35 protein-coding genes and 4 pseudogenes are annotated in these 45,394 nt (G+C 59.7%); 28 read left to right on the top strand and 11 right to left on the bottom strand.

All coding sequences use genetic code 11. The features are described 5' to 3' along the window. The 3 genes from M3436_03575 to glgB form a co-directional block, all read left to right on the top strand. On the top strand, window positions 1-199 hold a 199-nt coding region (locus tag M3436_03575; GenBank protein MDQ3563242.1), incomplete at its 5' end, for a hypothetical protein. Between the two features lie 268 nt (window positions 200-467). Further along, entirely contained in the window at window positions 468-1,415 is a 948-nt protein-coding gene (locus tag M3436_03570) for a M28 family metallopeptidase (GenBank protein ID MDQ3563241.1), read from the top strand. A 309-nt stretch (window positions 1,416-1,724) separates the two neighbouring features. Then, on the top strand, window positions 1,725-3,704 hold the full coding sequence (gene glgB / locus M3436_03565) for a 1,4-alpha-glucan branching protein GlgB (protein MDQ3563240.1): 1,980 nt from the start codon (window positions 1,725-1,727) through the stop codon (window positions 3,702-3,704). Between the two features lie 787 nt (window positions 3,705-4,491). Here the strand turns inward: glgB and M3436_03560 are convergent. Further along, complete coding sequence (locus tag M3436_03560; protein MDQ3563239.1) at window positions 4,492-4,926, bottom strand: hypothetical protein; 435 nt, start codon at window positions 4,924-4,926, stop codon at window positions 4,492-4,494. Between the two features lie 45 nt (window positions 4,927-4,971). Between M3436_03560 and M3436_03555 the strand changes: the two genes are divergently transcribed. After that, on the top strand, window positions 4,972-5,367 hold the full coding sequence (locus M3436_03555) for a hypothetical protein (protein MDQ3563238.1): 396 nt from the start codon (window positions 4,972-4,974) through the stop codon (window positions 5,365-5,367). A 199-nt stretch (window positions 5,368-5,566) separates the two neighbouring features. Here the strand turns inward: M3436_03555 and M3436_03550 are convergent, their stop codons facing one another. The 4 genes from M3436_03550 to M3436_03535 form a co-directional block, all read right to left on the bottom strand. Further along, window positions 5,567-7,735: an amylo-alpha-1,6-glucosidase gene (locus M3436_03550; protein MDQ3563237.1), complete on the bottom strand. Its 2,169-nt coding sequence runs from the start codon at window positions 7,733-7,735 to the stop codon at window positions 5,567-5,569. Window positions 7,736-7,762: 27 nt separating this feature from the next. Further along, window positions 7,763-8,809 (bottom strand): glycosyltransferase family 4 protein, encoded by a 1,047-nt coding sequence (locus M3436_03545; GenBank protein MDQ3563236.1) that lies wholly within the window; start codon window positions 8,807-8,809, stop codon window positions 7,763-7,765. Window positions 8,810-9,449: 640 nt separating this feature from the next. Further along, the gene (locus M3436_03540; protein ID MDQ3563235.1) at window positions 9,450-11,189 is read right to left on the bottom strand and encodes an HAD-IIB family hydrolase; all 1,740 of its coding nucleotides are present in this window, start codon (window positions 11,187-11,189) and stop codon (window positions 9,450-9,452) included. 108 nt (window positions 11,190-11,297) lie between these two features. After that, a complete protein-coding gene (locus tag M3436_03535) occupies window positions 11,298-11,531 on the bottom strand; it encodes a hypothetical protein (GenBank protein MDQ3563234.1) in 234 nt (77 codons plus the stop codon). A gap of 219 nt (window positions 11,532-11,750) precedes the next feature. Between M3436_03535 and M3436_03530 the strand changes: the two genes are divergently transcribed. The 3 genes and pseudogenes from M3436_03530 to M3436_03520 all read left to right on the top strand — a co-directional run bounded on the left by M3436_03530 (window position 11,751) and on the right by M3436_03520 (window position 14,246). Further along, window positions 11,751-12,434: a sulfite exporter TauE/SafE family protein gene (locus M3436_03530; protein MDQ3563233.1), complete on the top strand. Its 684-nt coding sequence runs from the start codon at window positions 11,751-11,753 to the stop codon at window positions 12,432-12,434. A gap of 218 nt (window positions 12,435-12,652) precedes the next feature. Continuing rightward, a pseudogene (locus M3436_03525) lies at window positions 12,653-13,064 on the top strand (CopG family transcriptional regulator). A 21-nt stretch (window positions 13,065-13,085) separates the two neighbouring features. Then, window positions 13,086-14,246 (top strand): annotated as a pseudogene (locus M3436_03520) (PHB depolymerase family esterase). 219 nt (window positions 14,247-14,465) lie between these two features. On the opposite strand, the gene M3436_03515 reads toward M3436_03520, so the two are convergent. Then, window positions 14,466-19,691 carry a PAS domain S-box protein gene (locus M3436_03515; protein ID MDQ3563232.1) on the bottom strand — a complete coding sequence of 1,742 codons (5,226 nt, stop codon included), beginning with the start codon at window positions 19,689-19,691 and terminating at the stop codon, window positions 14,466-14,468. A 390-nt stretch (window positions 19,692-20,081) separates the two neighbouring features. On the opposite strand from M3436_03515, the pseudogene vapB reads away from it, so the two are divergent. Both vapB and M3436_03505 read left to right on the top strand, forming a co-directional pair. Continuing rightward, window positions 20,082-20,313, top strand: a pseudogene (vapB, locus tag M3436_03510) (type II toxin-antitoxin system VapB family antitoxin). A 3-nt stretch (window positions 20,314-20,316) separates the two neighbouring features. Next, window positions 20,317-20,739: a PIN domain-containing protein gene (locus M3436_03505; GenBank protein MDQ3563231.1), complete on the top strand. Its 423-nt coding sequence runs from the start codon at window positions 20,317-20,319 to the stop codon at window positions 20,737-20,739. Window positions 20,740-20,805: 66 nt separating this feature from the next. Here M3436_03505 and M3436_03500 read toward each other — a convergent pair whose 3' ends face one another. Both M3436_03500 and M3436_03495 read right to left on the bottom strand, forming a co-directional pair. Continuing rightward, the gene (locus tag M3436_03500) at window positions 20,806-21,267 is read right to left on the bottom strand and encodes a hypothetical protein (GenBank protein MDQ3563230.1); all 462 of its coding nucleotides are present in this window, start codon (window positions 21,265-21,267) and stop codon (window positions 20,806-20,808) included. Between the two features lie 480 nt (window positions 21,268-21,747). Beyond that, window positions 21,748-21,876: a DUF3096 domain-containing protein gene (locus M3436_03495; protein MDQ3563229.1), complete on the bottom strand. Its 129-nt coding sequence runs from the start codon at window positions 21,874-21,876 to the stop codon at window positions 21,748-21,750. A gap of 242 nt (window positions 21,877-22,118) precedes the next feature. Between M3436_03495 and M3436_03490 the strand changes: the two genes are divergently transcribed. From M3436_03490 to M3436_03475, 4 genes are all read left to right on the top strand, one after another. Beyond that, window positions 22,119-23,639 carry an ATP-binding protein gene (locus tag M3436_03490; protein ID MDQ3563228.1) on the top strand — a complete coding sequence of 507 codons (1,521 nt, stop codon included), beginning with the start codon at window positions 22,119-22,121 and terminating at the stop codon, window positions 23,637-23,639. Continuing rightward, on the top strand, window positions 23,636-24,094 hold the full coding sequence (locus M3436_03485) for a response regulator (GenBank protein ID MDQ3563227.1): 459 nt from the start codon (window positions 23,636-23,638) through the stop codon (window positions 24,092-24,094). The genes M3436_03490 and M3436_03485 overlap by 4 nt, the downstream gene beginning before the upstream one ends. Beyond that, complete coding sequence (locus M3436_03480) at window positions 24,087-26,255, top strand: response regulator (GenBank protein MDQ3563226.1); 2,169 nt, start codon at window positions 24,087-24,089, stop codon at window positions 26,253-26,255. The genes M3436_03485 and M3436_03480 overlap by 8 nt, the downstream gene beginning before the upstream one ends. A gap of 540 nt (window positions 26,256-26,795) precedes the next feature. Then, window positions 26,796-27,104 (top strand): BON domain-containing protein, encoded by a 309-nt coding sequence (locus tag M3436_03475; GenBank protein ID MDQ3563225.1) that lies wholly within the window; start codon window positions 26,796-26,798, stop codon window positions 27,102-27,104. A 158-nt stretch (window positions 27,105-27,262) separates the two neighbouring features. Here M3436_03475 and M3436_03470 read toward each other — a convergent pair whose 3' ends face one another. Then, window positions 27,263-27,823, bottom strand: coding sequence for a hypothetical protein (locus M3436_03470; protein MDQ3563224.1), 561 nt, complete (start codon window positions 27,821-27,823; stop codon window positions 27,263-27,265). Between the two features lie 282 nt (window positions 27,824-28,105). On the opposite strand from M3436_03470, the gene coxB reads away from it, so the two are divergent. The 11 genes from coxB to M3436_03415 all read left to right on the top strand — a co-directional run bounded on the left by coxB (window position 28,106) and on the right by M3436_03415 (window position 41,313). Further along, the gene (coxB, locus tag M3436_03465; GenBank protein MDQ3563223.1) at window positions 28,106-28,891 is read left to right on the top strand and encodes a cytochrome c oxidase subunit II; all 786 of its coding nucleotides are present in this window, start codon (window positions 28,106-28,108) and stop codon (window positions 28,889-28,891) included. Window positions 28,892-28,903: 12 nt separating this feature from the next. Further along, window positions 28,904-30,325 carry a M20 family metallopeptidase gene (locus M3436_03460; protein ID MDQ3563222.1) on the top strand — a complete coding sequence of 474 codons (1,422 nt, stop codon included), beginning with the start codon at window positions 28,904-28,906 and terminating at the stop codon, window positions 30,323-30,325. Window positions 30,326-30,332: 7 nt separating this feature from the next. Further along, a complete protein-coding gene (locus M3436_03455) occupies window positions 30,333-31,196 on the top strand; it encodes an NAD(P)-dependent oxidoreductase (protein MDQ3563221.1) in 864 nt (287 codons plus the stop codon). 307 nt (window positions 31,197-31,503) lie between these two features. After that, entirely contained in the window at window positions 31,504-33,291 is a 1,788-nt protein-coding gene (locus M3436_03450) for a patatin-like phospholipase family protein (protein ID MDQ3563220.1), read from the top strand. Window positions 33,292-33,398: 107 nt separating this feature from the next. After that, entirely contained in the window at window positions 33,399-33,830 is a 432-nt protein-coding gene (locus M3436_03445) for a hypothetical protein (GenBank protein ID MDQ3563219.1), read from the top strand. Between the two features lie 36 nt (window positions 33,831-33,866). Next, a complete protein-coding gene (locus tag M3436_03440; protein ID MDQ3563218.1) occupies window positions 33,867-34,196 on the top strand; it encodes a hypothetical protein in 330 nt (109 codons plus the stop codon). 722 nt (window positions 34,197-34,918) lie between these two features. Next, window positions 34,919-36,622: a hypothetical protein gene (locus M3436_03435; protein ID MDQ3563217.1), complete on the top strand. Its 1,704-nt coding sequence runs from the start codon at window positions 34,919-34,921 to the stop codon at window positions 36,620-36,622. A 209-nt stretch (window positions 36,623-36,831) separates the two neighbouring features. After that, window positions 36,832-38,145, top strand: a complete 1,314-nt coding sequence (locus M3436_03430) for a hypothetical protein (protein ID MDQ3563216.1) — start codon at window positions 36,832-36,834, stop codon at window positions 38,143-38,145. 71 nt (window positions 38,146-38,216) lie between these two features. Next, on the top strand, window positions 38,217-39,959 hold the full coding sequence (locus M3436_03425; protein ID MDQ3563215.1) for a PKD domain-containing protein: 1,743 nt from the start codon (window positions 38,217-38,219) through the stop codon (window positions 39,957-39,959). A gap of 20 nt (window positions 39,960-39,979) precedes the next feature. Next, a complete protein-coding gene (locus M3436_03420; protein ID MDQ3563214.1) occupies window positions 39,980-40,873 on the top strand; it encodes an RHS domain-containing protein in 894 nt (297 codons plus the stop codon). 5 nt (window positions 40,874-40,878) lie between these two features. Continuing rightward, on the top strand, window positions 40,879-41,313 hold the full coding sequence (locus M3436_03415; protein MDQ3563213.1) for a hypothetical protein: 435 nt from the start codon (window positions 40,879-40,881) through the stop codon (window positions 41,311-41,313). A gap of 25 nt (window positions 41,314-41,338) precedes the next feature. Here the strand turns inward: M3436_03415 and M3436_03410 are convergent. Together M3436_03410 and M3436_03405 are read right to left on the bottom strand one after the other, a co-directional pair. Beyond that, window positions 41,339-41,745 (bottom strand): annotated as a pseudogene (locus M3436_03410) (hypothetical protein). A 187-nt stretch (window positions 41,746-41,932) separates the two neighbouring features. Continuing rightward, window positions 41,933-42,397, bottom strand: coding sequence for a winged helix-turn-helix domain-containing protein (locus M3436_03405; protein ID MDQ3563212.1), 465 nt, complete (start codon window positions 42,395-42,397; stop codon window positions 41,933-41,935). Window positions 42,398-42,593: 196 nt separating this feature from the next. Here M3436_03405 and dinD point away from each other — a divergent pair, with 196 nt between their 5' ends. The 4 genes from dinD to M3436_03385 form a co-directional block, all read left to right on the top strand. Continuing rightward, window positions 42,594-43,334, top strand: coding sequence for a DNA damage-inducible protein D (dinD, locus tag M3436_03400; protein MDQ3563211.1), 741 nt, complete (start codon window positions 42,594-42,596; stop codon window positions 43,332-43,334). A 315-nt stretch (window positions 43,335-43,649) separates the two neighbouring features. Then, on the top strand, window positions 43,650-44,051 hold the full coding sequence (locus tag M3436_03395) for a hypothetical protein (protein MDQ3563210.1): 402 nt from the start codon (window positions 43,650-43,652) through the stop codon (window positions 44,049-44,051). A 17-nt stretch (window positions 44,052-44,068) separates the two neighbouring features. After that, window positions 44,069-44,731 carry an FkbM family methyltransferase gene (locus tag M3436_03390; protein MDQ3563209.1) on the top strand — a complete coding sequence of 221 codons (663 nt, stop codon included), beginning with the start codon at window positions 44,069-44,071 and terminating at the stop codon, window positions 44,729-44,731. A 151-nt stretch (window positions 44,732-44,882) separates the two neighbouring features. Beyond that, window positions 44,883-45,394, top strand: a 512-nt coding sequence (locus M3436_03385; protein MDQ3563208.1) for a transposase, incomplete at its 3' end; no start/stop codon positions are given.

Raw genomic sequence — 45,394 nt, 5'->3', positions numbered from 1 at the left:
GGCCGCCTCGCTTCCTTTGCTCGCTGCACAGCGCGGGCTCCCCTATGTGATCATAAATCGCGGGGCGACCGAGCATGACGGGCATCCGTCGGTGAGCCTGCGAATGGAAAGCGATGTCCTCGACACTTTCCCCCCAGCCGTCGAACAAGCCCTTAAGGCCGGGCCCCTCACCTCAAATCGTGGTTCTTCCGCGAATTGATCTTGCGCCCAAACCAACCCACTGCGGCTCCCATGGCGAACGTTGCTCCCAGAAACACTATCGCCGGGCCCGATAGAGATTCAGAGGTCATCGGCGAGGGAGGGCTCCTTGCCCTGAAAAGGTGACTTCAGATCGGGCAGGCGTGCAAAGTGTAACCTCCATCCGATGGTTGGATTTGCGCTCGTCTTGCTATGCCTCGCGGGCAGCCCAATGACCGATCCCCGCTTCCGCGCGCCGGACGTATACCAGCCAACGGAACTGGCGGCGCTTGAGGAGCGATTGCAGACCAAAGCTGGCAGGGGAGATCGGCGAGCGCAATGTGTTCCGCTCGCAGGCGCTGCAGGCCGCGGCGGATTACCTCCGCACGCAATGGGCGTCGCTGGGCTATCAGGTCGTGTCCCAGAACTACGAAGCCCACGGTGTGCGCAGCGAGAACCTCGAAGTTACGCTGCCGGGCGTGAGCCGGCCGAGCGAGATCATCCTCATCGGGGCACATTACGATTCGGTAAGAGGCAGCCCGGGGGCCAACGACAACGCCAGCGGCGTGGCAGCACTGCTAGAGCTCAGCGGCGCACTGGCTCAGGCGAAGCCGGCGCGCACGCTGCGCTTCGTCGCCTTCGTCAATGAGGAACCGCCGTTCTTCTACTGGGGCGAGATGGGCAGCAAGGTATACGCCGAGGGGGCCCGCGCCCGGGGCGACGATATACGGCTGATGATCTCACTCGAGATGCTGGGCTACTACAGCGACGAGCCGCACAGTCAGCGCTACCCGCCGCTGTTCGGATTCTTTTACCCGGACCGGGCGAACTTCATCGGCTTTGTGTCGAACTTCGGCTCGCGCAGCCAACTGAAAGAGCTAGTGGCCGCTTTCCGTGCCTGCTCTGATTTCCCGGCGGAGTCGCTCGCCACCTTCCAGTTCGTCCCAGGCGTCGCCTGGAGTGACCATCGCAACTTCTGGCGTGAAGGCTATCCGGCGGTGATGGTCACCGACACGGCCTTTTATCGTTATTCCCACTATCACAGTCAAACGGATACGCCCGAGAAGCTCAACTACCCCGCCATGGCACGGGTGGTGACGGGGCTGCAGGCAGCGCTTGGCGTCTTAGCGCGGCAGTCGACAGGCGTAGGACGCGCCGGGTTCCCACGAGGTGAGAGAATCTCGGTGACACATCACGCAGATCTGGGCGCTGTTGCGAGTATCTTGCGCGTACATTGACAGAAACGCGTTCGACCAAGGCAAACGCAAGCCTGGTAGGGGGCTAATCAAGGCAGGCATGATTATAATAGAACACCTTTCACAACCTTGTCACACCCAGAATGACGAAAATATGATCAATCATTGTTACGCTATTTTTCGAGGTATCAAAGGATTAGGCGTGTAAGTGCTTGACATAACAAACAAATAATTTCGCAGCTACGCACTTGAAAACCGCTGTGGGGCAACCCGCCGGGGGTTCGAATCCCTCCCTCTCCGCCATACAAAACAAGCAGCTACGCGTTTAGCCCCGTCCAACCGTGGCATACAATGAGTGAGAACGTAACCCCGAAAAAAACCGTCCCCAAGAAGGGCGAGAAAGCGTCCAGCGTGTTGACCAATCACGATATCTATCTCTTGCGCGAGGGAACGCACGGGCGGCTCTATGAGAAGCTCGGTGCCCATTCGCTCGAAGCGGCGAGCGGAGGAGGCGTGCGCTTCGCGGTCTGGGCGCCTAACGCCGAGAAGGTTTCGGCGGTAGGTGAGTTCAACGACTGGCGCCCGGGCATAGACCCGCTTGCCCCTCGCGAGGATGAATCCGGGATCTGGGAAGGGGTCGTGCCCATGGCCGCGCCGGGTCAGCGCTACAAGTACCATGTCCGCTCGCGCTTCAACAACTACCGTGTTAGCAAGGCCGACCCATTTGCCTTTTGCTGCGAGACGCCGCCCGGCACGGCCTCGATCATAGGGGATCTCGCCTATTCGTGGGGGGACAAGGAATGGATGCACGCACGGGCGGCGAAAAACGCGCTCGATGCGCCCCTCTCGATCTATGAGGTACATCTCGGCTCCTGGCGGCGCATACCGGAGGAGGACAACCGCTCCCTCAGTTACCGCGAGATGGCGCGCCGGCTCGCCGATTACGTGCAGGAGACGGGCTTTACCCACGTTGAGTTCTTGCCGCCCATGGAGCACCCCTTTTACGGATCCTGGGGCTACCAGACGACCGGTTACTTCGCGCCGACGGCGCGCTACGGGTCACCACAGGATTTCATGTATCTCATCGATCACCTCCATCAGCGCGGCATCGGCGTTATTCTGGACTGGGTGCCTTCGCACTTCCCGGGCGACGAGCACGGGCTCCGCTATTTCGACGGCACCTGTCTCTACGAGCACTCGGATCCCAAGCGCGGCTACCATCCCGAGTGGCACAGCTACATCTTCAACTATGGCCGGCACGAGGTGCGGGCGTTTTTGCTCTCAAGCGCCCTCTTCTGGCTGGATAAATACCATGTGGATGGGCTGCGCGTGGACGCCGTTGCCTCCATGCTCTATCTCGATTACGGGCGGCCCGACGGCGAATGGGTTCCGAACCAGTACGGCGGTAACGAGGATTTGGACGCGATCCGTTTCCTGCGAATGCTGAACGAAAGCGCCTATCGCGATCACTCCGATACGCAAATCACGGCCGAGGAATCCACCGCCTGGCCGATGGTCTCCCGGCCAGTCCACGTCGGGGGGCTTGGTTTCGGTATGAAGTGGAACATGGGCTGGATGCACGACACTCTCGGCTATTTCGCCCGCGAGGCCATCCATCGCAGGTACCACCATCACCAGTTGACCTTCAGCATCTGGTACGCCTTTCACGAGAATTTCGTCCTGCCGCTCTCGCACGATGAGGTCGTCTACGGCAAGGGCGCGCTCATCGGCAAGATGCCGGGCGATGAATGGCAGCAGTTCGCGAACCTGCGCCTGCTCTATGGGTATATGTGGGCGCACCCCGGCAAGAAGCTGCTCTTCATGGGGTGCGAGTTCGGGCAGAAGTGGGAGTGGAATCACGATGCAAGCCTCGAATGGCATGTGCTCGAGTATCCGCTGCACGCGGGGATCAAGCAGTGGGTGGGGGATCTGAACCGCTGCTATCGTGCCCACCCGGCGCTCTTCGAACGCGACTTCAGCCAGGATGGGTTCCAGTGGGTGGACTGCAACGATGCGGAGGTGAGCGTCATCAGTTTCCTGCGCAAGAGCGCGCAGGGGGAGTGGCTGCTCGTGGTCTGCAACGCGACGCCTGTCGTCCGCGACAACTACCGGGTGGGCGTGCCCCTGGGAGGCTACTGGGAGGAGTGCATGAACAGCGATGCCGCCTGTTACGGCGGCGGTGGCCAGGGCAACCTGGGCGGCGTGGAGGCGGCGCCAGTAGCGGCCCACGGGCGCTACCATTCGCTCGTGCTCAGGCTTCCGCCGCTCGCGGTGCTCTACCTCAAGCCGCGGCCGCCGGGCAACTCCAGGCCTTACTCACGCGTATCATAAAGCGCATCATGAGGGTTGACACGCAAGGGCTATCTCACTGAAGCGCCGGGAATGACCTCTGGCCGATAAGCCAGATACATGGACCTCCTGAGGATCCGGATGGTGCGCTCGGTCCCCTGCAATTGGCGGCCTGCACCTACCGCATTGCGCTCTGGCTCCGGTCGAATACTGAACCGCCGCGCCATGCGGCTGCAAATTCTACCGATGTCATGAAGGGATGTCGGTATCTCTTACAACCATTGATCTCAGCGGCGGCAGCAACGGGCTGATTATCCTCATGGTTTTTTTTCGGCATGATGCTTGAGCAGCAATGTCATCACGCCGTTCTCTACTCCAAGCTGAATGGGGTCCAACTCGACCTTGTGTCACATTCCGCGAGCGTAGATAGGCGTGATGGGGATGCGGTAGCGATACGCTGCCGCTGCGTGGTGACTTCAATGTTACACAATTCGTGGAGGAATCTATGTCAAGGTTAAAATTAAGATACGGAATAGGGAAAGTGAGTGCCGTAGCAGCGTTTGTGGGCGTTGCTGGCCTCTCTCTCCCCCAAGCGCTGGCTACCCAAGGATCGGACCTCCGGACGGACCGAGCGAAGATTGAATACGCGCTCCAGAAGCAGGAATGCGATACGCTGAAACATAGCCAACCACAAGGCTACGAATCTTGCCTGCAGAAGGCCCAATCGACGCGCGACAATCTGCTCACCCAAGCCCAAGGCTCGGAGCAAGGGGCACAAGGTTCCGCGTCCGGGTCGGGACAGCAGAAAGGGCCGATCGACAAAATGACCTCAGCCGTTAAAGAAACAGTTGCGGACGCTAAAGAGTTTTTCGGTTCGTCGAACCAAGGACGCGAGGGCCAGCAGCCACAGGGACAAAGCATGGGGCAAGGGCAACAAGGGGGCGTTACTCAAGGCCAGAATCCATTGCAGCAAGGTTTTGAAGCTAGACATGGCCAGGATTTCGCCCAGCAAAGCTCTGGCGCAGGCAGTGGACAGGGTGGCCAAAATTTCGGACAGCAAGGAACCACCCAAGGCCAGCAGTTCCACGGTCAACAAGGGCAATCTGGCCAGGGATCGTTCCAGGGCGGCCAGCAGCAGCCCCAAGGCCAATCTTGGCAGCAAGGTACGGGCGGCCAACAAGGCCAATCTGGCCAGGGATCGTTCCAGGGCGGCCAGCAGCAGCCCCAAGGCCAATATGGGCCGCAAGGTTCCGCGTCTGATCAATCACAAGGGCAGTTTTCGGGACAGAAGGAAGGGCCGATCGACAAAATGAGTTCAGCCGTTAAAGAAACGGTTTCGGAGGTTAAAGAGTTTTTCGGTTCGTCGGGCCAAGGACGCGAAGGGCAACAACCTAGCGCCGGGCAAGGCCAAGGCCAGCAACCGTCACAGCAACAAGGGTTTGGCGCAGGGAGCGGACAGCAAGGCCAGCTCCAGGGCTCCTCAAACCAGCGAGGAGGATCACCGAGCAACGGATGGATCGGAGCGAAGCAGGGAGAGCACATGGATCGTGGCGAATATTTCCAAGCACTGGCGCTTCAGCAGTACGTGACGCTGAATCAGGAGTGTAAGACTCTGAAGCAGGACCCTAACGTTTACGACCAGTGTCAAAAACATGCGGAGTCCGTCAGGGACAAGATCGCAGGGATGGCGGAGCAAGGGACGTAGAGATCAGATCGGAGAGGTTGATCCATAGCGTCCGGATGGGGCATAGACGATTTTTTTCGTTGAGCCCTGTGTAACCCGATGACGGCAATGCGAGCAGCAATGCTCGCATTGCCGGCGGGCTGTCAGCATTCCACACGTAGCGCCGGGTTACATAACCGCGCAACGGCGGCCACGTCCATGCGACCGTCACGCGAACTTTTCAAAAGATGGCCGCCACGTCCACGTCGCCTTCCTTGCGCAATACGTTGACGGCTACATCCCGGTCATGGCGGCTAAAACCGAGATCGAGGACGGCATTTCCCACCCTCAAATTCTTGATTTGCAGCCAGTCCAAATAATCGGGCAGCAAGGGACGATAGATACGCAATTGCGGCTTCTCCCCATGGAATGTCAATCCCAGCAATGCCTGTAGCAGATGGAAGGGAGCCCCGCTCGCCCAGGCCTGGGGAGAGCATGCCACCGGGTACTGCGTTGGGCCTTGTCCGGGGCGACGAGGAAAACCGCAGAACAGCTCGGGCAGACGGTAAAGATCCATGGTAGTACTCGCTTGAAACAGCCCGGTGAAGATCGCGAGCGCCTGGTCCTTGAATCCGTAACGGGCGAGCCCCATGGCGATGATGCCGTTGTCATGCGGCCACACCGAGCCGTTGTGATAGGACATCGGATTGTAGCGCGCCGCACTTTGGGCGATGGTGCGCACACCCCAGCCGTTGAACGAGTCTTCACTGAGCAGGATTTCCGCCACGCTCTTTGCGTGTTCGGTACTAGCAATGCCGGTGAACAGCGCATGCCCGGCATTCGATGCAGGCACGCAACAAGGACGTTTCTCCCCGTCCAACGCCAAGGCAAAGTCCTGGATGTCCGCGCACCAAAACGCATCGTTGAAGCGTGTCTTCAACTGCTCGGCCTGTTCGCCAAGCATCTCCGCACGCTGATGCTCGCCGAGAAGCGCGGCCAGCTTGGCAGCCGCCCGCTTTGCCGCGAACACGTACCCTTGCACCTCGCACAAAGCGATCGGCGGCTGCGCCGGCTGGCCGTTCGCATGGAACACCGCATCCGCCGAGTCCTTCCAACCCTGGTTCACGAGACCATTCACGCTCTCGCGCGCATACTCGACGAAGCCGTCGCGATCCAAATCGCCGTAACGGTCAATCCAATCGAGCGCGCGTTCGATATTGACCCAAATACTCTCTATGAAGCTCCGATCGCCGGTCAGGTCGAAATAGGCTCCTGCCAGCAGAATGAACAAGGGCGTCGCATCCACGCTGCCGTAGTAGCGGCGAAAGGGGATTTCATCGAGCGCAGCCATCTCGCCGCGCCGGGCTTCGTGTAAGATCTTCCCGGGCTCGGCATCTTGCGCGGGCGCCTCGGCATCGGCTTGCTCGGCCGCGAGAAAATTCAAGACCCCGCGAGCCAGTTCGGGCTGCATCCAAAGGTATTGTAATGCCGTTATAATCCCATCGCGCCCGAACTCGGTGCAGAACCACGGTACGCCCGCGTGCGGATATAGGCCATACCGTGTCTCGGTTGTGAGCATGTGTAGATCCGCCGAGGAGCGGTGTAACCAGTGATTCAACGGCTCGTTCGACGTAAGAACCTTGGCGATGGCCTCGGTATTCGCCGTGACTGCCACGTTCCATCGGTCCAACATCCGCACGTAGCTCGGGGCGCTTTGGATTCGTTCGCCGATTTCGCAGACCGCGGTCAAAGACAGCTCGTGTTCATCGCGCGGGCCGAGCACCAGCGAAAAATACAGCCGAGCGCCGGTGCCCGGATCCGGATCGCCGCTGGCGATGATCCGGGTATGACGCGACACATGGTCCAAACCGCGGTATGCGAGGATCAGCTCACGGCCTAGGCGGCGTGCAGGAAGACAGTTCCCGCGGACGGCTCGACGAATGCCTCGAACCTCGAAGATATCCGCGTAGTCCGCCTCGAACAAGACGCTTATCCTAAGACTCATCGGGTGATCGCCATAATTCACCAGGCGTATGCGTTCGTATTGCGCTCCCTCCCACAAGAGTTTGGCCCGGAAGATGTGCAGCGTGTCCTTGAGAATACTAAGCTTCGCGGCTTCGTAAAGGTCCGGTGTAGTGAGGTCCACCATTAGAAGGCTATTATCCTTCCGCACCGCGGAGTTGAGTACCAGGGAGACGGCGCCGTTGATCTTCAGCTCCATGCCTGACAGAAAACGCGTCCCTTGATGGTAAAGCCCCTCCTCGCCGAGGCCGATCGGACGGATATCCCCGGATCGGTCGAAGATCCCGAAGGTTTCCCCTTGCTTGAGAACGCGCGCGCGGTCGTCGGCGCGCGCGGAACTCGCACGCACGGACCAATTGTCTTCGACTTGAATCAGTTCTTCCGGCACTGTTGTCTACCCGTGCCCGGCCGCGGCTTATGCTGCCGGTTGTGTCTGGACGCCGGCGTCGATTATAGCGCGGTAGACAGCGAGATAATCGCGGGCCATGCGAGAAGCGCAAAAACGCGCTTCGAATGCCTGGCGGCAGCGTCGGCGACTCACGGCATCGACTTTTGCGACCGCGTTCACGGCTTCCTCCAGATTATCGACGACGTACCCGCTCTCACCGGAACGCACGATCTCGCTTACGGAGCCGCGCCGGTACGCAATAACCGGCGTACCGCAGGCCATCGCCTCGATCATGACCAAGCCGAAAGGCTCCGGCCAGTCGATGGGGAACAGTAAAGCGTGTGCCTGACCGAGAAAATCGTTTTTCTCCTTTTCCCCTATCTCCCCGATAAACTGGACGAGGGGGTCGGCAAGCAGGGGCCGAATACATTCCTTGAAATAGGCTTCATCGACTTTGTCCACTTTGGCCGCGATGCGTAGCTCCATCCCAACGCGCTGTGCGATCCGTATCGCCCGGTCGACACGCTTCTCCGGAGAGATACGTCCTAGAAAAGCCAGGTATTTGCCCGGCCCGGGATACAAGCGGTAGGAATTCTCGGGCAACCCGTGATACACGGTAGCTTGCCAATTCGCGAACGGCAGCGGAGTGCGTTGATCATTAGATATGGACACCACTGGCATCTCGTTGAACTCATGATAAATCGGGACCAGGTCCGGCAGGTCCAAACGGCCGTGCAAGGTAGTCACGTTCGGCAGGTTTAACAGGCGTGTCTGTGGAAAATGCAGATAGTCGATATGAAAATGAACGATGTTGAAATTGTGCGCCTCGCGTCCCACCCGATCCAAAAGCAGCATGTGATGCGCCAATGCGTCACGGCAATCGGTGAGCCGCAACGCGCGATTGCAAACCGGCCGCAGGTGCGCCTGCGTTTGCGAGTCACCACTCGCAAAGAGCGTAACGTCGTGTCCCTGCCGCACTAACTCATCGGTCAAATATGCCACTACCCGTTCCGTGCCTCCATAGAGTTGCGGCGGGACACTCTCATAAAGTGGTGCAACTTGAGCTATTCTCATGGTTCCTCGCTAGGCTGCCGGGCGCCCCCGGGACGCAAGTGATTTACCGGTATTCGGCGGGGACCCCCCCGTGGACTCTGGTACATCGTTTCGCTAATTCATTGTACGTGGTTGCAACCGTTCCTCATATCGGCGAAGGCCGGTATTCAGGGCCGGCACCGATTTCCTGCATGCACGCTTTCGCTGGCATGACGGAGGTCAGCTAGTCACCGCTCTTGTCCACGGTCCGCGTTTCCACCCTAAGCACATGGGCACTCAATATGCCATATCGCATGAGCGGCCCCCTCATCTTGGACTTCGGCACTCCGGGGATTCCCTTCCCCTTGAAAGTGGATTGGGGTGACAGCTACAAGTCTATGATTTTGTTCCTTCTTCGTCAAGTTTAGGAGAATGGGAGTATCCGGTTTGAATACTTGCCCTAAGATTATAGTAGTGACGAACAATGAGCGTGGCACGGGGTATTCCTGTACAAGTTTTACCCATTGTTTTGTAATTTTTACCGCGGCGAGGGTTTCGGCGCCTTACCGTGTAAAAATAACCACCCATGGTGCCTTGCTGGCTCGCGGCCTGAGCCCTGCAACGCCGAGGTGCGGTCGAGGGCCCCTGGCGAAGCACCAGCCGAATTCGGATTGTGCGGTACTTAGATCGTGTTATCGGAGTCCGATACGCCGGCCGAGCTAGGCAGGGTGTAATGTTGCTCGATAATGCCCTTTATTTGTGCGCGGCTCTCGCCGGGAGACAACTTCTCGGACTGCTCGATACGCGCGGCCTCGGCGGCGAGATCTTCATTTTTGAGCACTTCCCGAAACCAGCGCGAGTAATCGCCGTTGCGCAAATGATAGACCCAGGTGGCGTCATCGACTCCCTCGGCGACTTGGCTAAAAACAATGAGATTCTGGGCGCGTAGATTCAACTCGCCTTGTGCACCCCGAAAATAGAAACTACGCTCCCCTAGGTCGCCTTCGGCGTACTTACGGCGGTGCCGGCGCCGTTCGCCGCGGCTCTCCTCGGGGCGGAAGTTAAAAGGCGCATCACCCGTATACCGTTGCCATAGCAACGTCTGTCCGGAGCTGCTCTCCAAGGATTCGAAGGCAGGTGGGCTTTCGGCGACGCATTCCGCAAACTCATCAAGCATCTCGGCCGAGTCCTTACCGAGCGCGATGACGAGATCCACCGATTTCAATACCGCGGAAGCCACCGATTTAGGATGGACGGTAATGAACACGATGCTGGTAAAGCCCTGGGCCAGCGTGATCTCGGCCGGTTCCCAGCCCGCCGACAGCACATGATGGGTCTCGTCCAGCACGATCCAATGCGGCCGTCCGGTGCGGGCGCGCAGATCTTGCAGGCGCGAAATCAATGCACTGAAGAACCGAGGCCGCTCTTCGATCGGCAAGCCTACTAAATTGACCGCAGCATTGCGCGCCGGGTCATCCAATACCTGCAACACCTCATCGACGCTCGGCGCGTCATGGGAATCACCTAGCATGAGCGCATTGTCCGGATCCTCGTAGTCGCCTTCCGGATCGATGACACAGAACTGATAACCGCTTTCGCCAAAGCGTTCCAGTAAACCGGTCGCCAGGGTGGATTTTCCTCCTCCCGACGGCCCGGCCACCAGCAGGTTTATGCCGTATGGAGGAATACGAACCCCCTCGCCGGAGGGACGCGAACCAACATAAAGATGGTGACGTGTAAGCTTGCCCGCGAGGCTGCGCAAATCGTCCTTCAATAGCTCATCGATCAACTCGCGCACACCCGCACTGTGACCCGCTCGGGTGACAAAGTCCGCGTGATCCATAACCGCCGGCAACGCGTTTGCTACGGCTGCCGAGCACTCACACAGCTGCAAAAACGCATGATCGTTCTCGGCATCTCCCACGCCCACTACGTTATGCGCTGAAAGCTTCAGCTCCTCGAGCGCCGCGCCAAGGCCTGTAGCCTTGTTCACGCCCGAAGGCAAAACCATTACCGCGCCCTTGTTGAAGATCACCTGCAGCTCGAGCCCGAGATCTCGAATTACTTCGAGTACCGTAGTCTCGTGCGGTTCGAACGTGGCGACGATCACCCGGCCGACGGACAACGGCACATTTCGTTCGTGAAGCGTGGCGACAAACTCTGGTGGCGGTGTATCCGCGAGAAGCTTCTCCTCACGCGTGGAAGGTCGATATAGTAAAGCGCCGTTCTCGGCGACCACCCAATCGAACAGATCCAGGCGAGGGAACGCGGACACGAGATCCTCAAGCTCGCGGCCGGTCACCAGAAGCAACCGCCTCCCTGAGGCAAGGAGGCGCTCTAAAGCCGTTATCGTGGTTGCATCGACCTGCCCGTTGGTGGCCAGGGTGCAGTCGTAGTCACACGCCAGAGCGAGGTATCGCATTCCGTGGAACCTAGTTGACCTACGGAACCCTTCGCGGCTTGCACTTGGCGATACAGGAAATTACACCAGGTCTCATGGAGACGCTCCCGCGTCCGGGAGGAACGCGATCTATCGAAAATGCGTGCTGCCATCCGCGCATGACCATGCTGAGGCTTCCGGTGTCCAATCCGACTCGTCGACATACTCCGTGACCTCACATCCGTGCGCCTCCTTGTGGATTTCCCAGGAAACGCTATTGTAAATCTGCGCGCCTAGAATAACCGTTAACCCCAACGCCAGGGCCCACCATAAGGACTCTATAAGATTGCGTTCGGCGCGTTCTTCGGCTCTGGTGCGGTTCATTTGCTATCCTCCTGCAAGCTTAAATCGAACTGACATACCTGGGTTCAGCATCGACCGTACCAGATTCATCGACTATAAGGGATCGCACTGATAGCACCGCGTTATCAAAGGCCTACTACAACCGATCGAGCGGGTTAAAGCGTGATCGGCTTTAAATTTCGACGGGCTAGCCTGTAAAAATTACCTATGGTGTTTACATTTTACAGTTTTGCTGCAACGGTGATCATCATCACCATCGGCGCGGTGTTGCAGGCTTCGACCGGGTTCGGCGCCGGGCTCGTGGTCGTTCCATTGCTGGCTTTGATCAGCCTCGATCTGGTGCCGGGGCCGGTAATTTTCGCCAGCTTGATCTTGTCGTCTTTAATGACTTACACCGGTTGCCGCGATATTAAACGAGCGCATCTCAGGGAGGTGATCGTTGGCCTACTGATCGGAATGGTCGCCGGTATCGTCAGCCTGTCGTCGCTCCCCCAGGCCAAGCTGGGCCTCGCCTTCGGGATGCTCATTCTCCGCGCAGTCCTTGTGAGCTGGCTCGGGGTTGCGATGCGGCTGACGCCGGTGAATTCGATCATGGCCGGTGCTCTGTCGGGATTTATGGGCATGACCGCCGCCATCGGGGCGCCGGCTCTCGCGCTGCTCTACCAGCATGAAGAAGGCAAGACCCTGCGCGCGACCCTGGCGCTTTTGTATCTGCTTTCATCCATCGGTATGGTGATGCTGCTCCATCTCGCCGGCCGATTCAGCACGCATGAACTGGTGCTGGGGATCTATTTGATGCCGGGCTGTATCCTTGGATATTTCCTCGCGGGTCGGATCGCCCGGTTCTTCGATCAAGGCTATTCGCGCATCGCGGTGCTGATTATTTCCTCGGCGAGCGCGCTCGTGTTGATCTTGAAAGGGTGAGGATGACGGCTGCCTTCAAGGGGGGCGGCGATCGACAGTAGGTGCATTGCAACGAGAACCAAAGATCGAAACGACAGAAGGCAAGATTTAGGGCGCGCAGCATGATCAGGGGCCGCTTCGAATTCCAACTAAGGATGGGCTTGACTCTCTTGACATTGCAACGCTGCCGGCTATCATACCATCTATGTGGATGGTATAAGGATGGTAAAGGAGGTTGTATGAGCGTGCATGATCTGCGGTCGAAAGTAGGCGACAGCGAGAAAATAACGATTACCTCGGGTTCATCGATCTGGGCAGATCGACTTGTTGGTCCACGAAGGGTTTTATTCCAACCGCACTGACTTCATCCGCACTGCGATACGCAACCAACTGACGACGCATGCCGAGGTAGTGAAACTAACCGTGGCCCGCAAGACCTTGGTTCTCGGCCTGCAGGATTTCAGCCGCCAGGCCCTTGAGACCGTGCAGGCGGCCGGACAGAAGCTCCAGATCCAGGTCCTCGGTCTGGCCCGCATTGCCCAAGATGTGTCCCCCGAACTGGCCCGCACCACCATCGATTCCGTCACCGTATTGGGTGCCTTGCACGCGAGTGCGGCAGTCAAGGCTGCCTTAGCCGATCGGATCCACTAATCAGCACAACGAGGAATGGATATGAATGAAGCAATGCGCGCCGGGATGCTCGAAGCCACCCGCCTGATCCGCGCACGCGGACTCCTCGAGGCCACCGTCACGATTCAACGCACGCTGCGAGGCATCGTCGCGCCGGACGCTGCGGCCGACTCCCCCGGTGCGACCACGGATGCGCCCATCGAGGGCACCTTCCGTGTCATTGATGCCGGCTCCCTCCCTTCGCCTGGCAGTGCCGATGTACACCAAGGGCGTGCTCACGGGCCATCACGCTTCCGCGCCCCGCGGCGTCCGCATTGGTGGGGATACTCCGAGCCGGCATCCCGGCCCGCCCCCGCTCCAGACAGAGCATGCGACGTGATAACCGGGGGGCGGTTCCTCACCGGGTCCTACACCAATCAGGCGGGAACTCGCACCTACAAGCTGTACATCCCCAGTGGCTACCACGGGCAAACGCTGCCCTTAGTCGTCATGCTCCATGGCTGTACGCAGACTCCCGACGATTTCGCCGCCGGCACCGGCATGAATATGCTCGCCGACGAACACCAGTGCTTCGTGGTGTATCCCGCCCAGGCGTCCGCCGCCAATGGGTCGAAGTGTTGGAATTGGTTCAATGCGGCTGACCAGCGCCGCGACCAGGGAGAGCCATCCATCATGCCGGTATCACCCGCCGAATCATCGGCACCTACCCCGTCGACGCGCGGCGGGTCTACGTGGCTGGACTATCAGCCGGCGGGGCGATGGCCGCGATCATGGGGATAACCTACACCGATCTTTATGCGGCCGTCGGCATCCATTCCGGGCTTCCCTACGCTGTCGCCCACGATCTTCCTTCCGCCCTAACCGCGATGAAGCAGGGCGGGCCGACCCCTGGCCGCCAGCGAGACGTCGGTGTTCCAGGGGCGGAGCGATGCTCGCTGGTCGTCCCAATACAAAGGTACACCCGCGCAACGGCGACCAAGTCATCGTACAATGGACGACGATCCACGCCCGTGATGGGGCGCACAACAAGTGCCTGATGGCCATGCCTACACCCGCGCCATCTACCACGACGCGAGCGGGCAGACCATCCTAGAGCAGTGGAGGGTCCACGGGGCCGGCCACGCGTGGTCGGGTGGGAGTGCCAGCGGCTCGTATACCGATCCTAAAGGGCCCGACGCGGCCAAGGAAATGATCCGCTTTTTCTATGACACCCGCGCCGCGAGGCGGCAGAGCGGACTTGCGCTGAACGTGCCGCAGGTCCTGCTGGACATGCAGCGCGGTAACAGCCTTGTATCCTTGGATATTTCCTCGCGGGTCGGATCGCGCGGTTCTTCGATCAAGGCTATGCGCGAATCGCGGTGCTGATTATTTCCTCGGCGAGTTCGCTCCTGTTGATCTTGAAAGGTTGAGGATAACGTGCCTTCAAGCGGGATCGACAGAGGCGAGCCAAGCGCGAAGGGCGTCAACATCGATAGGTTTGACGAAGTGATGGTCAAACCCGGCGGTGCGAGCACGAAGTCGATCTTCTTCCTGACCCCATCCCGTCAGCGCCGCGAGCGCAATCCGTTCGAGTCCAGGCTGCTGTCTTAGGCGAGGCGCCACCTCGTACCCATTTATGTCGGGCAACCCGATATCCAGCAGCACGACATCGGGACGAAATGCGGCCGCGGTTTCAAGGGCGCTCGCGCCGTCATGGACCGAACGAACCGCGTGGCCCAGCAGCTCTAACAGGGCCGCGAGGCTTTCCGCAGCATCCTGGTTGTCCTCCACGACGAGGATGCGACGTGCCGGTCCGATCGCCGGCTGCACTGGCGCGACCCCTCTTGCGCCCTGGTCTTGCTGCGGCATCGTTCCCAAGGGTAACCGCACGATAAACTTGCTGCCTTGGCCCGTGCCGGCGCTTTCGGCCTCAATCGTGCCCCCATGCTGCTCGACGAGGCTTCGGACGAGGGCGAGCCCGATTCCCAGGCCACCGTGTGTGCGTTCGAGAGACTGGTCGACCTGCGTGAACATCTCGAAAACACGCGACAGCATCTCGGCCGAAATCCCGATGCCGTTGTCCCGCACCATCAGGCACATCCCTCCATTCTCTTCCTTGGCGATGAGGTGAATGCGGCCCCCTGGGTCGGTATACTTGGCGGCGTTGCTCAAGAGATTCACCAGAATCTGCTCCAGCCGGGCCGCGTCCGCTTCGATCCGCAGGGGAGAATCCGGTTCGGATACGATGAGCTCGTGCCGGCGACTCTCCAGCAACGAGCGTGTGCTCTCGACCGCGCGACCGATCACGGGGCTGAGCGCAATCAGTTCCTTTTCAAGGCGGATCTTCCCGGAGGTGATGCGCGAGATATCCAGCAAATCCTCGACCATGCGGGTCAGGGTCCGGGTTTGGTGAGTGAGCATTGACTGGAGTCGTGTGGTCTCACGATCGGACGTGGGCTGCTGCCACAGGATTTCGGCCACGTTCGAGATCGCCGACAACGGGGTCCGCAATTCGTGTGCAAGCATCCCGAGAAACTCATCCTTGCGGCGATCGGCTTCCTTCAGCGCCCTTTCCGTCTGCTTCTGGCCCTCAATATCGGTGCTGGAACCGATCCACATCAGCACTTGCCCATCGGCGTCGCGCATGGCGTGGGCGCGGCTCAAGTGCCAGCGATACTTGCCATCTTTGCGTCGGAAGCGATGTTCCAGGTGAAAATATTTTCCGGTATTAATGGAGTGTTTCCAGCGGCGCATGTTTTTCTCCACATCATCCGGGTGAATGAATTGCAGCCAGCCCCAATCGCGAATCTGCTCGAAGGTCAGTCCGGTAAACTCCATTAATTGGCCGTTAAAGTAGTCGATGTCGCCGCTAGGCTTGGCGGTGAAGATTTTCTGCGGCATGGACTCGGCCATGAAACGCAGCCGCCCCTCGGACTCCGCGATCGCCTCGCGAGCCAACACTTCGCGGGAGATGTCCCAGAAATAGCAGACCACACCGTAGCGGCCTTCCGGAAGCGGGATGCGGTTGATCTGCCACTCATAGGCCTCGCGCACCCGGCGGTCACGGCGCTCCTCGATCCGCTCGGGAACAATGTACGGTTCTCCGGTTTCGAGCGTATGGCGGAATCGTTCGACGATTTCATCGGCGTACTCTTTGTGCCACAGGATGTGGATCATCTCGTCAAAGTCCCGGCCGATCACGTCAGGAATACTCCCGAAGACCGGAAGCGCGGTGGGGTTCATCTGGCGTATGCGGAAGTCCGAATCGACCACGTAAACGCCGAGAGGGGCCTCGTTGAGAAGGGTCTCGAACTGGTCGTTTCGTAGGCGCAACGCTTCCTCCGCCTGCTTGCGCTCGGTGATGTCGACGTTCATCCCGACCCATTCGCGTACTGAGCAATCGGGGTTCAACACGGGAACGGCTCGCACCGCCGTCCAGCGCCATTCGCCGCTGACGTGCCGGACGCGATATAGGGTTTGCATCGGAGTGCGTTGCGCGACTGCGCGCTGCCATAGCTCACTTACGCGCTCACGGTCTTCAGGATGCAGCGTGTCTAGCCAGCCAAAACCTTTCCATTGCTCGTACGTCTGCCCGGTGAATGCACGCCACGAGGGTGAGTCTTCCACTACTGCGCCGTTGGAGTCAGCCGTCCAGACACTTTGCGCGGAGGCGTCGACAAGCGCCTGATAACGGGTCTGGCTTTCCCGCACTGCAACCTGGAACTGCAAGATTTCGGTGATGTCCTGGATGCCCAGGAGAATTCTCGCGGGCCTGCCCTCAGCGTCGCTCAGTTTGCGGGCGTTGAGCAGCATGGTGCGGCGGCCGATGGTTGCAAAGTCGTGCGTGATCTCGAAGTTGTCGAAGCTACTGTTCCGGGGAAGGATGTCTTCCAGCAGGAGGCGCAGCTTGGGGATGTTCCATTGGCCGTTGCCTAATTCATAAATCAAACGGCCCTCGGACTCGACAGGAATAACGTTGAAGGTTTTATAGAAGGCGTCGTTCGCCGTGTTCACCCTGAGGTCGGCGTGCAGGACCAGGAACGGGTCGGGCGCGGTGCGAAGGATGGTCTCGGCGTCATCGCGGGCGGCTTTGATGTCCTGCTCGCTCCGCTTGAGCGTATCGATGTCCACCAGCACCAGCACCGCGCCGTCGATCTTGTTGTGGTCCAGCGTCAGGTAGGGGCGGACGCGAAGAGAACACCAGCGCCCGGCTTTATCCCGCACTTCACGCTCGCGCACACTGACGGTGTCGATGACTTCGGTGATGAGCTCTTCCAGATCGGGGCAGTCGAGGTTGTGTTTGATACCGCTCAACGGCCGGCCCAGGTCGGTCGCTAGCAGGTTGAACGCCCGTTCGGCCAGCGGCGTGAAGCGCCGGATGGTCAGGTCGCGTCCCAGCAGCACAATGGCCTGGTTGAGGCTCTGGTGAAGATTGTTCAGGTCGCTATTGAGGCGGTTCAATTCCACGTTCTGCCTGGCCGCCTCCTCGTTGACGGTGGTCAGCTCTTCGTTGGTGGATTCCAACTCCTCTTTGGACGTTTCCAGCTCTTCGTTGATGCTCTGCAATTCCTCGTTGGCCGACTGCACCTCCTCGCTGGACGCCTGGAGCTCTTCGTTCGCCGCGTCCTGCTGCTCTTGCAATGCTTGGAAATAGTCGCCAGTCTCACCCAGTTCGGTTTCCAGCTCGGCGATGCGGCGCGCATCCGGATGCGAGACCGCTTGGCCACGGGGCCTCGGAGACCGCTTGCCGGGAGGGAGTCCGCGCTTCTCCGCCGGCTCGAACACAATCAAATAGCACCGCTCCTTCACATTCTTCAGCGGCGTGACTTCAATGTTTACCGTCCGGGTGTGACCGTTCTGATTGATCCGCACGTCCTCCCTGCGGACCGTTGCGTTGTGCTTCTTCGCCTTGGTGATGGCGGCGCGCAGCGGAAGCATCAACCCTTCCCGCGCCATCTTCAGCACATCGAAGCTCGCCTTGCCTTTGGGCGGCTCCAGATACGGACCGGTCGGACCGCGGAATTGGAGGATCTCCAAATCCGCGTTGATCAAGACGCCGGGCGGGGCATAGTGATTGACCGTCACGCGATCGGCTTCGCGCTGTGCGTTGAGCTCGCCGCGATATCCTTCCGGCGGCTCGACCTTCGCGGCGCCCGGGAGCTTCGCTGCCGGATGACTGCGCGAAACAGGCAGATGGAACGCGGGCGTGAGTCCGGCTTTTTTGGAGTAAATCCTGAGTTTTTTATCGATCGGTTCAAACAGGTTGGCGAACGAGCCGATGGATTCGGATACGCCGAGGAACAGAAACCCTTCCGGCTTGAGCGCGTAATGGAAGGTCGGGAGGACCTTTTTCTGTAAACTCGGCTCCAGGTAAATCAGCAGGTTGCGGCACGCGATCAGGTCCATGCGCGAGAAGGGCGGGTCGCTCAACAGGTTTTGCCTGGCGAAGACGCACATCTCCCGAATGGGCTTGATGACGCGGTAGCCGCCTTCCTCCTCGAGAAAGAACCGCCGCAGCCGTTCGGGTGCGACATCCTGCACCAGGTTTTTGGTGTACAGACCGGCGCGGGCTTTATCCAACAGCTCGTCGTTCAAGTCGGTGGCGAACACTTGCATCTTGCGGAGGCGGGCGGCGCCCTCGGCACATTCCATGAACGCCATGGCAATGGAATAGGCTTCCTGGCCGGTGGAACAGCCCAACACCCAACAACGGAGCGGGTCGTCGCGCTGCTGCTTGAGGAGCTTGGGAAAGACCTTGCGTTTGAGCGTCTCGAAGGCTTCCGGGTTGCGGAAAAACCCGGTTACGCTGATGAGCATATCCGAGTAAAGCGCCTGGAGCTCCTTGGCGTTACCCCGGAGAAAATCGGCATAGGCCTTCAGCCCGGTTATCTTGCTGAGCACCATCCGCCGGGTGATACGCCGCTGGACGGTGCTGGGTTTGTAGAGCGAGAAGTCCACGCCGCTGTGGTTGCGCAAGATAAGAAGAGTTTTTTTGAGGCCGTCCCCCTCACCGGCGCGTCGCGCCCCTCGTCCGCGCACCGGCGGAGTATCGGACGCTTCCACTTCCTCCTCCCGCGCTTCGGCGCCTTCGGCGGCCGGGGACCGCGCGCCGGATAGGACGTCCGGGTGCCGGGCGATGCGCGCGAGCTCGTTGGCGATCTGTTCCGGCGGGAGCACTAAATCGATACAGCCCGCCGCCATGGCGCTGCGCGGCATCGAATCGTACTTGGCCGATTCATCCTGCGCCAACGTGAAGCCGCCTTCAGCCTTGATGGCCTCTAACCCCAGCGTGCCGTCCGACGCCGTGCCTGAGAGAATCACGCCGATGGCTCGTTCACGTTGATCCTGGGCCAGCGATTCGAAAAAGACGTCAATGGACCGATGCGACCCAGCAATCTGCCGGCGCGGCGCAAGTTTCAACCGCCCCTGCGCGATGGTCATGTTCCTGTTGGGCGGGATGATATAGACGTGATTCGGTTCGACCGGCAAGTTGTCCGCCGCCTCACGTACCGGCATCCCGGTGGCTTTGGCGAGGATCTGCGTCAGCGCGCTTTCATGCGCCGGGTCCAGATGCTGCACCAGCACGAAGCCCATGCCGGTGTTCACCGGCACATGCTTGAGCAAGAGCGTGAAGGCCTCCAGCCCCCCGGCGGAAGCTCCGACGCCCACAATAAGAATGCGAGCCGCAAGATCCTCTGACCGGTCTGCTTCCTTCCGGTCGTCTGGCGGGGGAGCAGTCCGGACAGCAGAGGACTCGCGGCGTGTCTTCGCGCGAGGTGTGGTCTGTGTGCGAGGCGACGCCATAGACAGCGTACAGGGGTAAGGGATAGGGATAGGAACTCTACATTCTCCCCCAAGGCCGGTCAATCAAGTCGTTCACGGAAGCCGTAGTGGGCCTTTGCAGGAAGGATATCCCCCTGCTGCCGGAAGCCATGAAGCCTTGAAAACGGCTCTCAATCGATGTCGCGAGGCCGAGGCGCGTCATGAACGACAGAGGGTGTTTGATCCGACGTCCGTCGTATACACTATGGATGTACGTTTAAAACAGGAGAGCATCCCATGCACACCGCGCGTATTTTTACTAACGGTAACAGTCAAGCCGTTCGTTTACCGAAAGAGTTTCGCTTCGAGGATGAGGAAGTCATCATCAAAAAGGTCGCAGATATGGTCATTCTGTTTCCCAAACGTTACACCGCCGACACTCTGAAAGCGTTGTTGGGCGCGTTGGATCCCGGACTTCATTATTGAGCGGAGACAACCTGAAGCGGCAGAAGAACGGAATTTCGAGTGACGGATGGATCAGCGCTATCTGTTCGACACCAATATCTGCATCTACATTATCAATCGCCGCCTCGGCCACGAGCGTCTACTGGATCGCGTGGGACAGCACCAATACGGCGAAATCTTAATCTCCGCGATTACCCTGGCCGAATTACGTTTCGGTGTGGCGAAAAGTCAGAGCCGGCGGCGCGCTGAAAACGAAAAGATGCTGGACCTGTTCCTGGCTCGTTTCCCCGTAATGGATTTCGACAGCGAAGCGGCAGCGGCCTACGGGCCAATACGAGTAGGATTAGAGGGGCAAGGCACGCCGATCGGCGCGCTGGGCATGCTGATCGCTGCCCCCGCGCTTAGTCTCGGCACCGTAATCGTGACTCACAACGCTCGCGAATTCGTGCGCGTTCCACAGTTGCCGGTGGAGAATTGGCTGGATGGCTGAGCGCCTGACCCAGCAAGAATTCGGATCATCGCGGTGGCTTTGGCGAGAATCTGCGTCAGCGCGCTTTCATTCACCGGGCGACCGGAAGCTATAACCATTGGACATGAGCCCGTCCAATGCCCGTATATGCGCTTCCTGCTTCGCGAGCAAGTCCAGGAACAGCGGCTTCAGCTCCGCCGGCGTGGCGGTAGCCTCCAGCACCTCGTGATAGCGCTTAAAGCCGGACTCCTCACCTGCCTTCAAGGCCCTAAGCACCATCCTATCGCCAAAGATGTTTGCCGCTCCGATGACGACCTTTGACCAGGTGCCCCACCCCCCGAAGTTTTGGGCCGCCCAGTGTTCCGGCTGCTGGATCTGGGCCTCGAGCCGCGAGACGGCCAGCTGATGGTCTCTAAGGATGGTGACTAATTCTTGAAACTCCGCGCTCCGCTCCGATTCTTGCCGCTCTTTGCGCAACGCCTGTTGATACGTTTCCACGGCGGAGCATTCCCTTTTCAAGAGCTTATCGGTGATCTCGTTCCAATTCATGTCGGTGTCCTGCTGAAAGATCGGCTGACTATCAGTTCTCCGTCGCGGTAGGTTCATCAACATCCGCGCCATACCGGGGCCTTGGATCAATATGCGCTTATAGTCAGTAAGTTGCACGACGCCACGCGTGCTGAGATCGGCCCGGTAGGATGGTGTGGGTAATAATTACGTAATAATTACCTGTACCCCTGTAGGTTTTACCGGAGGTAGCGGTCGAAAAGCTGCATGCAGGCGACCGGGCGGCTCTCCTCGCTAGATCCCGCTCATGTTCAACCGAGGCGCCTCAGGGACGTGGAGAGGCGCAGGGTTGCGCTTCTAGTGTAGCATCACTGAATACAGTCACCAATCCATCGATACCCCCACGTCATTCCCGCGGAAGCGGGAATCCAGCGTCTTTTGTGGATTCCGGGTCTCCGGCGCTTCGCACCTTCGCCCGGAATGACGGGGGCAAACGCGACCCGTTATTTACGAGACACTACACTAGCGCATCAGCCCCAGTACCCCGATGATGATGAGATAGAGGGCGACAATGTAATTCAGCAAAGCGGGGCGCACGAGGATCAAAATGCCTGCAATAATGGCGATAAGAGCGCCCGGGTCCAAGTACATGACACACCTCCTTCGGTAGGTTGGCGCAAGTAGACGAAAATATCGCTGGAGAAGCAATGTGCCACGGTTACTGACAAGGACTGCGCCCCTCGCTTGATTTCATGCGGCGATCGATGGTATCCATGGCGCGCCATGAGGATCGTGATCGGATCTGTTGCGATGATGGACGGCTATGCGGCACTCTCGGGCTCCCCGCCGCGAGCGCACCGCAGGCCATCCGTCGAGAAGCGAGCCGGTGACTGATGGGCGCCAACCTGTCCATGTTCAAGAAGGGGGTAGTCCTCATCGCGATCCCTTTACTCTTGCAATGGGCGTTCATCGGCCTCTTCCTATACATCCGCGAGGAAGGGCAGGAGGACCACCGCTGGCTCTCCCGTACCAAAGAGATCGTGGCCGAGGCCGGCCACACCCACCGTCTCCTGCTCGAGGCCCATAACGATATGCGCGGGTTCGTGATCACCGGGGACACTGCCTTCGCCCGGGCCTATGAGGAGGCCATCCAGGTCCTGCCCCGAAAGTTCGCGGCGTTACAACGCCGGGCCCACGACCCGGGACAGCGGTTGCGCATCACGCGGATAGCCGATGACGCGATTGCGGTGCTCGGCTTCCTCGGCGAGCTCAACGGTTTCATGCAGTCGGGAAAGCCGGAGCAGGCGGTCGCCGCGATTAAGGCCCTCACCGGCCGGGAACGCATGAACGACCTGAGCCAGGATATCGATACTTTTTTGCGGCGGCAGCACGAGCTGGACGGGGCGCGCGACGTGGCGGTGGAAGAGCGGTGGCGGCACGAGGACTGGTGGCTGGGCACGGGGGCCGTGGCGAGCTTCCTCCTCGGCCTGGGACTGACCTATGCCTTCAGCCGGGGGATCAGCCGGCGTCTTGAAGCCATGGTGCAAAACGCCCAGCGGCTGGTCGAGGGTGAGGCGCCGCTCCCGGTGCTCGGCGGCGAGGACGAGATCGGCCGGGTGGACCAGGCCTTTCACACCATGGCCACCACCCTCAGGCGCCGCACGGCGGATCTGAAGGCGTCGAACCGCGAGCTGCAGGACTTCGCCGCGGTCGCCTCCCACGATCTCCAGGAGCCGCTCCGCAAGATCGAGGCCTTTGGCAGCCGGCTGAAGACCAAGTATGATCAGGCCCTGGAGGAACCGGGGCGCGATTACCTCGCGCGCATGCTCGCCGCCACGGTGCGCATGCGCCGACTCATCAACGACCTCTTGAGCTTCTCGCGGGTGACGACCAAGGCCCGAGCCTTCGTGACGGTCGACCTCGCCGAGGTTGCGCAAGAGGTGGTGTCCGATCTGGAGGGGCGTATGTTTGATACGGGCGGGCGGGTGGAAGTCGGAGCGCTACCCACCATCGAGGCCGAACCGCTGCAGATGCGCCAGTTGCTGCAAAACCTCATCGGCAACGGGCTCAAGTTCCATCGCCAGGGTGAGCCGCCCGTGGTGCGGATCGAGGGCAGGCTGCTCGACCCCAGCGACCCGCCCGCCGAGGCCCCCCCCGCACCCGGCCCGCGCCGCTGCGAGATCCGGGTGCAGGACAACGGCATCGGCTTCGAGGAGGTCTATCGCGAGCGCATCTTCGAGCTGTTCCAGCGCCTGCACGGCCGCGATGAGTACGAGGGCACGGGGATGGGGCTCGCGATCTGCCGCAAGATCGTCACCCGCCACAGCGGCACCATCAGCGCGCGCAGTGCCCCCGGGCACGGGGCCACCTTCATCGTCACCTTAGCGGTCACACAGGAGGAGAACCCGGCATGAGACCACAGGGGAAATCCGTCACGATTCTCATGGCCGACGACGATGCCGACGACCGTCTGCTGACCCGGGAGGCCTTCAGCGACGCCCACCTGCGTAACGAGCTGCGCTTCGTCGAAGACGGAGCCGAGTTGATGGATTATCTCCATCACCAGGGTCAATACAGCGATCCCGCGGCGGCCCCGCGCCCGGGCTTGATCCTCCTCGATCTCAACATGCCCAAGAAGGACGGGCGGGAGGCGCTCGCGGAGATCAAGGCGGACCCGAATCTCAAGCACATCCGCATCGTCGTCCTCACCACTTCGAAGGAGGAGGAGGACATCTACCGCAGCTATGACCTCGGCGCCGCTTCGTATATTCAGAAGCCGGTAACCTTCGAGGCCCTGGTGAAGGTCATCAAAGCCCTGGGGAGGTACTGGCTCGATATCGTCGAGCTGCCGGGAGATCCGGATGGCTGAGGCGCAGGCGCCCCCGATCCGGGTGCTGCTCGTCGAGGACGACGAGGACGACTACCGTCTCACCCGCGAGCTGCTCGCCGAGGTGCCGGGGTATCGGGTCGAGCTCGACTGGGCGCCGAGCTTTGAGGCCGGTCTTACCGCGCTGGCGCGCCGTGCGCACGACGTGTGTCTGCTCGACTACCGGCTCGGCGAGTGCAGCGGGCTCGACCTCCTGCGCCGGGCGGCGGCCGAGGACTACGGGATCCCTTTCATCTTGCTGACCGGGCACAGCGCCTTCGAGCTAGACGTCGAGGCGATGCGGGCGGGGGCGGCCGACTACCTCCTGAAGGATCGGATCGATGCCGCGGCCCTCGAGCGCGCGATCCGCTACACCCTCGAGCGCAAGCGGAACCGCGAGGCACTGGCGAATTTCAACCAGCTTCTCGAGCGCCGGGTGCAGGAACGGACCACCGAGCTGGAGCAGTCGAATGCGGCGTTACAGGCAGAGATGCAGAGGTGCCGCGACGCCGAGGAGGCGCTCAAGGAGAGCCAGGAACGGCTCCGCCTGGCCATGACCACCGCGCAGATGGGCTATCACTACCGCGACTTTGAGACCGGGATGGCGATCTATAGCGATCAGCTCGGGGGGCTGTGCGGTCTGCCGCCCGGCTCCTCATTCGCCACCTATGAACAGTTTTTGAACGCCGTCCACCCCGACGATCGCGAGCGCGTGGCGGAGACCGTGGCCCGCGCGTCCCGGCAAGACACGGACTATGTAGACGAGTTTCGCATGATCTGGCCGGATGGAACGGTGCGCTGGCTTTCGGACCGGGGCAGGGTCTACCGCGATGAGCACGGTCAGCCTCTCTACGGCATCGGTCTGGCGTGGGACATCACCGCGCGCAAGGAGGCCGAGATGGAGCGTGAGGCCTTGTATGCCGAGGAGCAGCGATTGCGCGAGCGGGCCGAGGCCGCCGATCGCGCGAAAGACGACTTCCTGGCCCTGGTCTCGCACGAACTACGCACGCCCTTGAACGCGATAGTCCTCTGGCTGAACATCCTGGAGACCACACCCGAGCCGGATGCCCCGGCCCTCGCGAGGGCTACCGCATACCTCAAGCGCAGCGTCGATCAGCAACGGCGGCTGATCGACGATCTCCTGGACTCCGCCCGCATCACCAGCGGCAAGTTGCAACTCGAGGTCCGAGCCCTCGACCCTGCGGCCATAGCCGAGGCGGCGCTGGACGTCGTGCGTCCGGCCGCAGAGGCCCGTGGGGTCGAGATCTACACGCACATCGACGCGCATACGGGACCTATCACGGGAGACGCCGGGCGCCTGCAACAGGTCGTCTGGAATCTGCTCTCCAATGCCATCAAGTTCACGCCCCGCGGGGGTCGTGTCCATTTGCACATCGAGCGTGTGGAACCGTTCGTGCGGATCGTCGTGAGCGACACCGGGGCGGGGATCACTCGCGAGTTTCTTCCCTTAGTCTTCGACCGTTTTCGCCAGTCGGACAGCTCGAGTAAGGGCCGGCACGGCGGGCTGGGTCTCGGACTAGCCTTGGTGCACTATCTAGTCCAGTTGCACGGGGGGAGCGTGCGGGCCGAGAGCCCCGGCCAAGGGCGGGGCACGACCTTCACCGTGGACCTGCCGGTCCGCGCCGTGCGCCTCCCGGTTCCGCCCGTCCTACCGGCATCGGCGGGGGGAGGACGCAAGGTAGAAGATGAGGCCGCGGCTGCCGGCGCGAAGACACCCTTGCTCGCCGGTATGCGGCTGCTGGTGGTGGACGATCAGGAGGATGCGCGCGAGGCCCTGGCCACGATGCTGGCGCGCCACGGGGCCGAGGTGAGCGCCGCGGGCTCGGGGCGCGAGGCGCTCGCTTTGCTCGCCGAGAGTCTCGAAAGCGCGCCGCCGCACGTGCTCGTCTGCGACATCGCGATGCCCGAGCTGGACGGCTATGCGGTGATCGGCCAACTCCGGGCCTTGGAGAAAGAGCGCCTGATACCGCTGTCCGCGCAGGTCCCGGCGATCGCGCTCACGGCCTACGCGCAGCCCAAGGACCGGGTACGCGCGCTAGGCGCGGGCTTCCAGACGCACCTGGCGAAGCCCGTCGAGCCTGTGGAGCTGATACGGGTCATCGCGAGCCTCGTAAACGAGAATGTGAAGCAAGGCTCCGGCTGACCTAATGATCGGTCACTCGGCCGTCTGACCACGACCACCGGCTCCCGCCACCGTCATGCCAGCAACCCCGAATCGCGTACGCCGCAGGCACTGGCATACATGAAGTTGCTAACCGAACACATTTGAAATTTCGGGTACATCGTCAAGGTCCCTGTCCTTCCGCAACAGGCATCGTCTTTTCTCCCTTCCCCTCCGGGGGAGGCTGGGGTGATAGCCGTTCAGACGCAGACTGGGCTTTCGCGTCTCGAGCCGTAGCTGTAACTCTTTCCCCGTGGCTGGTATTTCTTACCGACGCCTATCGGCGTTGCCATCCGCTCCTGCCGGCAGGCTTAGTCTTAACCCTCTGAAGTTACGTCCCTTAATCCCGGATGAGGGGGCCCGGCATATGGATTGCTCCCGTTTGGGTGTGGCCGTACGACCAGCAGCCGGTGACACCGGTTTGCGACGTTCGCCGCCAGTGGCTAGAGACCTCCCATAATGCATGCGCATTGGGGGAGTTTGATACTTGAATTGCGGAGTGATTCCGGGAGGAGATTTGCGATGAACATAGAACACAACAGTTTAGTAGCTGCCGCGCTGGCCGTCGTCTTGCTCGGCGGGTGTGCGGGGAGTCCCACGCAGGCAAGCACCGGAGAGTACCTCGATGATACGACGCTGACCACCAAAGTGAAGACCGCCCTGCTGCAGGACCCGCAGGTCAGTGGGCTTGCGATCAATGTGGAGACCTTCAAGGGAGAGGTCCAGCTCAGCGGGTTCGCCAGCAGCGAAGAGGAACGGCAACGGGCTGCGGCTGTGGCTAACTCGGTCGACGGAGTTGCGGCGGTCAAAAACGATATCCGTCTGAAGTAACAGCGGCCCGCCAATGCAGCGGCAGGAAGATGGGCCTCATCTTCCTGCGCCCCCGCGATGTCCCTCTGATGGCCTAACGGTTCAAGGCTGGAAGCAGCCTCCGGGCTCGGTCCGGGGGTGCGCTTACCGCCGATGCGGCGAATCCGAGATACCCAGCGTTACTTCGGCCCCTTCGGGTTATTGTTGACTATCGCTTTGCTGCCAGAAAAGCCGTAGCCGATGGGCTTTCCGTTCGTATTGGTCTTTCCGCCGCAGGGTGCAATGTCGTGACTTGAGGTGGTGGAGCTTTCGAGTAATTTCTCCAATGTTGTGGGCCTCGCACTCAATAGCCGATTAAAAAGCGATGACGAGTTGGCGCAGAATGCCGCGTGCGTAATACTGCTGCGCTGCGAAGCTTCGTTGGCCAGCCGTGTGATAAAGATGTTTAGGTTTTTCCGTCCCGCGGCACCGTGTTTTCGTTGGAAGAACGACTGCAGGGATCGCCCATGTTTGACTAAATCGCCCTGATACTTTTTTACGAAGGCGTTATAGTGGATTCTATTGCCACAGGAAAGCGCAGCTACCATAAGCTCGGTTTGCAGGGCGCGGGTATTGAAGGCGGTCTGTTCGACTGGGCCTGGGCACGAATCCGCCCAAGCGGAATCTGCAGTAAGAAGGCCGGCCGTGATGACCATAGCTGATGTGAAGGTACGCACTGGGCTCCACTTTATAGAATTCACGAAACACCTCCCAAATAATTCGTAAGTGATTACTATGCCAAATCTATATGCTGTTGCCTAGCCGTAATTCTTGTCAGTACGATCTGGCGGATTGAACCGAGCCCGGCGGACCAAGGAAAGATACCCGCTCGTATCAGGCGTTTCTCGTCGGCAAATCGGCGCGGGAGGCCACACTGGTTCGTCCTGAGTCTGATTTGGGCTTGAGACTGCGTTAGGTACACGCGACCCCCTTCGTATCGAGGAAACAAGAGATTAATGCAGATTAGCCGACCGGCTTGGCTTATGCCGATGGCTTTAATCCCTTGGTCAGGGATCGCACGGGCGGATTTCACGCTCAACGTGCCGCAGGCCGTGACGCCGATTTCGCACAAGGTCTATGACCTGCACATGCTGATCCTCGCCATGTGCGGGATTATAGCGGCCTTGCTCTATGGCTTTATGTTTTACTCCATCTTCGCGCACCGCAAATCCAAGGGCGCGGTGGCGGTGCAGTTCCACGAGAACACTCTGGTAGAGGTACTGTGGACCGTGGTCCCATTCCTGATCCTCGTGCTGATGGCGGCGCCCGCAACCAAGGCGATGATCGCGATGTACGACACCTCGGAAGCGGAGGTCACGATAAAAGTGACGGGTTACCAGTGGAAGTGGCAGTATGAGTATCTCGAGGACGGGATCAAATTCGTCAGCAACTTGAAAACCCCAAGCGAGCAGATCTACAAGGGCGAAACGAAGGGAGAGCATTATCTGCAGGAGGTGGATAACCCGCTGGTGTTGCCGGTGGGCAAAAAGGTACGGTTTCTAATCACGGCCGCGGATGTGCCGCACGCCTGGTGGGTTCCCGACTTCGGCTGGAAGCGAGACGCGACACCGGGGTTTATAAATGAAGGCTGGGTGAGGATCGAAAAACCCGGCACCTATCGCGGGCAATGCGCCGAGCTATGCGGCCGCGGACACGCCTTCATGCCGATCGTCGTCGAGGCCAAGAGCGAACAAGACTATTCACAATGGGTTAAAGAGCAAAAGGCGCTCCTGACCGCCGCTCAAGATGTTTCGGGCAAGGGGCAATGACCTTCAGTCTGTATGGATAATGCGCGTTTGGGCGACTTCGTCGCGACCGTCTGGGCGCAATCGGTGGTTCCTGAGATCACCGAATACATCCGCATTCCCAATAAATCCCCGGCCTTTGACGCCGACTGGCAAGCCCACGGGTATATGGACGAGGCCGTGGCCCGGTTTGAACGCTGGGCCCGTTGCCAGCCCCTTCGAGATATGGAAGTTGAGGCCGTACGTTTGCCGAGGCGAACGCCGATGTTGTATATGGAAATTCCCGGCGCGGGCCCCGCCACGATCCTTCTGTACGGTCACTTGGATAAGCAGCCGGAGACGAGCGGCTGGCGTGCGGGCCTGGGCCCGTGGCAGCCAGTGTTCGAGGGAGAGCGTCTCTACGGCCGCGGCGCCGCGGACGACGGCTACGCGCTTTTTTCCGCACTCACGGCCATCGCGGGAATACAAGCCCAAGGGATCAAGCATGCGCGCTGTATCGTCATCATCGAAGCCTGCGAGGAGAGCGGTAGCTTTGACCTGCCGCACTATATCGATTTGCTGTCCGATCGCATCGGTAATCCCGATCTCGTCATCTGTCTCGATTCCGGCTGCGGTGACTATGCGCACTTGTGGTGCACGACCTCTTTGCGGGGTCTCATCGGCGGGGTGCTCAACGTCGAGGTCCTCACCGAAGGGGTGCATTCGGGCGACGCGAGCGGCATCGTCCCCTCGAGCTTTCGCATTTTGCGGCAAATCCTCAACCGCTTGGAAGATGCCGAGACCGGCGCGATCCTGCCTCCCGGCTTTAGCGTTGACATTCCCGAAGGGCGCATCGAGCAGGCTCGCCGCGCTGCGCAGGTCCTCGGCTCGCAAGTCCACGCCAAGTTCCCGTTCAGCGGGAAAACGCGCGCCCCGGCGGCGGAGCCGCTGACGCTGATTCTGAACCGCACCTGGCGGCCGGCGCTTGCGGTCGTCGGCGCCGAGGGCTTGCCGCCTCTCCGTCAGGCCGGCAATGTCCTGCGCCCCGCGACCGCGGTCAAGGTCTCCCTGCGGCTGCCGCCGACGTGCAACGCCGTGGCGGCCTCGCACGCACTTAAAGAATTATTGCAATCGGCTCCTCCCTATGATGCGAACGTGACCTTTACCCCGGATTGGTCCGCCACGGGTTGGAATGCGCCGCCCCTCGCCGATTGGCTTGAGAACGCGATCGATGCGGCCTCGCGGACCTTTTTTGAGAAACCCGCGGTGTACATGGGTGAAGGCGGCACCATCCCCTTCATGGCCATGCTGGGCGAGCGCTATCCCCACGCGCAATTTCTCATTACCGGCGTGCTAGGTCCGGGATCGAATGCCCATGGACCCAACGAGTTTCTGGATATTCCTACAGCCAAGCGCTTGACCTGCTGTATCGCCCGCGTCATCGCCGATCATTACCAGCATGGACGAGGGGGAGGATAACACAACGATGAAGGTTGGAGTGATCGGGCTAGGCGCGATGGGCGCGCCGATGGCCATGAATCTGCACCGCGCGGACTTGCTACGGGCCCTCTGGAATCGGACCCGCTCGCGGGCGCAAGCCCTGTCTCGGGAGACGGGTGTGGCCATCGCCGAGAGTCCGGCGGAACTCGCGGCGGGAGTGGACCTCGTGCTTACATCGGTGTCGCGCGATGCGGATCTCGAAGAGGTGATTAACGCCTTGCTGCCCGGCATTCGGCCGGGCAGTGTGGTGGCGGACACCTCCACCGTCAGCGCCGATACCGCGCGCGCAATGGCGGCGGCGCTCAAACCCAAGGGGGCGGCATTTCTCGATTGCCCGGTCTCCGGAGGCGTGGAGGGCGCGCGAAACGCTCGCCTGGCCATGATGGCCGGCGGCGAGGAGACGGTGCTGGAACTCATTCGGCCAGCCCTAGCCACCGTTGCCGCGACCATCGTCTACATGGGCCCCAGCGGTTTCGGTCAAGCGACCAAGGCGGTCAATCAGATCATGGCCGCGGGGATCAACCAGGCGGTGACCGAGGCCCTCGCCTTCGGTGAGTCCATGGGGCTGGACCTCACGAGAGTAATCGACGTCGTGAGCCAAGGAGCGGCCGCGAACTGGTACCTGAGTCACCGCGGCAAGACCATGGTGGCGGGGCGCTTTGATCCCGGATTTAAAGTCGCGCTCCATCATAAGGACCTTGCGATCTGCCGGGCGATGGGCGGCGGCCGGCCGCTGCCGATCGTGGATTTGACCCTGGAAAATTACCAGCGGCTCATCGACCGAGGTTACGGGGCGGAGGACATCTCGTCCCTGTACCGGATCAAGCGCGAACAACTCGGAGCGGGGTAACGCACGGCCCGAGGCGCAAACCGTAACGAGCGGCAAGTGCAACGCTACGGCCCGGCCCGTGATTTCGCTCGCCGGGATGATCTATCTCGTCCCCGCCTTGCCCTAAGGCGCGCGCTTTTTTCAAAGACCGGAACCCAACTCATTCGCGAGTGTTATTCATTAAGCTATGCTTATTGACCGCACATTGTCGCCTGGACATAATGGGGGAGTCGATCGGCGCCCGTTTAGCATTCGCACTAGGGGGCAAGCGCGGGAAGGGGCCTGTGCGGGCAGGGGTTGCGGCGCAGCAGTGCATTAAGGGGGGCATATGGCTACAGTAGCAGAGCCGGGGACGGCTAACGGGCGCGTGAAACTAGGTCTCGCGCTCTCGGGAGGCGGTTTTCGCGCCTCGTTCTTTCACCTGGGCGTTCTAGCCCAGATGGCGATGCAGGGCTTGCTCCGGCGGGTAGAGGTGATCTCGGCGGTCTCCGGCGGCTCGATCATCGGGGCGCTCTACTACCTGCACGTGAAGCGACTCTTGGAATCGGCTGCGGACTCCGACCTGACCGATGGCCACTACCAGCAGATGGTCGAGCGCATCGAGCGCGATTTCTTCGCGGCCGTACAGACCAACATTCGCATGAGCACCTTCGCCGATCCGGCCGCGAACTACAGGCTGCGGCAGCCCGACTGCTCGCGCAGCGACCGTCTTGCGGAGCTGTACAACGATCGCCTCTATCAAGGTGTCCTGCCCGGCCTACAACCCCCTATCAAGATACGCGAGGTCAAGATCCAACCTAAAGGAACCAATGCGGGGTTTCACCCCGAGGACGACAACCACGGCAGAAGCGCAAAGGTCCCTATTCTCCTTGTCAATGCGACCACGCTCAACTCCGGCCGTAACTGGCGCTTTACCGCATCGCGCATGGGGGAACCGCCGCGCGACAATGCCCTAGCGAGAGAAATAGACAAGAAGGAGATCCGCTTACGCCGGCCACCGTCCTACAGCGACATCCCGCCCCACCAACAAGACTTTACCCTAGGCCACGCCGTAGCCGCCTCCGCGTGTGTGCCGGGGATCTTTCCTCCGCTCGCGATCAGTGGCCTGTACCGTGATCCCGAGACGGGAGGCGAGATCCGCGTGCAGTTGGTCGACGGCGGTGTCCACGACAACCAGGGGATCCAGGGGCTCCTGGACGAAGACTGCACCCACTTCATCGTGAGCGATGCCTCGCGCCAAATGGACGAGAAACCTGAGCCCGCTACCCACTTCGATGCGGTCCTGGGCCGCGCGGTCGCGATCTCCCAGGACCGCTTGCGCGAAGAACAGCTTTTCCGTCTGTGGGGCCCCACCGACCGATCGTGCATTGCGTTCATGCATCTCCGGGCGGGACTGACCACTCGTGCCATCGCCTGGCTGGGACTCGACGGGCAGGCCGCGGCTCCCTTGCAGGAGGTCCTGCGACCTTCGATCTCGGCCGCCGACTTTCATGTCGATGACCGCGTCCAGGATCTCATTTCGGGGATCCGAACCGATCTCGACTCGTTCACCGAGGTCGAGGCCTGCACGCTCATGGCGGACGGGTATCTGATGAGCGACTCCGAGCTCAACAGCCTGGCTGCGGCGGTGACCGGCCGGCCGGGTGGGAACGCAAGGCCCGCGCATCTGGGGCCACCTGCGTGGGGTTTCCTCAAAATTAAGCCCTGGATGGAACGGCCCAACGAGGCCTATCTCAAGCACCTCAAAGTGGCGTCCTTTCAGTTTTTCAAGCTATTCAACTTGCTCCTGCCCCGCTGGGCAAAAGAGGCGCTCGCGGTACTCGCCGGCCTGGCGCTACTCGGGCTCGCCTGGATCCTGCTCGATGTGATGATTTCCGTCGGACTCGTCCTGCTGGGGGTGATACTGTGGGGGCTGAATCACTACAGCCCAAAGCTCGGCCGCGCCGTGCGGGTATTCCGCGCGCTGCGCGCGCCCGTGGAGACCATCGTCCGCTTTATCGCGAGAGCACTCATTCCGATGCTCGGGTCCTGGGCCGTAAACTTCCATCTCAAGTACATCGATCCGATCTTTTTGCGCTACGGCCAGATCGAGCGCTTGCCCCCGCCGGGGCCCTGAAGCACGGCGGTACAATGAACCCGGCAGTTCAATAGCCCCGCGCCCGCTTGCTGGCGAAGTTACGGTGCCTCCTGGAGTTGGCGGGACGGACCGGCAAATCATCGCGCTTGCTGATCTTCGGAAGTTTCGTCTCGAACACAGAATCGCCGAGGGATATTGATATCGTGCTGTTTATGCAAGGCGACTTTAAGCTCGAAGACGTCCCGCGCGAATGTCAGACGCTCTTCTCGCATGCAGACGCTGAGGCGCGTTTTGGAGCAAGCGTTTTCTGGCTGCGAGATGGAATGTTGTCGGACGAGATGGCAGAAGGGTTCCTGGATACATGGCAAACGAAGAGGGATGGTGCAAAACGCGGTATTGTAGAGGCGCCTGGAGATAGAGAGGATGCAGGGGAAGATCTTGGATTTCCTGGTCACACCGGCATCTTCTGGTGGTGCTCTCGCATAGATAAATCTCGCCACGGACGTACTTTTCAAGCGCCATCCGTGCAGGCATTTCCCGAATCGTTGAAGGTCGTCGACCGTTACTGTGCCTGTTAGGGTCGTCCATTACCTTCTTATGAGCTACAAATAATCTTGCCGTCTGTCGGTGAGCCACAAACGAGTGCTCTCCACCGAACCGATTGCTTTGCCCGCAAGCTCGATGAACGCCAGGACATCAAGCTTTTCGTGAAGCTGCCCGGATGGTTCAAGATCGATACCCCGGTCGGCGAATACAATCCCGATTGGGCCATCCTCAAGCACGACGGGCAGGCGCTTTATCTCGTGCGGGAGACCAAAGGCACGCGAGATTTCCTCAAGCTACGGACCAGCGAAGCTGATAAGGTGCGGTGCGGGCAGCGTCACTTCGAAGCATTGGGCGTGCCGTTCGCCGTGGCGGTTTCCGCGGCGAGGTGTGAAACCTAGACGACATGCACATCGACTAACCGCGATGAAGACTACCGCTCACTTAAATGCCAATGCCCGAACAAACCGACATGTGGATATGAACGCCCTCCAAGGAGGCCCACAAAAGCCGGCGGGGGGCGGTACAGCGCAGCCTCCACCGGGTTCCTAAAGCGTTTTCAGATATTCCAGCAGCTCCTATTTCTGGCTGTCACTGAGCGTTGCGCGGCGAACTTCTCGGCCGCCGCTCCCATACTCATCTCGGCGCCTAGCTTTAAAGAGCTCAGCGCTCGGTCATTGCTTGAGCACTGTCCCAGGTTCTCAACGGGCGCTAAAGATTCTCGGCTACCGCCGATACTAACCCGGTCGAATGGAAGAAGGGCTTAGCTAGGAGCTTTAACCATGTCATCGCGATCAGGATGGTGCGCGTTACTGTTGTTGGTCACCAGCGCGGCAAGCGCACAGACACACCCGGACCCGGAAATTACCGTGACTCGACTGCCGGTGCAGACCGAGGTTCCGCCTGTGCCCAATCTTACACCGTTACCCGATCGAGCCCGGAACGCGCTTCCTGACTCTGGAGAAGCACCACCAGCCAAAGCCAGGCGTAGGCCCCGCAAGGGGAGGATTGAACCCCCGGCCTTACTATCCAAACAGCCGCGCCGCTAGGGCTCGGGCGAGCGAGGCCAGGGCGCCTTGCTCGTCGATTCGTTCACGCTGGTTCTTACCCAAGGAAGGGTCACATGCGCAAATCTTACCACGTATTTTTATCATTCGTTCTCTCGTTTGGCTCGTATTCCGCAGCGTACGGCGAGGAGATCCGCGATTACTACGCCGAACCGGGTCTCAATCCCTTCAAGGAAACCCTCAATCAGGATCTCAACGAACACATCGATCCCTTCTCGGGCACCTTGCAGCACAAATACGTCGATGTGTATGTTCCCGGCAACGGCGGTCTGGATCTCAAGGTGAGCCGCGTGTATACCAGCCCCCAAGAAGCTCTCGGGGTGCGCACCGTCACCGGCGCAGGCTGGACCATGCATTTCGGCCGCGTCGTGATTCCTACGGACTACACGGACACGCTCTGCCTGCAAGACCTCTATGCGGTCAGCACCAAAGACAACCCATCGATTGAATTCCCCGATGGCGGCCGCGAGCTCTTGGTCCTCGATGCCGTGCACGGCACCTATCTCATCACCAAGAGCGGCTGGCGGGCCATGTGTAACGGCAGCGGTCAGGGACTCATCCTGACTTCTCCCACGGGCACGGTGTACACCATGGACGCGCTCAACACCTTGAACAACCATTGGAGCTGGTACACGACCCATATTCGTGATCGGCACGGTAATACCATCGATATCGCCTACAAGACCAACTCGTCGAACTTTATTTACATCGACACGGTGACCGCAAGTGACGGCCGTCAGGTCAAATTCGAGTACCTCGATGAGGAAAGCGCATCCATCCGGCTAAATAAGATCACTGCCAATGAGCAAACGTGGACTTACCGTTACGAGCCGATCGAGGCGATCGGCCCCGGGTACGGCGACAACTACCATAACCTCACCGAGGTGATCCGTCCCGATGGCTTGCGGTGGAGATATAGCTACTATCCTTATACCTCCCTCGAGACGGCCGGCAATTACGCTCTCAAGACCGTCACCTATCCGTACGGGGCCAACATTACCTACACGTATCAGCATATCGATTTTACTCCCACCGATCTGTCGATCGATAGAACCACCGCTATCGCCACCAAGGAGGTTTCGGGCAATCCACCCGGGATCTCGGTGGGCCCCGGCTCGTCCTTACCCAGTGGCACCTGGAGATTCGAGTTCGAGCCCCATTCACCGGAGTTATTCTTTACCGACAAGGGCACGTGGGCTTCCGGACTCGACAAGACCACCGTGAGAATGCCGGGCGGCAAGCAGGTTTTCTACCACTATGGGTACTCCTACACCGGGGGGCTGTCGAGCGGTCTCCTGTGGCTTACCGGAATGCTCTACAAGCAAGAAACCCGGGACGGCTGTTCGGCCGACAGTTGTGCGATCGTGGGATCGACTTTGGTGGATGAAGTTACTAACGGTTGGGAACCGCGGTTGATTTCCCACGAAAACTTCTGGCATGGCCGTGAGGGGATCGAAGTGGACACCTACGTCCCCCAGCTCGCGAGAAAGGTTCATATCCGCGATGATTCAGGAAATGAGATCCGTTACGAGCAATACGATGCCTTCGGCAATGCAGGGAGGATCATTGAGAGCTCCAACCTCGCCGGCGATCCCGATAAGGTGACCGAGCTCAGCTACTACATCGATCGCGAGAAATGGATCCTCCATCAAGTCGAGGACGAGACCATCCTCGGGGTGAATGGCGAGGTCGTAAGCCATACCGATCGTAGCTTCAACGATGACGCGATCTCATCGCCGCGGTTCAGAACGGCGTTCTGACGAGCCATACCTACACTGGCGAGGGGGATCTCGCGACCGCAACCGACGCGCGCGGGAGTATCACGCGCTTTGCGAGCTACCACCGCGGCATTGCGCAGATCGAAGAACATCCCGAGTCGGTCACGCTCGCGCGCGTCGTTAACGCCACCGGCACCGTCGCTTCGCAAACCAACGGCCGGGGTTTTACTCGGCACTTCACCTACGACCCGATGAATCGCTTGACGGGGATCACCTATCCGCTCAATGCCCCGGTCAGCATCGTCTGGGACGCGAACGGGAAGACCCTCACCCGCGGGAGCTATGAGGAGCGCATCACACTCGACGGCTTCGGACGGGTGGTCAGCACCACCCGCGCCGACACGGCGCTCGGGATCAGCATCACTCAAACGCTGAAGTACGACATCCACAGCAACAAGCTCTTCGAATCCTATCCGAACTCCGAAGCCGGGGTGAGTTATGCCTATGACATTCTCAAACGCCTCACCACCCTGCAGCACCCCGACGGTGCGCTACGGAGCTACGTCTACGGGGCCGGTGAGGTAACGGAAACCGACGAGCGGGGCAATTCGACGAATTACCTCCATCGCAGTTTTGGCGATCCGGACAAAGGCAAGGTCCTCGTGCAGATCACCGCGCCGAATGATCTCTATACGATCCTCGACTACAACCTACTCAACCTCCCGACCAGCATCTTCCAGGGCGAACTCACTACCACGGGATCGTTCTCCGGCTACACCCGTCGGCTGAGCTACGACAGCCGCTATTTCCTCGCCTCGGTCTCAGATCCCGAGACCGGAGTGACGGCCTACGGCCGCGACGAGGTGGGCAATATGATCTCGCATCAGGTGGGAAGCTCCGGGGTGACGGCCTACACTTACGATGCTCTCAACCGCCAGGTGTTCAGCGACTATCCGGGCACCACCCCCGATGTCACCAAGAGCTACGATGCCGATGGGCATCTCACCAAGCTCACCAACAGCCAAGCCGTGATTGACCACCGGTATGACGAGAACGACAATCTCATCGAAAAGGTACTGACGCTCGACGCCGTCCCCTATGCGCTCAACTTCACCTATAACGCGCTCGACGGCCTCGCAACGCTTACCTACCCCTCGGGGCGCGTGGTCGACTACTTCCCGGATGCCTTCGGCCGCCCGACACGGGCCGCGCCTTACGTGAGCGGGGTGAGCTATCATCCCTCCGGCCAGCTCGCCCGGATCAACCACGCCAACGGCGAGCGCACTGAGATCACGCTCAACGAGCGGCAGTGGATTTCCGAGTTTCTGCACCATGGACTTGCGGAGCTCCATTATGCTTACGATGCGCTCGGCAACGTGCTCGACCTGAGCGATCCCTTGAACCCCGCCGAGGACCGCGCCTTCGGTTACGATGCGCTCAATCGGCTGACAAGCGCCCAAGGCCGCTGGGGTCAAGGAACCTTGAGCTACGATGCCTTGGGCAATCTGCGCTCGCTGAACCTGGGCGCGAACACCGAGCGCTACGAGTACAGCGGCTGCGCCTGAGGACGCGCATCCATAACGAGAGCACCAGCTCCTGGTATGCCCACGATGTCTACGGAAACGTCCGGCTGGACGTGGACGTGCTCGGTTTAAGCTCAAACGCCCCGCAGGACCGAGGGCAGCAGTATACCTACGATGATGCCGGGCGCTTGCGCAATGTGCTCCGAATGGAGAACATCGCGAGTAATCCGACGTCCTCGCAGTACTACTTCGACTACGACGCTCAGGGGCAGCAGATCCGGCGCACCGCTCCCAACGGCGAGATCATCCACTTCGTCCATGGGCGCGCGGGCCAACTGCTCGGTGAGTACGGCGGCTCGCTCCGTCACGGCAAAGAATACGTCTACCTCGGTAGTCAGCTCCTCGCAAGCGCTGAGACCAACCAGTCCCCCGCGGCCGAGGCCGGAGCCGATGAGACGGTCTTGGGCGGCGCCACCGTCCTCCTCGATGGCCGGGCGTCAATGGACCCCGATGGGCGGATCGTGCGCTACGCCTGGGTGCAGAGCGCGGGTGCACCGGTGATCCTCAGCGGGCCCACGACCGCCACCCCGAGCTTCAGCGCCCCGCTGCTGGGGAACACCTCGACGCTCGGCTTCACCCTCACCGTCACCGATGACAGCGGGGAGGAGGCACAGGATAGCGTGCGGATCACCGTGCTCGGGAACTCTGCACCCACCGCTGATGCAGGCCCCGATCAGAGCGTGCGTGGCGCTGCCATCGTTGCCCTGGACGGGACGGCCTCGAACGACACCGACGGCCACATCGCCCGCTACGCCTGGCAGCAGACGGCCGGCACGTCTGTGATCCTGAGTGGGGCCGACACCGCGATCCCGAGCTTCACCGCCCCGAGGCCAGCCGAGGCCCAGGTGCTGAGCTTTGCGTTGACCGTCACCGACAATCTCGGCGCGCAGGCCACCGCCGCGGTGCACATCACCGTCCTCGGCAACGAACCCCCGAGCGCCGAGGCGGGTGCCGATCAAGCGGCGCCGGGTGGCAGCTCAGTCGGGCTCGATGCAACGGGCTCGACGGATCCCGACGGGAGCATCATCGCCTACGCTTGGTCGCAGACGGGCGGGCCGGCCGTGAGCCTCAATGGCGCAGATACCCCGACCCCGCACTTCATTGCCCCCCTCTCCGGCAATGACGAGGTGCTCAGCTTCACCCTCACGGTCAGCGATGACATCGGTGCGAGTGCAAGCGATTCCGTGACCATCACCGTGCAACGCGTAGCGCTCGGCAACCAGCCCCCGAGCGCCGAGGCGGGAGCCGATCAAAAGGTACGCGCCGGAGGCGTGGTAGAATTGAATGGTGGCGCCTCCACCGATCCCGAGAGCCAGCCCCTTCGCTATCAGTGGGCCCAACTCGAAGGCCCGCGCCTACGGCTCGCGGGCGCGAGCACCTCCCGGGCGCGCTTCACCGCCCCTTATGTCGCCATAGATACGCACCTACGCTTTGAGCTAACCGTGACCGACAGAGCAGGGCTCTCGGCCGAGGACACGGTGGACATCGTGGTGCAACCGACTGTGCCGGGCGCAGACACCCAAGCACCCATCACCCGGCTCCTCACCACCCCCCTGCGCTTCGGAGGCACGGTATACTACCCCGTGCTTCTCAGCGCCAACGAGCGCGCCACTACTTACCTGTGGGTGAGCGATCCCAACGCGCTCCGCCTGGGGGCGCTGAACACGACCGAGTGGCAGGTGTATCGAGGACCCTTCCTCGTCACGCTCACCGCCGGTGAGACCTTTACCGTGGAGTACTACTCCATCGACAGCGCCGGGAATCAGGAATCCATCAAGACAAGGGTGTTGCAGTGATGACGACCAAAGGACGGTGTATGCATTTCCTCATTGCGTGTCTCCTCACCCTGCTCGCCCTGCCTGCAGGCGCGGTCGAGCGGGTCATCCACTACCACAACGACGCCTTGGGCTCCCCCATCGCCGCGACCGATCAAGATGGCCGCGTGGTGTGGCGAAAGTCCTATACGCCTTACGGTCAGCCGATCGGCCCAGGGGCCCCGAACGAGCCCGGCTACACCGGCAAGTTCGAGGAGCCCGACCTGGGGATCCAGAACTTCGGCGCCCGCTGGTACGACCCGCGGATCGGCCGCTTCCTCGCTATCGATCCGGCGGGCTTCGATCCCCAAAACCCCCAAAGCTTTAATCGGTATGCCTATGCGAATAATAATCCGTATAGGTATGTGGATCCCAATGGCGAGAGCCCGCTCGATGTAGGCTTCTTCATCGTCGACACCGTCAACTTCGGGTTGGCCGTCGCCTCGGGCGATCCCGCTGCGATACAATCGACGGGCCTGGACCTCGCCGCGAGCACCGTGGGCCTCGCGAGCCCGATCCCCGGAACCGGGCTCGCCATCAAGGCCGCACGCGCGGCGGATAAGGTCACAGACTTAGCAAGCAACGCCCGAGTTGTGATCGGTGAGAATATGGATAGAGTCCAACGGTTCGCAGACAAGCTCGGCGCTGATACCTTTAGAGGAGAAAGCATGGAAGCGAATATGAGATGGATACGCGAGCAGAAAACAGCAGGAAAGGAAGTTATTGACATCGGCCCAGATTTCAGTCGCCGCGAAAAGCGGGTTTCACAGGGTACGAGGCCAGATAGTCCGTTCTATAACATGGAACGGAAAGAAACGGGTGGTTATGAAGGGTACAAAAAAGGTTTTGAACGACACGAGAAGCGGGAAGGCGGTGTTCCGGGTTTTGATGAGTGACAATGATGGATAAGCAACTCGCTAACTATTTCTTCCAGGAAGCATGTATGGCGCTTGGCTTCCTGGTTGACGGCTACTCATTTGCTCCTCCGGAACTTGTGATCGATGACCGGATCAATTTTGCGTTTGTCACGTTCATGAATAAGAACCTCGCGATCGAACTTATTCTCGACGAACACGATAACGACATAGACTGCAAAGTCGCCTGTGTCTTTAACGGCAAGAAGACAGAACATTATGCCCTTAACGATGAAGGCACCAGAGTTCGTGATAGCTTGACTAATGTGCTCAGACGTCGTGGGATTCGAAATCGGTTTTTTCAAAATGTCGGGGACCTGTCTTTGCACGACAAGATAAAGCCAACACTCGCCGACTTTTCACAAATGCTTATAGAGTACGGTAAGGACATATTGGCCGATTCACCCAAAGCATTGTCTTGATGGCATGAACCTCATCCGGTCCTGATTACGTGGCACGGTTAGGGGTTACCGCGCACCTAAGTCGCATAAACAAAGGGGTCAAGTCTCGCGAGGGAATTAGGGCAGTATCGCGGGATATCGGGGACACGTAGAGGATTAGGAAAGGATTAGGGGACAGATCCAAAAGCGCACCTGCTACGACGCATAAACAAATATATCGTGGTCTGTCCCCTAATTCCCCTCTAATTCCCCTAATTCCCATGCCTGATTCCATCGCCGGCGTCACGTGCAGCGTCTTCTGGATGCGCCCGAAATTGTAGTACATGAAGTGCAGCGCAACCGCGTGAGCATGGTTCTCGATCTTCCTTGAAAAACCCATTGGTCAGCGGGGTAAATCGGCGAATCCGCCATACGCATTGTGAGGTTCTGTCGCTCCACGTAGGACGTTGAAACATGCGGCCTTGTCGGGGGGTTCCCGCAGACTGTCCCGGTATTCGTCCCCCAGCACTCACCTGGCCTGTACTTGCGCTCCTTGGCCGGCAGTCTCGCCGCACCGTAGACCTTCACTAGCATCCGTTGGGCTACGGGGGCGGAGAGCAAGAATGAAACCGTCGAGCGGTAGCACCCGTTAGACGGTGTTTTATTTAGTTCCAAAATTTTCCGGTGGCTCTTCCTCCACAGTCACGAATTCAGTATCTATCAGCCCAAACGTATTTGGCGCTGGTCGGATGAAAATTAGACCCTTTCTCACATAACCTGCGAGCGATCCCGCTACCGATAGGCGACTCTTCTTGCTGTTTTCCTTGCCTATCGCTGACACAATCTCAGAAATATGGAGCGGATGCCCAGCTTGTTTGATTGCGTCCCTGGCTTTACTCATGGCACTTCCAGGACGGAGCAATTCGTTTGCTTGCGCCACCACCCCGCCTTCCTTTGGACTTAGCCGAAGCATATCGGTCAACGCTTGCAAATACGCTTTTGCCTCACGTGTCCGAGTCACAAGTTCTTGAGTTTGAGCCTCAAGGTCTTGAATATGCTCATGCTTTTTCCGAATGAGCGATTCCAATTTTTGACGCGGTATCATGGAAGCAATTCCATTGTACATCAATTCTCTCACACTGTATGGTGCGCGTCAATTTATGTTATGGCGTATGGCGCGGATGGTATTGAAGGTAACTTGAAAAACGATTACATTGTGGGATCACCTAACCGGACGGAGAGTCATAAGCGTGAATTCTAGGATAATTTCCAACGAGTTGGACAGGTTCAAAAGAATAGGCCCGAGGGGTGGGGAGTATTGGATGGGCCGGGAGTTGCAGCAAGTCCTCGGTTACGGCACGTGGGAAAACTTCGAGAAGGCAATCGAGAAGGCGCGTATGGCGTGTGTAGCTTCGGGAGAGGACTTAGATGATCATTTTCGTGAAACCACGAAAATGATCTTGATTGGGAAGGGCGGGAAGCGAGCGGCAAAGGATTTCTTTCTCAGTCGCTACGCGTGCTATCTAGTGGCAATGAATGGCGATCCCTCAAAGCCAGAAATCGCCACTGCTCAGACCTATTTCGCGGTTCAGACACGACGACAAGAGACACAAGATGCAAAGCTTCTGCTCGATAAACGAGTCGAGTTGCGCAACAGACTTTCAGGGGCAGTGAAGGTGCTAAATAGCGCCGCGCGAGAAGCCGGGGTCCAGAATTACGCACTGTTCCATGATGCTGGGTATCGCGGCTTATATAGCATGGGGCTTGCGAACATTAAGAAACGTAAGGGGTTGGGCGAAAGGGAAGAGTTATTCGACAGAGCGGGACGCACGGAACTTGCGGCGAATGAATTTCGCGTCACTCAAGCTCAGCAAAAAATAATTCGTGAGAGGATTGCTGGCGAACAGGAAGCTCGGAGGACTCACAGAGAGGTCGGCGAAAAGGTCAGAAAAACCATCCAAGAGATAGGAGGCGTGATGCCAGAAGACTTGCCGCCTGAACCTTCTCTCAAAAAACTAATCGGCGCGAAAACGAGAAAGTTGCCTAAACCTTTTTCCACCTAGCGGTAGCAGAGCCTTTCGAGTTACTTCCTTTCTCCGCCTCGCGCTTAGGCTTTTTGCTCTAGCTAGCCTTCCCACCCTTCAGCCGCCCCTACACCAAGGCTGACCGCCGCAGAGTCTTTGCTTGCGTCTGGGGGGGTCTTGAATCTCGCTAGTAGTCGGCTATCAGCTTTGCGAGCTGGTTGGAGTCGTGCGGTCTTTTGGATTTGCTTGCTGAAAACCATCGGTCCTCGACCGAACTAAAGAGAAATTACAGCAGATGTTGAACGTGACTTGCTACGACGGATAATAGCCATTCGTTAGCGCTCGGGGATAAATATGGAAGCAAATGATAAGGTGCAGATTCTCCTCAAGGAGTATGACACGCTCCGAGCAGAAATACTCCAACGCATCGCTCACCGCTTTGCGTCTCTAGGTTTGATAGGCGCTATGGGTGCATATGCCTTTTTTATTGAAGAGCAACTGATAAAAGATCAGATAATCGTGCTCACTATAAGCGTCATCGTTGTTGGCGTGAATCGGTTCCAGCAAGGCAATCTAATCAGGCGGTGCTCTAATAGAATCGCTGAGATAGAAGTAGCGGTAAATTCCTTAGCCGAAGGCAAGCTGCTCGTATGGGAGCACGAAAAACGAGGATCGAAGATCTTTCATAAACTCTATAACGGCGGTATACGCGCTGAGGCGGCACGACCGCTCTATTTCTCTATGCCCTGGTCGTAAGGGCCAGCGCCAAGCTCTTGCGCGTACGCCAATGGCGCAGATTCAGAGACGTTCTTACGCGCTGTGCGGAGCGAACGAAGGGCTTTTTCTTCATTGAGATCGGTGCGAACGATGGCGTCACCCAAGATATCCTCCATCAGTACATCGACAAGTATCGCTGGCGGGGGATCCTGGTCGAGCCTGTGCCTTATTACTTTGAGAAGCTCAAGCGCACCTACGAAGCGAACGATCAGTTGGCCTTGGAAAATGTTGCGATTTCCGATACAGACGAGATCCGAGACTTCTACCGCGTGCGCGAGGGCGTGAGCCATTTTGCTTATTGGTCAGAAGGCTTGGGCTCTTTCGATTTGAATGTGGTCCTAAGCCATCGGTGGGTGATGCCCGACATAAGCGACTATATCGTCACTGAAAAAGTCGAATGCATATCCTGGCGGTCGCTGCTCCTAAGACACGGCCTGAAAAAAATCGATTTACTGGCTATCGATACTGAGGGGTATGATTACGAGATCATCAAGCAGATCGACTTCGATAAACTAAGCCCTCTGATTCTCATCTACGAGCACAAGCACATTAAACGAGACGAACGTAAGCGCTGCGAGTCCATGCTCCGCGCGCATCGATATGCGCTCAGAAAGCAGCGCGGGAATACGCTTGCTTATCTGCCTGAAGCGATGTCGTAAATACCAAAGTAGAGCAAAAAGCGACCGCGCTCGATATATCTCTCGAAGTGAAATCTGAGGAGCAGGTAGTCAGCTATAACAAAGAGGCGAGAATCCTCAGAATATGGGATGGCAATAGCCAGCAACCCATAACGCAGGAGGTATTCTCGCCATGAAGAAGCGTAACTATCGTGCTCAGAAAGTCAACGAGATTCGGTGGGAAGAGATGGCCGATCGGGTCAAGGACAAGGTGGTGGTGTGGGCCATTGATGTGGCCAAGGTCGAGCAGTATGGGGTCTTGATGGACGGCGAGCGGGAGGTGGTGGTCACGGTGAAGTGGGCGCACCCGGCGGAGACACCGGCGCTGCTTGAGCGGCTGCGGGACTTAGCCTGTGAGTCGCTCACGGCGGTGATGGAATCCACCGGGGTCTATGGCGACACGCTGCGCAAGCAGTTGCGTGAGGCGGGGTTTGAGGTCCATCTGATGAGCGCCAAGCGCGTGCACGATGCCTGTGAGGTCTATGACGGGGTCCCGAGTATGCACGATGCGAAGGCGGCGCAGGTGATTGGGCGGCTGTATTTTGAAGGGGCGAGCCGGGTATGGGTGGAAGCGAGCGAGCAGCAGCGCAGCCACGATGCCATGGGGCGGCTCTACCGACTCTACCAGAAGCAGCACCAGCAACA

The organism is Pseudomonadota bacterium (assembly GCA_030859565.1).
GTDB lineage: Bacteria > Pseudomonadota > Gammaproteobacteria > JACCXJ01 > JACCXJ01 > USCg-Taylor.
The sequence above is the reverse complement of the archived record's forward strand: the minus strand, read 5'-3'. Positions and strand labels throughout refer to the sequence as shown.

What these genes read in the sequence shown, in the direction of transcription:
- M3436_03450 (MDQ3563220.1), top strand. Translation starts at nt 31,504, where the DNA reads ATGGCTACAGTAGCAGAGCCGGGGACGGCTAACGGGCGCGTGAAACTA.
- M3436_03480 (MDQ3563226.1), top strand. Translation starts at nt 24,087, where the DNA reads ATGGCTGAGGCGCAGGCGCCCCCGATCCGGGTGCTGCTCGTCGAGGAC.
- M3436_03500 (MDQ3563230.1), bottom strand. Translation starts at nt 21,267, where the DNA reads ATGAATTGGAACGAGATCACCGATAAGCTCTTGAAAAGGGAATGCTCC.
- M3436_03495 (MDQ3563229.1), bottom strand. Translation starts at nt 21,876, where the DNA reads ATGTACTTGGACCCGGGCGCTCTTATCGCCATTATTGCAGGCATTTTG.
- M3436_03555 (MDQ3563238.1), top strand. Translation starts at nt 4,972, where the DNA reads ATGAGTTCAGCCGTTAAAGAAACGGTTTCGGAGGTTAAAGAGTTTTTC.
- M3436_03535 (MDQ3563234.1), bottom strand. Translation starts at nt 11,531, where the DNA reads ATGAACCGCACCAGAGCCGAAGAACGCGCCGAACGCAATCTTATAGAG.
- M3436_03415 (MDQ3563213.1), top strand. Translation starts at nt 40,879, where the DNA reads ATGGATAAGCAACTCGCTAACTATTTCTTCCAGGAAGCATGTATGGCG.
- M3436_03430 (MDQ3563216.1), top strand. Translation starts at nt 36,832, where the DNA reads ATGAATCGCTTGACGGGGATCACCTATCCGCTCAATGCCCCGGTCAGC.
- M3436_03485 (MDQ3563227.1), top strand. Translation starts at nt 23,636, where the DNA reads ATGAGACCACAGGGGAAATCCGTCACGATTCTCATGGCCGACGACGAT.
- M3436_03395 (MDQ3563210.1), top strand. Translation starts at nt 43,650, where the DNA reads ATGGAAGCAAATGATAAGGTGCAGATTCTCCTCAAGGAGTATGACACG.
- M3436_03505 (MDQ3563231.1), top strand. Translation starts at nt 20,317, where the DNA reads ATGGATCAGCGCTATCTGTTCGACACCAATATCTGCATCTACATTATC.
- M3436_03405 (MDQ3563212.1), bottom strand. Translation starts at nt 42,397, where the DNA reads ATGTACAATGGAATTGCTTCCATGATACCGCGTCAAAAATTGGAATCG.
- M3436_03490 (MDQ3563228.1), top strand. Translation starts at nt 22,119, where the DNA reads ATGGGCGCCAACCTGTCCATGTTCAAGAAGGGGGTAGTCCTCATCGCG.
- M3436_03420 (MDQ3563214.1), top strand. Translation starts at nt 39,980, where the DNA reads ATGCATTTCCTCATTGCGTGTCTCCTCACCCTGCTCGCCCTGCCTGCA.
- M3436_03545 (MDQ3563236.1), bottom strand. Translation starts at nt 8,809, where the DNA reads ATGAGAATAGCTCAAGTTGCACCACTTTATGAGAGTGTCCCGCCGCAA.
- M3436_03475 (MDQ3563225.1), top strand. Translation starts at nt 26,796, where the DNA reads ATGAACATAGAACACAACAGTTTAGTAGCTGCCGCGCTGGCCGTCGTC.
- M3436_03460 (MDQ3563222.1), top strand. Translation starts at nt 28,904, where the DNA reads ATGGATAATGCGCGTTTGGGCGACTTCGTCGCGACCGTCTGGGCGCAA.
- dinD (MDQ3563211.1), top strand. Translation starts at nt 42,594, where the DNA reads ATGGGCCGGGAGTTGCAGCAAGTCCTCGGTTACGGCACGTGGGAAAAC.
- M3436_03435 (MDQ3563217.1), top strand. Translation starts at nt 34,919, where the DNA reads ATGCGCAAATCTTACCACGTATTTTTATCATTCGTTCTCTCGTTTGGC.
- M3436_03455 (MDQ3563221.1), top strand. Translation starts at nt 30,333, where the DNA reads ATGAAGGTTGGAGTGATCGGGCTAGGCGCGATGGGCGCGCCGATGGCC.
- M3436_03540 (MDQ3563235.1), bottom strand. Translation starts at nt 11,189, where the DNA reads ATGCGATACCTCGCTCTGGCGTGTGACTACGACTGCACCCTGGCCACC.
- coxB (MDQ3563223.1), top strand. Translation starts at nt 28,106, where the DNA reads ATGCCGATGGCTTTAATCCCTTGGTCAGGGATCGCACGGGCGGATTTC.
- glgB (MDQ3563240.1), top strand. Translation starts at nt 1,725, where the DNA reads ATGAGTGAGAACGTAACCCCGAAAAAAACCGTCCCCAAGAAGGGCGAG.